This window comes from Streptomyces sp. NPDC001927 (genome assembly GCF_053594455.1).
The window spans coordinates 112,418-167,213 of record NZ_JBSFEN010000001.1; the positions used below are offsets into that span (position 1 = coordinate 112,418).

Genomic DNA, 54,796 nt, shown 5'->3' on the forward strand with positions numbered 1-54,796 from the left:
CCGGGTCGAGGGCCAGGTCGACGCCGCGACCGCCGGTCGCGTCCCGGACGGCCTTCTCGAACGCGCCGACGAAGACCTCGTCGTAGCCGTGGGCGCGGGCGTGGGCCGCCTTCGCCTCGGAGGAGACCACGCCGTACACCGCGCCCGCGCCGGCCGCCTTCGCCAACTGGCCGACCACCGTGCCGATTCCACCCGCAGCACCCTGGACCAGGACGCTCTCGCCGGCCCGGAGCCGGCCCACGGTGTGGACGAGGGCGAACGCCGTGGGCAGGACCGTGGGCAGGGTGGCGGCGGTACGCGGGTCGATGCCGGGCGGGAGCGGGAAGACGGTGGCGGCGTCGGCGAGGACCACCTCCGCGTACGCCCCGCCGTCCGTCAGGGCGGTCACCTGCTCGCCCACGCTCAGGCCGGTGACGCCCGCGCCGAGCGCCCGGATCCGCCCCGAGGCCTCCAGGCCGGGACGGTAGGGCAGGCCGGGGACCCGGTAGCCCTCGGCGCGCGCCTTCAGGTCGGCGAAGTTCACCCCGACGTACGCGACGTCGATGCTCACCTGGCCGGGGCCCGGCTCGGGCACGTCGGCCTCCACCGGGCGGAGGACCTCGGGACGGCCGTACCCCTCGAACTCGATCGCACGCATGCCGCACCCCTGGCTCGACTGTTCAATGAAAAGCGAACACTCACGAGCGTATGGTTTTCATCGAACAGTCGGCAAGCAGGAAGGGAGCGGCCATGGCCCAGCGCACGGCCGGTCACCGCGCCGCCCCCGAGCACACCCACCCGGACGAGGTCCCCGTCGAGACCGCGCTGGCCGCGCTCGCCGATCCCGTACGCCTCACTCTCGTACGGGAGTTGGCGGATTCCGCCGAGTGGTCACGGAGCTGCGGCAGCTTCGACGTGCCCGTCGGGAAGGCGGCGCTCAGCCACCACTTCTCCGTCCTGCGCGGGGCGGGCCTCGTCGAGCAGCGCGACGAGGGCCCCCGGCGGGTCAACCGGCTCCGGCGGGTGGAGTTCGAGGCCCGCTTCCCGGGCCTCCTCGCGCTGGTGCTGCGCGCCGAGCCGGCGGACAGGCCCTAGGCCGGACGTCAGCGTCGGCGGCGGGCGGGCGTGGCGGGTTCCACCGCGGGTGGGTCGATCATCTGGAGCGCGAGGGTCGCCGGGGGTTCGGCGAGGCCGGGGCCGCCCGCGGCTGTCCAGGCCAGGATGTCGTCGAGGCAGTCCTCGTCGGTGACGAACGCGATCCAGGCGGCGCGCCCGCCCCGGCGGCGGCCCTCGGTGGAGGGCTGGACGACGACGATGTTGGCCTGGGCGCAGGGTCCGAGGCAGTCGCTGGTACGGACGGACAGCCGGCCCCCGGACTCCTCGGCCGCGCGTCGGAGCCGGGCGAGCTGGCCCGCGTGGTCGACGCCCGGGTTCTTGCCCGCGTCGCCGCAGCAACAGCCCCGGCAGACGACCAGGGAGCAGGGGCGGGCGCCGTACCGTATCGGGACCGGGGTCACTCGGATCCGTCCAGGGTGAGGACGGCGAGGACCGGTGCGCTGGGGCCGGGATCGGGTGCGGGCATGAGGGAAACGGTAGCGGGCCCGGTGATCTTCACCAGAGGGCGGGGCGAGAACCCGCCATCCCGGGGGTTCCCCGCAGCGCTCAGCCCCGGCTCGCCGCGACCGCCGGCCGTGCCTCGGGCGCGGGGGTCTCCTCCGGGTCCCGCGCGCGGCGCTTGGCGATCACCGCGCAGACCATCAGCTGCATCTGGTGGAAGAGCATCAGCGGCAGGACCGCCATCGCGGCCTGCGGTCCGAAGAGCACGCTCGCCATCGGGAGCCCGGCCGCCAGGCTCTTCTTCGAGCCCGCGAACTGGATCGCGATCCGGTCGCCCCGGTCGAAGCCGAGCCGCCGCGCGCCGAACCAGGTCAGCGACAGCATCGCGGCGAGCAGCACCGCCTCGACCACGAGCAGCAGCCCGAGCCGCCCCGGCGTGATCTGGTGCCAGATGCCGGCGACCATGCCGTGGCTGAAGGCCGTGTAGACGACGAGCAGGATCGAGCCCCGGTCGACGTACCCGAGCACCTTCTTGTTCCGCAGCACGAACCCACCGACCCAGCGCCGCAGCACCTGCCCCGCCAGGAACGGAACGAGCAGCTGGAGCACGATCTGCGTCAGCGAGTCGGCGGAGAAACCGCCCGCCGTGGAGCCGAGCAGCAGCGCCGCGAGCAGCGGGGTGAGCACGACCCCGGCGAGCGAGGAGAACGAGCCCGCGCAGATCGCGGCCGGGACGTTGCCCCGGGCGATCGAGGTGAACGCGATCGAGGACTGGACGGTGGACGGCACCAGGCACAGGAAGAGCAGGCCGCTGTAGAGCGGAGGGGTGAGAACGGCCGGGACGAGCCCCTTCGCCGCGAGCCCGAGGAGCGGGAAGACGACGAAGGTGGCCGCGAGGACCGTGACGTGGAGCCGCCAGTGCCGGAGCCCGTCCAGCGCCTCACGGGTGGAGAGCCGGGCGCCGTAGAGGAAGAAGAGGAGGGCGATGGCCGCCGTCGAGGCGCCGTCGGCGACCGTCGCGGCGCCGCCGGAGGCGGGCAGCAGGGCCGCCAGGCCGACCGTGCCGAGGATCACCAGGATGTACGGGTCGATCGGCAGCCAGGACGGCAGGAGGGTCGTACGGCGGCTCATGTGCTGGTGCTCCACTGCTTCCGGGTCGGACGTGCTTCCGAGGGGAAGCGCTTCGGGGGAAGTGCTTCCGGTCGGAAGTGCTCCCGAGGCGGGAATGCTTCCGGATCAAGAGTGCTTCCGGGGCGAGGATCGTGCCTCCCCATCCTGCTCCTCGCGGCGGCGATCGGGAATCCCGTACAGCGCTCTGACTGTCATCACGGAACGCGATGACCCGCGCTAGCCTGGCCCTATGTACGATCCGGCCCAGCTCCGCACCTTCCTCGCGGTCGCCGAGACCCTGAGTTTCACGCGGGCCGCCCGCCGGCTCGGCGTCCGCCAGTCGACGGTGAGCCAGCACGTGCGGCGCCTGGAGGACGCCACGGGGCGTCCGCTGTTCACCCGGGACACGCACAGCGTGGAGTTGACGGAGGACGGCGAGGCGATGCTCGGCTTCGCCCGGACGATCCTCAGCGCCCACGAGCGGGCCGCCGCGTTCTTCACCGGGACCCGGCTGCGCGGGCGGCTGCGCTTCGGGGCCTCGGAGGACTTCGTGGTGACCCGGCTGCCGGAGATCCTGGAGTCGTTCCGGCGCGAGCACCCCGAGGTGGACCTGGAGCTGACCGTCGAGCTGTCCGGGACGCTCAACGCCCGGCTCGAGGCGGGGCGGCTCGACCTGATCCTGGCGAAGCGGCGCGCCGAGGAAAGCGGGGGCGAGCTGGTCTGGCGGGACGCGCTGGTCTGGATCGGCGCGCCGCGCCTGCGGCTCGACCCGGAGCGTCCGGTGCCGCTGATCGTGTTCCCGCCGCCCGGCATCACCCGGGCCCGGGCGCTCGAAGCCCTGGAGGCGCAGGGCCGGGCGTGGCGGATCGCCTGTACGAGTTCCAGCCTGAGCGCCAACATCGCGGCGGCCCGCGCCGGGCTCGGGGTGATGGCGCACACCCGTGGGCTCGTGCCGCCCGGTCTGGCGCGGTTGCCGGCCCGGGCGGGCCTGCCGGACCTGGGCGACGTCGACTTCGTACTCCGTACCGGCCGACGGCCCGGTTCGGCGCAGGAGGCGGCCGGCGCGCTGGCCGCCGCGATCCTGGCGGGCGGCGTCCGCCTGCACCGGCCGGACTGATCCGACCCGACCGACCCCCGCTTCTCTCCGCGCGTCGCGTGAACGGTGAGCGGCCGGTACAGATTCCGTGGAGATTGCGGACCGGGCTACTTACTCAACAGTCAGTAACCGCCCTCCGCAGTCCCTCAGTTGCTCTCTCAAACTCCCCTGACCTGTGAGAACACCCAATGTCCCGGCTTGGTGAAGGCCCTCCCGCCCGTCGGCCCCGTGGGGTACCGTCACCCGCGCCGTACGGAGCGCGACATCGAGCGTTCGAGGAGCAGGTCATTGCGCGAGTTCACCGTGCCGCCCATCGAGGCGGCGCCTCAGGTCGGCGGTCTGGCGGACGCCGTGTTCGACCGTGCCGAGCAGACCCCCGACCATGTCGCGCTCGGCCGCAAGGACGCCACCGGGCAGTGGCGTGACGTGACGTCGGCGCAGTTCCGGGACGAGGTGCTCGCGCTCGCGAAGGGGCTGATCGCGCACGGCGTTCGGTTCGGGGACCGGGTCGCCATCATGGCCAGGACCCGTTACGAATGGACCCTGTTCGACTTCGCGCTGTGGACGGTCGGCGCCCAGCCGGTGCCGATCTACCCGACCTCCTCGGCCGAACAGGTCTACTGGATGCTGTACGACGCCGAGGTCACCGCCTGCGTGGTGGAGTCCGAGGACCACGCGATGACGATCGGCTCGGTCATCGACCGGCTGCCCCGGCTCCAGCGGCTGTGGCAGCTCGACGCGGGCGCCGGCGCGGTCGCCGAACTGACGGCGGCGGGCGCCGAGATCGACGAGGACGTGGTGCAGCGGCACCGCCGGGCGGTGACGCCCGAGTCGGTGGCGACGATCATCTACACCTCGGGCACGACCGGCCGCCCCAAGGGCTGTGTCATCACCCACTCCAACTTCATGTTCGAGACGGACATGCTGACCGGCCGCTGGGAGCCGGTCTTCCACTCCAAGCCGGGCGACGAGGCCTCCACGCTGCTCTTCCTGCCGCTCGCCCATGTCTTCGGGCGGATGGTGGAGGTGGCGGCGATCCTGAGCGGGGTGAAGCTGGGCCATCAGCCCGTCCTGCAGGCCGCCGCGCTCTTGCCGGACCTGGCGGCCTTCCGGCCGACGTTCATCCTGGCCGTGCCGTACGTCTTCGAGAAGGTCTTCCACGCCGCCCGCCGGCGTGCGGAGAGCGAGGGGAAGGCGGGGCCGTTCGACAAGGCGGTCGAGGTGGCGGTCAAGTACGCGGAGGCGGCGGAGCACAAGGCCTTCGGGCTCGGCCCGGGCCCGTCGGCGGGGCTGCGGATGCAGCACCAGTTCTTCGAGAAGGTCGTGTACGGGAAGGTCCGCGAGGCCATGGGCGGGCGGGTCCGGCACGCGATGTCGGGCGGCTCGGGCATGGACCGGCGGCTCGGCCTCTTCTTCGAGGGGGCCGGGGTGACGATCTTCGAGGGGTACGGCCTGACGGAGTCCTCGGCTGCGGCCACCGCCAATCCGCCGGAGCGGGTCCGGTACGGAACGGTCGGGCAGCCGGTGCCGGGGACGACGGTGCACATCGCCGAGGACGGGGAGGTGTGGCTGCACGGCGGCCAGATCTTCTCGGGGTACCTCAACAACCCGCAGGCGACCGCCGCCGTCCTCAACGGCGGCTGGCTGGCGACCGGGGATCTGGGCTCGCTCGACGAGGACGGCTATCTGACGATCACCGGGCGGAAGAAGGAGATCCTGGTGACCTCCAACGGCAAGAGCGTCTCGCCCGCGGGCCTGGAGGAGCGGGTTCGGGCGCATCCGCTGATCGCGCAGTGCATCGTGGTCGGCAACGACCGGCCGTACATCGCCGCCCTGGTGACGATGGATCAGGAGGCGGTGGAGCACTGGCTGGCGATGCAGGGGCGGCCGCCGCTGCCGCCCGGCGAGCTGGTGCGCGACCCGAGCCTGGAGACGGAGATCCGGCGGGCCGTGGTGGCGGCCAACACCCTGGTCTCGCAGGCCGAGTCCATCCGGACGTTCCGCATCCTGGCCCATCCGTTCAGTGAGGAGCACGGCCTGCTCACGCCCTCCCTGAAGCTGAAGCGGAAGGCGATCGAGCAGGCGTACGCGACGGAGGTCAACGCGCTGTACGGCTGATCCGGGCGGCGGTCAAACCTTTCTGACGCATCATCAATTGACGTTGTATCAGTTATTGACCCTTCATCAGCACGGTCACAGAATGCGGTCACCCGACGGAGGGACGACCGACCGTGCTGCGACCGATCCGCACCCTCGCCGCCGCGGCGGCGGCCCTGCTCCTCGCCACCGCCTGCAACTCCGCCTCCACCGGCGGCACTTCGGAGAAGCCCGGCGCGTCCGGCTCCTCCGGCGCCTCCGTACGCGGAGTCACCGCCGACGCCATCAAGGTCGGCGGGATCGTCTCCATGACGACCGCGAGCGGCTACTCCAAGAAGGACACCGACCTCGGCGCCCGGGCCCGCTACGACCGGGCCAACGCCGAGGGCGGGATCAACGGCCGGAAGATCGACTACCTGGGCGCCGAGGACGACGGCCAGGACCCGGCGAAGAACCTCGCCGCGGCCCGCAAACTCGTCCAGCAGGACAAGGTCTTCGCCGTCTCCCCCATGAGCTCGGTCACCTTCGCCGGAGCCGACTTCCTCAACGGCCAGGAGGTCCCGACCGTGGGCTGGGGCACGCTCCCCTCCTTCTGCGGCCCGGAGTACATCTACGGCTTCAACGGCTGCCTCGTCCCCACCCCCGGCGGCACCCTCAACCAGACCTGGCCCGAGGGCCTCGCCGCCGTCCTCGGCGGCGCGCGCGGCAAATCGGTCGCGCTGATCGCGGGCGACAACGACGCCGGCAAGTTCGGCATCCGTACCTTCACCCAGGGCTTCAAGTCGGCCGGATTCCAGGTCCCGTACGCGAAGGCCGTGGTGCCCGCGACCTCGATGCCGAGCGACTGGTCGGCCTACACGAAGGAGATCCTGCGCTCGGGGCCCGGCGGCGGCGCGCCCGACGCCGTCGTCTCCGTGATGCAGACGCCGTACAACATCGGCCTGTTCACCGCCCTCAAGCGCTCCGGCTACAAGGGGATCCTCACCGACCCGACGGACTACGACCCCGGGCTGCTCGCCAAGGACGCGACGAAGCAGGCGCTCGACGGGGTGCACGTGCTGCTCCAGTTCCAGCCCTTCGAGGCGGACAGCCCGGCGATGCGCCAGTTCAAGGAGGACATCAGGAAGGCCGCGGGCGGCAAGGACATCCCCCTGAACATGCACATGCTCACCGGCTACATGAGCGCCGACCTCTTCCTCTCCGTCGCCGCGAAGGCCGGCAAGGACCTCACCGTCGAGTCCTTCCAGAAGGCGGCGTCCGGGTTCTCCGACACCGGTACGCTCGTCGGCGACCGTGCCCTGCCCAAGGGGCAGAAGGAGAGCTTCGGCTGCGGGTCGCTGGTCCGGCTGAAGAACGGGCGGTACGAGGTCGCCGTGCCGTTCAAGTGCTACCCGCCGATCCCGTTCGGCTGAGGGGCGCGTTCGCGTGGGTGACCTGCTGGGCTTCGTCCTGAGCGGTCTCGTCTCGGGCGCGCTCTACGCGCTGCTCGCGACCGGGCTCGTCCTCTCGTACTCCGCCTCCGGGCTCTTCAACTTCGCGCACGGCGCCACCGCGTACCTGTGCGCGCTGGCGTTCTACGAGCTCCACTCCGGTTTCGGCTGGCCGGCCGTGCCCACCGCGCTGCTCCTGGTGTGCGTGGTCGCGCCCGGCCTCGGCTGGGGGCTCGACCGGCTGATGTTCCGGAAGCTGGCGGGCGTCGGAGAGACCGCGCAGATCGTGGCGACGATCGGTCTGCTGGTCGCCCTGCCGGCGGCCGGGCTGTGGGCGGTCGAGCTCCTGGAGCGGGCCGGCGCTCCGGTCCTGCCCGCCGAGAACCAGTTCGGGCTTCCTGGCGTCGGGCCGAGCCCGGCGGTGTCCTGGCAGCTCCTCGACGGTGTCGGCATCGACTCCGACCAGCTCATCACCTGGGTCGCGACGGCGCTCGCCGCCGCCGGGCTCTGGGTGCTGATGCGGCACACCCGGCTCGGACTGCTGCTGCGCGCCGCCGTCGACAACCGCTCGCTGACCGAGCTGCGCGGCATCAGCGCCGACCGGCTGTCCTCGATCGCCTGGATGCTGTCCTCGGGCCTCGCCGGGCTCGCCGGGGTCCTCGCGACCCCGCTGCTCGGCCTCTCGGCCCACGACTACACCCTGTTCCTCTTCGTCTCGGCGACGGCGGCGGTCCTGGGCCGCTTCGCGTCCGTGCCGCTCGCGTTCGCGGGCGGTCTCGGACTCGGGGTGCTGCAGAACCTGGTGGCCGGGTACTCCTCGTTCGCCGAGGACATCACCGGCTTCCGTACCGCTGTCCCCTTCCTCATCCTCTTCGCCGGCCTCGTCGTGCTCGCCCAGCGGCGGCGCGCCGCGGGCACGGCGGCGGCGGACCCGCCGCCGGTCGACTACCTGGCCGGGAAGGGCTGGGGCCGCAGATGGGGCGCGTGGGTGGTGGGCGGAGTGCTCCTCGGTACGGCGTTCTACACCGTCACCACGCCCTTCTGGAGCGGGATCCTGGCCCAAGGCCTCGCCATCGGGCTCGTGTTCATGTCCTTCACGGTGGTCACCGGGCTCGGGGCGATGGTGTCGCTGGCCCAGGCGACGTTCGTGACCGGCGCCGCCCTGGTCGCCGGTCTGCTGATGAGCCACGGCTGGCCGTTCGTCGCGGCCGCGGCCGTCGGCACGGCCGCGGCGGCGGTGCTCGGCGCGGTGGTGGCCCTCCCCGCGCTGCGGCTCGGCGGACGGTCCCTCGCGCTCGCCACGCTGGCCCTCGCCTTCCTGGCGGACCAGGTGCTCTTCCAACTGGGGTGGCTGCGCAACGGCGACACCGGCTGGGAGATCCCCCGGCCCGTCGTCGGCCCGCTGGACCTGGGCGACGACCGGGCGCTCGGCCTCGCGCTCGTGCTGCTCTGCGGCGCGGTCGTGGCGCTGCTGACCTGGCTGCGCGGCTCGCGCTGGGGCCGGGCGATCCTGGCCGTGCGCTCCGCGCCGGAGGCCGCAGCCGCGTCGGGTGTGTCGGTGGTCCGGACGAAGCTGCTGCTCTTCACGGTGTCGGCGGGGCTCGCGGGGTTCGGGGGCGTGCTGCTCGCCTCGTACAGCACGCGGATCACGGCGACGGACTTCACGGCCATGACGGGCCTGGTGTGGCTCGCCGTCGTGGTCGCGGCGGGCGTGCGGCGCCCGCAGTTCGCGGTGGTGGCGGGGCTCGTCTTCGCGGTGGTCCCGCACCTGATGGCGACGTACGTGACGGAGTCCGCGCACCTGCCGGTGATCCTCTTCGGCCTGGCGGGCCTCGCCCTGGCCAACGACCCGGACGGGTACTGCGCCGCCTGGCCTTCGCGGCGGGCGGCGCGGGCGGCTTCCTCGGCTCCGTCGGCTTCGGCAGGCTCCTCGGCTGCGGCGATTCCGGCGCAGCCCGTACGCCGGGAGGCCGAAGCGGCCGCCGGGCAGGTGCCCGCGCTCGAACTGCGGGGCGTCCGGGCCGGGTACGGCGGTGCGGCCGTGCTGCACGGGGTGGACCTCGCGGTGCGCGCGGGCGAGGTGCTCGTGCTGCTCGGTCCGAACGGGGCCGGGAAGTCGACCCTGTGCCGGGTCGCGGCGGGCCTGCTGCGGCCCGCCGAGGGTCTGGTACGGGTACGGGGCGAGGACGCGACCCGGGACGCGGCGGTCGCGCGGGCGCGGCGCGGGGTGCGGCTCGCGCCCGAGGGGCGGGGGATCTTCGCGGGGCTCTCCATCGAGGAGAACCTGGCCCTGCACCTGCCGGCGGCCGAGGACCGGGACGCCGTCTACGCCCGCTTCCCCGTGCTCGCCGCCCGTCGCGGCGTCCACGCCGGGTCGCTGTCGGGCGGGGAGCAGCAGCTCCTCGCGCTCGCCCCGCTCCTCCAGCACCCGCCGGAGGTCCTCGTCGCCGACGAGCCGTCCCTCGGGCTCGCGCCCCGCGTCGTGGACGAGGTCTTCGGGCTCCTCACCGAGCTCCGTGCGCACGGGACCGCGCTCGTTCTGGTCGAGGAGAAGGCGGCCGAGGTGCTCGCGCTCGCCGACACCGTCGCGTACCTCGCGCAGGGCGAGACCGCCTGGTCCGGGCCGAGGTCCGAGGTGGATCCGGACCGGCTCGCCGAGGCCTACCTGGGGACGGGAGTCCGCCGATGACCGCTGCCATGCTCCGCGCGAGCGGGATCTCCGTCCGCTTCGGCGGCGTCCACGCCCTGCGCGACGTGACGATCGACGTCCGGCCGGGCGAGATCTGTGGCCTCATCGGGCCCAACGGCGCGGGCAAGACGACGCTCTTCGACGTGCTGTCCGGCATCCGCCGCCCGGACGCGGGCGGGATCTCGTACGCGGGGGCGGACATCACCCGCCGCTCCCCCGTGTGGCGGGCCCGCCACGGGATCCGCAGGACCTTCCAACGCCAGCAGCTCTTCGGGCAGTTGACGGTGGCGGACAACCTGGTCGTGGCCCAGGACTGGCGGGGCGGGGCGCGCCGGGGCGCACGCCACCGGGAGCGGGCGGCGGCCGTGCTCCACGAGTGCGGCCTTGACGCCCTGGCGGGTTCGTACGCGGGCGCGCTACCCGTCGGGCAGGCCCGTATGGTCGAACTCGCCCGGGCGCTCGCCGACCCGCCCCGGGTCCTGCTGCTCGACGAGCCGGCGTCCGGCACGACCGCCGAGGAGCGGCGCCAACTGGCCGCCGTCATCCGGCACATGGCGGACGAGGAGAACTGCGCGGTGCTGCTCGTCGAGCACAACGTGGCCTTCGTGATGGAGCTGTGCTCGCGGGTCGTCGTGCTCGACCTCGGCCGGGTGCTCGCCGAGGGGACGGCCGCCGAGGTCCGGGCCGACCCCGCGGTCAGGGAGGCGTACCTCGGCTCGACCGCCCCGCAGGAGAGCGCCCACGGGGACGGGCCCGGGCGCGGGGAATGAGATCGCCGGTGTCCGTGTTGACGTGGGGAGTACCACCCCCCGAGACGTAAGGATCGACAGCACGTGAGCACGGACAACAAGGTCCCCACCCTCACCCTGAACAACGGCGTGGAGATGCCGCAGCTCGGTTTCGGCGTCTGGCAGGTGCCGGACGACGAGGCGACCAGCGCGGTGGCGACGGCCCTGGAGGCCGGTTACCGCTCGATCGACACCGCCGCGATCTACGCGAACGAGAAGGGCACCGGCCGCGCCATCGCCGCGTCCGGCGTCCCCCGCGAGGAGCTGTTCGTCACCACCAAGCTGTGGAACAGCGAGCAGGGCCTCGAGTCGACCCTGCGGGCCTTCGACGAGTCGCTCGACAAGCTGGGCCTGGAGTACGTGGATCTCTACCTGATCCACTGGCCGGTGCCGGCGAAGGACGCGTACGTCGACACCTACCGCGCGTTCGAGAAGATCCTGGCCGACGGCCGGGCGAAGGCGATCGGTGTCTCCAACTTCCTTCCGGAGCACCTGGAGCGGCTGATCGGCGAGACCTCGGTCGTCCCCGCCGTCAACCAGATCGAGCTCCACCCGCACCTGCAGCAGCACGCCTCGCGCGAGGCGCACGCCCGGCACGGCATCGCGACCGAGGCCTGGTCGCCGCTGGGCCAGGGCAAGGGCCTGCTCGACGTCCCGGCGATCGTCGCCGTCGCGCAGAAGCACGGCCGCACCCCGGCCCAGGTGGTGCTGCGCTGGCACCTGCAGACGGGGAACGTGGTCATCCCGAAGTCGGTGACCCCGTCCCGTATCCGCGAGAACATCGACGTCTTCGGCTTCGCCCTCGACGACGAGGACATGGCCGCGATCGCGGTCCTCGACGAGAACCGTCGCCTGGGCCCGAACCCGGCCGAGTTCAACGTCGGCGCCTGAGCGCCTGGTACGGCCCGAGGTGGGCGCCGGTTCCTTCCGGCGCCCACCTCGGCGTACGGCCGCTCGTACGGTGGTCAGACCGTCAGGACGAGCTTGCCGCGCGTCCGGCCCGACTCGCCGAGTGCGTGCGCCTTGGCGGCCTCGGCGAGCGGCAGGACGGTGTCGACCTCCGGCCGCAGCTGTCCGGCCTCGACCAGCGCGGCGAGGGCGAGCAGTCCGGCGTAGTCGGGCTCGACCAGGGTGAAGCCGGTGCGGATGCCGCGTACGGACGCGGGCACGTCGTCGGGCGAGGGCAGCGTCACCAGCGAACCGCCGTCGCGCAGCACGGGCAGCGAGCGCGTGCCGTAATCGCCGCCGTAGCAGTCGAGGACGATGTCCACGTCCCGTACGGCCTGCGCGAAGTCGGTCGTCGTGTAGTCGATCGGCTCGTCCACGCCGAGGGAGCGCAGGAAGTCGTGCTTGGCGCCGCTCGCGGTGCCGATGACGTACGCGCCGCGTGCCTTGGCGATCTGTACGGCGAGGTGTCCGACGCCGCCGGCCGCCGCGTGGACCAGGACCCGCTGGCCTGCGCGCAGACGGGCGGTCTCGACGAGCGCCTGCCAGGCGGTGAGCCCGGCGAGCGGCAGCGCGGCGGCCTCCACGTGGCTGAGCCCTGCGGGCTTGCGGGCGAAGTGGCGGGCGGGGGCGGCGACGTACTCGGCGTAGCCGCCGCCCTGCTGCGGGAACTGCGGCATGCCGAAGACCTCGTCGCCGGGCGCGTACAGGGTGACGCCGAACCCGACGGCCTCGACGACGCCCGAGACGTCCCAGCCGAGGATCGGGGGCTCGCCCCAGGGGCCGAAGCCGCCGGAGGCGCGGATCTTCCAGTCGGCGGGGTTGACGCCGGCGGCGTGGACCCGGACGAGGATCTCGGTCGGACCCGGCTCGGGACGGGCGACCCGGGCCTCGGCGAGGACCTCGGGGCCGCCCCACGCGGTGGCGGTGATCGCGCGCATGGTGGCGGGGGCGTCGGTGGCGGTGTCGTTCATGAGGATGGCTCCTGGTGCCGGGGAACTCCTGATGACCACCAGCCTCGGCCGAGGCGCCGCCGGCCGATACTGGCCAGAACGCCATGATGTGACAGAATCTGGCCATGACCTCTTGCGTGCCCCTCCCGCCGGGAGAGCGACCGGCTGACGCGCCCCCGCTCCACCGGGTGGCCGTCCTGGCCCTGGACGGCGTCATCCCGTTCGAGCTGGGCATCCCCTCCCGCATCCTCGGCGGCGCCTGCACGAACGAGGGCCTGCCCCTGTACGACGTGCGCGTCTGTTCGCTCGACGGCTCCCCCGTGCGCACCTCCGACGGCTTCTCCGTCGTCCCCGAGCACGGCCCCGAGGAGCTGGCGGCGGCCGACACCGTCGTCGTGCCGCCCACGGTCGAGATGCGCACCCTCGCCGACGACGGCAGCCTCACCGTCCTGGTCGCCGACGCGCTGGCATGCATCAGGCCGGGCACCCGGGTCGTGTCGATCTGCAACGGCGCGTACGCGCTCGCGGCCGCCGGACTCCTCGACGGGCGCCCCGCCACCACCCACTGGTGGGAGACCGCCCACTTCCAGTCGCTCTTCCCCCTGGTCCACCTCGACGAGGACGTTCTCTTCGTCGACGACGGGGACGTCCTGACCTCGGCGGGGGCGGCGGCCGGGGTCGACCTCTGTCTGCACCTGGTCCGGCGCGACCACGGCAGCGCCACCGCGAACGCGGTCGCACGGCGCTGTGTCGTCCCGCCGTGGCGGGACGGCGGGCAGGCGCAGTACATCGAGCGCCCGGTCCCCGAGCCGACCACGACGACCACCGCCCCCACGCGCGCGTGGGCCCTTGAGCGGCTCGACCGTCCGCTGACGCTGACCGAGCTGGCGGCGCACGCGCGGATGAGCGTACGGACCTTCACGCGCCGCTTCCGGGACGAGGCCGGGACGACCCCGGGCCAGTGGCTGACCGCCCAACGGGTCGAGCTGGCGAAGCAGTTGCTGGAGACCAGCGATCTGACCGTGGATCACATCGCGGACCGGGCGGGCTTCGGCAGCGGGAACTCGCTGCGGCAGCACATGCGCGCCCAGGTCGGCATCTCCCCGGCCGCCTACCGGCGCGCCTTCCATCGCACGTCCGAGGACACCACAGCCAAGGACGCAACCGTCCAGGACATCACCGCCAAGGACATCACCGTCCAGGACATTACGGTCAAGGAAAAGGAGTTCGCGCAGTGAGCCATGCGAGCGGTTCGCCCACGCCGGTCGACGAGGGTCTCTACCGGGTACGGAACGTGGCCAGCGGGCTGCTTCTGGAGGTGTACGACGGGTCGAGCCGCAGCGGCGCGAACGTGCAGCAGGGCAAGGAGAACGGCACGCCGGGCCAGCACTGGCACATCGTGCCCGTGCCCAACGGCGGCGGCCTCTACCACCTGGTGAACGCGGCCAGCGGCAAGCGGCTCGACGTGGCGAACGCCTCGACGGAGAACGGCGCCAACATCCAGCAGTGGAAGGCGAACAACTTCGGCGCGCAGGAGTGGATCATCGAGCAGGACCTCCAGTCGCCGGGCACGGTCGCGCTGGTGAGCTTCATCAGCGGGCTGCTCCTGGAGGTCGAGGACGGCTCGATGGACGACGGCGGGAACGTACGGCAGTGGGAGGACACCGACTCCCCTTCCCAGTGGTGGCAGTTGGAGCCGGTGGCCGCGTCTTCCGTGTGACGCTCAGCCCTTGCGGGCGGTGTGGACGGTGGAGGCGGAGAGCATGAAGAGGTCCGTGCGGCGGTGCACGGAGAGCGGGTCCTCCGGGTCGAGGAGCCGGTCGAGGCTCGCCCGGTCCTCCGCGTCGAGCCGCTCGGAGAGCGGCTCCCGCAGCCGCGTGAAGTCGGCGACGATCTGCTCCCGGTGGAGGGCGGGCAGGGGCGCCGGGACATCGGTGAGGAACGTCCGGGTGCCGCTGGGGGTGAGGCCCGCCGCCGCGAGGAGCCCGCGCCAGTCGTCCGCCTCGTCCTTGCTGTCCGGGAGTTCGGCCCGCATCTGGGCGAACCAGTCGGCGTGCGCGGCCTCGATCCTGGTCTCCAGGCCGGGCCGGCCGAATCCGATGTTCCGGGGCAGGTGGCGGGCGTAGAGCCCGCCCTCGACGAGGGCGATCAGGCCGCCGGGCCGCAGCAGTCCCGCGAAGGAGGCGAGGGCGGCGCGCTGGTCGCCGATGTGGTGGGTGGAGTTGCCGGCCCAGATCAGGTCGGCCTCGCCCAAGGCGTCGAAGTCTGCGGGGAGTTCGGCGTGCAGGGTTGTGACGCGGCCCGCCAGGCCCTTGGCCTCGGCGCGTCCGAGCGCCCGCTCCAGGAGCTCCGGGCTGGAGTCCACGGCGACCACCTCGGCGAGCGGGAAGGCCTCGGCGAGCAGGGCGGAGATCACCCCGGGGCCGCTGCCGACGTCGAGGGCCCGGCGGACGCCGACGGCCGGGACGAGCTCGCCGAGCCACTGGGCGGCCTGGGTGTAGAGGGGGCTGTGGATGTCGGCCTGGCGCTCCAGGAGCGGCGCCATCGCGGCCCAGTCGAGGTGGGTGGCGTGGTGGTGGCCGCCCTTGTGGCCGTGGTGGTGCTGCCCGGGGGTGTGCTCGCGGTCGTGGCCGTGCGTGTCGTGAGTCATGGCGCCAGCCTGCGGGCGGCGCGCGAGAAACGCGAGAATTGTTGCCGTTCCGGCAACAGGGTTCACCCCCGCCGCCGGGCTATCCCCGCCGCCGGAACTCCTGCGGGCTGACCCCCCGGACCCGCTTGAACGCGGCGCTCAGCGCGAAGGCGCTGCTGTAGCCGACCTGCCGAGCCACGGACTCGACCGTCGCGTCGGTCTGTCGCAGCAGGTCGGCGGCGCGCGCGAGCCGCCAGCCGGTGAGGTACGCCATCGGCGGCTCGCCGACCAGCTCGGCGAACCGGCGGGCGAGCCCGGCGCGCGAGACGCCCGCCTCGGCCGCGAGCGCGGAGACCGTCCAGGGGTGGGCCGGGTCGTTCTGCAGGAGGCGCAGGGCGCGGCCGACGACGGGGTCGGCCATGGCGCGGTACCAGGCGGGGGCCTGCGCGCCGGGCCGGGAGAACCAGGCCCGTACGGCGGCGATGAGGATCAGGTCGAGGACCCGGTCGAGGACGACGCTCTGCCCGGGTTCGTCGCGGGAGATCTCCTCGTCGAGGAAGGGCATCAGCGGGCAGTTCCACACGTCGGTGGGCAGGTGCAGCAGGGGCGGCAGCGCGTCGAGGAGGCGCCGGCTGACCTCGCCGCCCATCTGATACGTGCCGACGAGCACCGTGTTCGCGCCGTCGAGGGCGTTGCCCCAGGTCCGTACGCCCAGGTGCATGGACTGGGCGAGCGGCTCCCCGCTCAGGGTGGTGCAGACACCGCCGGGGCCGATCCTCGCGCGCGGCGGGGCGTCGGGCGCGTCGGCGACGGTGTACGGCTCCGGGCCGCGCGCGATCGCGACGTCGCCGGGGCGCAGCAGGACGGGATCACCCCGGTCGGGGACGATCCACGCCTCGCCCTCCGTGACGCACATCAGGCAGAGCGGGGCGCGGTCCTCGATCCGTACGGACCACGGCGACTCCATGATCATCCGGAGCAGAAAGGCCCCTTTGGCGCGTGGTCCGTCGAGGAGTCCGGCGAGAGCGTCCATGGGGCGCAAGGGTAGACGTATGCGTATGGGAGTGAGTCCGTGGAGCATGGGATGCGGGGCCGGATCACGCGAGTCTTGAGCCATGACGACGAACACGAACAACACGCGGACCACCGACGAGAACACGAACGCGAACCGCCCGGGCACGGTCCTGGTGACGGGTGCGACCGGCAAGACGGGCCGCCGGGTCGCCGAGCGGCTCGAAGCGCGTGGCGCGACCGTACGGGCGGGCTCCCGGTCCGGCGCGACCCCCTTCGACTGGGAGTCCGTGGACACCTGGGCCCCGGCGCTGCGGGGCGCGGACACGGCGTACGTGAACTACTACCCGGACCTCGCCGCTCCGGGCGCGGCCGAGGCGATGCGGACCTTCGGCGAGCTCGCCGCGGCGAACGGGGTACGGCGGCTGACGCTGCTCTCCGGGCGCGGCGAGCCGGACGCGGTCCGCGCGGAGGAGGCGCTGCGCGCGGGTCTCGGCTCCTCGGGTGCCGAACTGACCGTCGTACGGGCCTCGTTCTTCGCGCAGAACTTCACGGAGGGCGCTCTGGCGGACGGGGTCGCGGCGGGCACGCTCGCCTTCCCGGCGGGCGGGACGGCCGAGCCGTTCATCCACGCCGACGACCTGGCGGACGTGATCGTGGCGACGCTGACCGAGGACGGCCACGCGGGCCTGGTGCACGAGGTGACGGGCCCGCGGCTGCTGACCTTCGCGGAGGTGGCGGAGGAGCTGTCGGCCGCGTCGGGCGTCAAGGTGGCGTACGTCCCGCTGGCCGAGGGCGAATACGCCTCCCTGCTCCAGGTGTTCGGGCTCCCGGAGCCGGAGGCGCAGTGGCTCTCGGCGCTCTTCGCGATGCTGCTCGACGGCCACAACGCCTCGGTGACGGACGGCGTGAAGCGGGTCGTGGGCCGCGAACCGCGCGACTTCAGGACCTTCGCGGCGGAGGTGTGGGCGACGGAGGCGTGACTCCGTACCGGACCGCCATCCGGGAGACCGTCTCGGCCATGCGGTCGCGGAGCTCCACCGGCTCCAGGACCTCGATGTCCGCGCCCAGGGCGAGGAAGGCGTGGTGAGCGTGGGCGACCGACTCGATCGGGAGGGTGGCGCGGATCCGGCCGTCCGGCTCGGGGAGTCCGGTGGCGGCGAGGGCCCGCGCCGCCTCGCCGCTGAGGCGCTTCACCCCGTCCGGGGAGATCAGGACGACGGCGTCGCCGCCGTGCAGCCGGGCCCGGAAGGCGACCTGGTGGGCGGCCCACCAGTCGGGCAGCGAGAAGTCCTCGGGGATGTCGAACTCCTCGTCGGTGACGTCGAGTTCGAGGAACTGGTCGACCCGGTACGTACGCGGTCCCGGGGCGGCGACCAGGTACCAGCGGCCGGCCTTGAGGACCAGGCCGTACGGTTCGAGGCGCCGGTCGACGTCGGTGGGCTCTTTCCAGCGGCGGTAGCGCGCGGCCAGGACGCGGCCCGCGCGCACCGCCTCGGCGACCTGGGGCAGGAACGGCGCGTCGGTGTTCTCCGCGTACCAGCCGGGCGCGTCGATGTGGAACCGGGACCGCAGCCGGTCGACATGGTCGCGCAGCGGCGCGGGCAGGGAGGCGCGCAGCTTGAGCTGGGCGTCGACGAAGTGGGCGCCGAGGCCGAGTTCGGCGGCGGCGCCGGGGATCCCGGCGAGGAAGAGCGCCTCCGCCTCCCCGGTGTAGAGGTCGGTCAGCCGGGAGAAGCGGTGACCGGCGAGGAGTTGGTAGCCGCCGGAATGGCCGGCGTCGCCGTAGAGCGGCACGCCGGCCGCGTGCAGGGACTCGACGTCGCGGTAGACCGTCCGTACCGACACCTCCAGCTCGTCGGCGAGCTGGGCGGCGGTCATCCGGCCCCGGGTCTGGAGCAGGAGAAGGATCGAGATGAGTCGGCTGGACTTCACTGACACAAGGTGTCAGTGAAGCGCTCCTACAGTCCAGCCATGGCTTTCGCAGAGAAGTTGCTCTTCGTGCCGCCGCCGATCGAGGTCGCGGGCCGGCGCGTCAAGCGGTACCACGTCACCCACGACCCGGCGGGCATCGCACCGGAGGTGGAGAAGGCGGCGTACGCGCTGCTGCCGGAGCTCCTCCCCGAGCCCGACTCCACGCCGGCCGCGTCCTTCGTGGTGCTGCACCGGGGCGGCGACACCGGCGCGTACCTGAACGCGTACAGCTGGGTGTGGGACAACGTGATCCACTTCGCCGGCGCGGCGGCCGGCCAGCCGGTCCTCGGCTGCCCGGACACGGACCCCACCCACTTCGTACGGACGGAGCTCCGCTGGATCGGCTGCGTCTGGGAGCTGCCGCCGATCCACCACGAACGGAACGCCTGGGTACGGCACATCCTGACGCCGGACTCCCCCGACCTGGACGCCTATGTCCTCGATTCCCTTCCCGAAGGCACCACAGGAGACCGCGCATGACCACCGAGCAAGGCTTGACCACCGACCGGGGCGTGACCACCGAGCAGGACCAGGGCTCGACCGCCGACCGGGGCTTCGCCTTCCTCGACGGGCGCTGGAGCGTCCGCAACCGCCGGCTCGCCGACTTCCTGGACCCCGACAGCGGCTGGGAGGAGTTCGACGGCCACACCACGGGCCGGCTCTTCTGGGGCGACCGGGCGCATGTCGACGAGATCGTCTTCCCGTCGAAGGGGTTCAGCGGGCTGACGCTGCGGCTGTACGAGCCGGAGACCGGCGAGTGGACCCTGAACTGGTCCAACAGCCGCACCGGCCGCCTCGATCCGCCGGTCAGGGGCCGGTGGGCCGAGGACGGGACGGGAGAGTTCCACGGCGAGGACAGCTACGCGGGAGAGGAGGTACGGGTGCGGTTCCGCTGGTCGGGGATCTCGGCCGAGACCGCCCGGTGGGAGCAGGCGTTCGCGCGCGACGGCGGGGAGTGGGTGACCAACTGGGTGATGGAGTTCAGCCGCCCGTGACCGGCCGCCGGAAGGACACCAGCCGGTAGACCGGATCGGCACGGGGGCGGTCCTGGTCGGGCAGGTCGGCGAGTGCGGCGACGAGCGCGTCCGTGGTCCCGGGCGACCCGTCGAACCAGGAGGCGTAGTAGCCGCGCCGCAGGTTCTCCGCTGTGCGGCGCGGGGTGGTGCCCTGGCCGTGTCCGGTGAAGCGGGTGGCGCCCGCCGGGGCGAGGCCGTGGGCGGCGGCGGTCGCCGTGATCCGGTCGCCCTGGTCGGAGGCCCGTGCGTGGGAGCGGTACGGAGCGAGGACGCGGTCGATGTCGCTGCCGACGTCGTGGGCCGCGTCCTTGTCGACCGTGGCGACGAACACCCCACCGGGGCGCAGCACCCGGGCCGCCTCGGCGACGATCGCGGCCGAGAACGGCACCAGGTGCAACAGCCAGACGGCGCTGACGACATCGACGGCCCCGTCCGCGAGGGGCAGCGCTCGGGCATCGGCGAGGATCACCCCGCCCGGGACCCGCTGTGCCGCCTTGCGCGCCATCCCGGCCGCCGCGTCCGCGCCGAACACCCGCAGCCCCGGGCGGACCAGCCGCTCGGTGACGAGCCCGGTCCCGCAGGCCAGGTCGAGCAGGGTCCGGGCCCCGGGCGGCACGAGCCGCGCCACGGCCCCGGCCGCCGCCTCGGCCCGAGGCACCCCGCCCCGCGTCGCGTCGTACCGCTCCGCCTCGGCGTCGTAGTCCAGCGTGGTCTCCCCCATGGGGGAGACCCTAGGGGGTGTCTCGTCGATCAGGCCGGATCAGGGAGCGGGGCCTGGTGCGTGCGATCGCAAGGCGGAGGAGGGAGTCGACGCGGAGCGTCGGCGAGTGACGACAACGCGGCGAGCGGGCGTGCCAGGCCCTGCGAGCCCGGCATGATCGGCGAGACACCCCCTAGTTCGCGGGGTCAGCTCGCCCCGTGCCCGGGGGCGATGTCGTTGACGCGGGTGGCCAGTTCGAAGTCCTTGTCGGTGACCGCGGGGCCCGCGGAGTGGGTGTTCACGGAGACGGCGACCGTGTTGTAGCCGAGCGTCAGGTCGGAGTGGTGGTCCAGTTCCTGCTGGATCTGCGCCACGTGGACGACCATCGCGGTGGCCGCGAAGTGGTCGCCGAGGCGGTACGTGCGGGTGATCCGGTCGTCCGTCAGGGACCAGCCGGGGAGCTCGCGCAGCCGGTCCTCGATCTCCTTCTGCGACAGCGGCTCTGTGGCCATGTCCGTACTCCCTCCGGTCGGGTTGCTCACGGTGACGATACGGGCCCCTTCACTCGATACCCGGACCGACACCTGGGATAGCGTCGGAGCATGACATCGGTCGGAACGAGCACAGGAACGGGCACAGGGACGGGCACTGGAACGGGCCGCGCGGTGGACACCGGTGTGGGAGCCCTGCTGCGCGGCTGGCGCGAGGAGCGGCGGCTGAGCCAGTTGGAGCTGGCGCTGCGGGCCGACTCCTCGGCCCGGCACATCTCCTTCATCGAGACCGGCCGCTCCCGGCCGAGCGAGCAGATGGTCCTGCGCCTCGCCGAGCACCTGGACGTGCCCGTGCGGGACCGGAACGCGCTGCTGCTCGCCGCCGGTTACGCCCCCCACTACCGGGAGTCGACGCTCGACGACCCGCGCCTCGACACCCTCCGCGAGGGCATCGAGCAACTCCTGCGCGGCTACGACCCGTATCCGGCGCTCGTCGTGGACGGCTCGTACACGGTGGTGGCCGCCAACGACAGTATCGGGCTGCTGCTCACCGGGCTGCCGGAGCACCTGCTCACCCCGCCCCTGAACGCGATGCGCATCACGCTGCACCCGGAGGGGCTCGCGCCCCGGATCAGGAATCTGCGGGAGTGGCGGGGCCATCTGCTGGCCCAGATGGAGCGTCAGATCGCCCTGTCCCGCTCGCAGCCGCTGCGGGAGCTGTACGAGGAGGTGGCGGCGTACCCGCTGCCCGAGGCCGGCGCGGCGGACCCGGACGACCGGGAGGACCCGGAGCCCTACCCGTACTTCGCGCTGCCGCTGCGGATCGAACACGACGGCCGGGTGCTGTCGTTCGTGTCGTCGATCTCGACGTTCAACACCCCGATGGACGTGACCGTCGCCGAGCTGGCCATCGAGACGCTGCTCCCGGCCGACCCGGAGACGGTCGCGTATCTGCGGTCGCTCAGGTCGTAGCGGTAGCCGCCCGCAGGGCCGACCACTGGAGTCCGGCGAACCCTGCGACGGTGGCGGCCTGGACGAGGTTCCACACCACGCCGGCCGTGGTGAACTCCAGCGAGGAGAAGAGCGCGCCGACGCTGAGCACGGTCCAGAGGACGTTGATGTCGACGACGAGCTTCACGCCGCGGACCGGGGGCTCGGCGCGGCTCGCGACCCATGCGACACCGGCGGCGTACACGGCGAGCACGAGGCCGAGTTCGACGAGCAGCGCGGAGTCGACGCCGAACAGCTCGCCGAGCGGCCCGGAGACGGCGAGGTAGGCGAGCCCGTTGGCGCCGGTGACGACGGCGTCGAGGGCGAGGAACCGGCGCAGCATGGACGTCGGCCGGGTGGTGCGGGAGAGTCCGGCGAGCAGGGCCTGGGACATGGCGGATCAGCCTCCATCGAGGACGTTCTTGCTGGTCGTGGTCCCGGAGCTCGGCCGGAGTGCGCCGGCCGAGTTCCGGTGGACACCACGATGCCGCCGCGCGGGGCGCGGGTCGATTACGTGTGAGGTAATCCGGGTGCTGCCTGGGTCGGAGGTCCCACGCCCGCTCCCCCAGGCACGGGGAGCCACAGCGGTCGCCGAAGTACGCCTACGTCCGCTGGGTGTCGCCTTGGGTGGCTCCCCCTATGGCTCCCCAGCGGTCGCGGACCGTTCCCGGCCAGCAGGCTCGCCATACCGCCGGCGCCTTCCGGAGGGTCCCACCTTCTGCTTCCTGTTGCGCAGGAAGTGACGCCCCCTTAAGGGAGCCTCCTGTGATCGCCAGAGATACAGACGGCAGCACCAGAGAACTGGTGGTTCTTGGTGGGCGACGGTGTCCCTGGGTCGCCTTCTGACGGCCCAGGGACGGCCCCGCCTGGAGGCCGCGGTTCTGCCGTCCTCAACGACCTGGCGCCAATCCACCGCTCCCAGTCAAGCTCGCCCGTCATGCATCCGTAGCGGATGCAAGATTCGAGCTCGTGAGGAGTACCAGGCCGCTGTCAATCTTCACAGACGTTCCGGGGCCGCTACCGATGGCCTTGACCTGCGTCTACGACTCGATGGGCTAGTTCCGAAGCGCACTCACCCGCGCCGACCTACAGCCCAGCCTTCGAACCTCTGGCTCGTTGTCAGTGCCAGGTGGCATGCTCCTGAACATGGACATCGCCAAAACGTTCGATTCGCGCGCTCGCTCCGACGAGGGCCGCACCATCCGCCCACTGGAACCCTCCTAAAACTACCGCCAGCATCGCCCATTGATCGATAGGCTCGCTGCTGGGGAAACGTCCTAGGGAGGGGCTCCAATGACCTTGAAGCTGACAGCATTCGAATCGAACGGTCGAGCAGACAGGCTCGAGAGGTACCAGTTCCTCACTCGCGCCGACGTAGAGACCTCTGAAAAATGGATCGACCTTTGCGGGTCGCAGGCGATCGCCCAACAGTTCCTCAGCGCATATCCGACTCAGTGCACGCAAGTCACAGTCCCACCGGACGAGGCCTCGCTCTGGTCACACAGGCTCTACTTCGCCCAGGGCCTCCCTGCTGGAGTGGCGACCTTCGCCCAGCTTTTGACTAAAGTCCTCACCTTGGTGACACAGCCTCCGCTGAATTTCGCCTTGACTCTCGATTGGTACAAGATTCCGGACCCAGACCTGAATCCCAGCGACTGGAAAAACACAGACTCGGGCGATCTGAACTACCGCAGCAAGTATTTCAAGCTGAGTCCTAACTTGCAGTCTGCAGCACGAGACAAACTCATCGAGCAGCTTTCGCACGTAATTCGAGAGCACCCCCTGTATCGAAATGCCTCCTGCATTGTCACCGTCCCGGGGAGCGCGGCAGACGGAAATAGTCACGCAGAGCAACTCGCCCGTAGGGTTGCCCAATCAACCGGAAAGCAGATTATCGAAACGGTTCCCCTCAAGGGGGCTCGCCCGCCGTCGAAGCAGGCTCCGACGACGGTTTCATCGGCAGACTTCACTCTGCCCCGAAATGTGAGCGGAGACATCGTAATCCTGGACGACGTTTACCGATCCGGCGGTACAATGCGAGCAGTAGCCGGAGCAGCCAAACGAGCAGGGGCCGCGCAAACACTGGGGCTCGCCATCGTACGCACAATGAGGAACTGATCATGGGGTTTTCGGAGATTCAAAGGCTACGCTTCTCCCTGGCGGCCTTCGCGTCCCTAGGGACGCCTGCCAAGATAGACGGCCGTCTTCGTGAGAGTGGCATTGATGGGCTTTCCGGCCTGTACGAGACACTGGAAGGCAGCGTCAGGCAAGAAGTCGACGAAAAGGCCGAAGCTCTATTCGCCAAGGAGATTCGCGTCGTGCTCAGAAGCGAGTCCGACTACCCCGAATCTCTACTGCACAAAGAGCGGTCCAGCGCCCCAATCCTCTACTACTGGGGAAACTTCAAACTCCTGCACTCGGATGGCGTGGGAATGTGTGGGTCCAGGTCGGCAAGCGATCTCGGTTTGAAAGCTGCAGAAGCATGCGGGCGTGAGGTGAGCGCCAGACGAATGAGCGTGATTTCTGGGTACGCGAAGGGTGTTGATACGGCGACACATCTCGCCGCTCTGCGCTCGGGCGGCTCAACGGTAATTGTGCTCGCCGAGGGATTTGATCATTTTCGCATCAAGAAAGACTACCGGGATACGTTCGACCCGGCAAAGGTAGCAGTTGTTTCACAATTCCCCCCCAGTCAGCCATGGCTGGCGTACGCGGCAATGGCGCGCAACAAGGTGATTTTCGGCTTGGGTCGCGCACTGGTTGTCGTGGAGGCAGGTGAGAAGGGCGGAACCCTCGCCGCCGGCGAGGGGGCCTTGCGCATGGGTAGGCCCGTCTTCGTATTGAACTTTGGTTCCGACACACCCCCTGGCAACAAGATCCTCTTGTCTAAGGGTGGGTATCCCATCACCTCCAGAGCGCAACTCGGCACGTTGCTAGACAAGCGTCCAAGCCCGAAGGCGGCGGTGACACAACCAGAGTTGCCCCTCGGGTAGGGGCTGCCTGCAGAATCTGGACAGTCCGCGAGGGTCCAGGATCTACGAATGATCCCCCCAACTCGGCTCAGGCTCGGCCCCTCGACACCGCCTGTTACGGCGACCTAGCAGGCACTACAGAGCTGAGACTGGCCGCGTCCGATCTACGAGTTCGCGGCAGGCTGACGGTTCCGCTGCCCGCTGTGCCAGCCAACCGGAGACGCGCGGCCCGCCCGTTCACCACTCCGCCCTCCGTGACCGTGCGGACTTGCTCAAAGCCGTGTCGAAGGTATTAGTGCTGGAGGGCCTCATTGGTGGTCCAGGCGTCGAGCCGGAGCCACATCGCGCCGGAACGAGACGCCCGATCCCCAGCCCAATTGAGCAGCCGACCACCGAGATACTTACCGGCGTACGTGTGGGCCACCGTCAACTTGGTCACGCACATTGAGAGTTCGGAAAGCTCTCGGTCGGTCCAGAGCCGTCCTCAGCTTCCGAGTCAGAGTGATCGTCGCCGTCGTCGTGGCGCCGTCGCAGACCATGAGGGCAACGCCCTACTCGATCGTGGCCAGCAACTTGTCTCCGGGGTACAGGCGACGCCACTGGTCGGTGCCAAGGGCCGTCAGCCAGGATGCTGCCTCGTCCCCAGAGCCCAAGAGCTTGGCGAGATCCTCGGGGGTGGCGGTCGCGATGGTCACGGGAGCTCCATCCCTAGGAAGACCCGCTCGAGACGCCCCAGTCACCTTCGATAGTCACTCACGGAAGCGAGATAGGCAGATGGATGAGTCAGCCGCGCTCCTCCCCCGTTACGCTGGCCACCACCAGCCGACGATCCGGGAGTGTGCGCCGAGGATGGGACCCAAGACGCAGAGGGTCTACGAGACGATCCGTTCGTGGATCGAATCGGGCCGATACGGCCCCGGCGACAAACTCCCATCCGAGCGAGCACTGAGCGCCGAACTTGATATCGGCCGCACCGCGCTGCGTCAGGTGCTCGCCCGACTCGTGAGCGAGCACTTCATCCGGGCCCATGACCGCAGCTCGTACCGGATCCTCGGCGGCGGAACCGCCCCGACGCCGGCCGACCGGGAGCCTTGGAAGATCCACGGCTCCCGCCACGTCTACGAGAACCGTTGGGTCAATCTAGACCTGGTCGACGTGGAGCCTCCGGGCGTGGAACGCTTCGAGCATCACGTTGTGCGTCTCTTCCGTGTGGCCGTCACCGCTGTGGTCGATGACCAAGACCGTGTGCTGATGCTGTGGCGATACCGCTTCGTCCCAGAGCAATGGGGCTGGGAGCTTCCCGGCGGGATCGTGGACGAGGGCGAGGACGCTGCAGCTACGGCCACGCGCGAGACTGAAGAGGAGACAGGCTGGCGCCCCGGTCCGGTCGAGCACGTCGTGAGCTACCAGCCGATGATCGGCATGGTCGACTCGCCACACGAGATCTTCGTAGCCCGTGGCGCTGAGAAGGTCGGTGAGCCCACGGACGTAGAGGAGGCCGGGGAGGTCGCCTGGATCCCCTTGGACGACATCCCCCGGTTGATGTCCGAGGGCAAACTCATGGGGTCAGGCACCCTCGTGGCCCTGCTCCACATCCTCGCGTCCCGCGCTAGAGGCGATCGATAAGCAGGTCCACACGCCGGCGATACCGCACGGAACCCGTGCGGTTCGCCAGCAACCTGGCTTGCTGAAGGTGCGACCGCGCGTCCTCCAACTCCCCCCGGGCCAAGTGCGCCTGAGTGAGGTCGCAGTGTAGGCCGGAGGTCGCGCGCACGAAGGACGCGTCCGCGCTGGCCAGAGAGGTATACAGCTCCTCCATTGCTGAGGCATCCCCGAGCTTGGCAAGGACGTTTCCACGCCACCTCGCCAGGTGATCCGTGTTGAGGAAGATGCTCAGCATGTCGGCATCGCGGACTTCACCGTCATCAGGGAGCAGCGAGGTCGCTCGCTCAAGGGCTGCCCGCGCTTCCGACTCCCAGCCCTCCCCCGCCGCCGCGCACAACTCGGCCTCTGCGGCAGCTAGCCACGCACGAAGCCGCGGCGACTGACGCTCGGGCTGTGTGCGCTGAGCGTCTCGTACCAACTCGACGGCGAGCTGGGGTCGCCCGGCGTCCGCAAGCACGTAAGCCTGCTCGCCCATGGCGTGCGCGAGGTAGAGCGGGGAGTCAGCGTCCTGCGCGGCCTTCTTGGCGAGTTCATACCTACGCCAAGCCCTATCCACCGCACCGGCGTCCAGCGCCTGCCATGCGGCCAGGGTGGACGCTCCGGCGAGCGCGGTCGCGATGGGCTTCCGCATGCCGGGCAGAACAGCGAAGGTCAGCGCTTCCTCCATGGCTGCCAAGTGACCGTTCATCTGGTCGACCAGGCCGGTCGCGCCCATCTGGCGGTCCATGGTGCGGAGTAGCTCGGTTTGGGCCAGGAACGACGGGACCATGGATTCGCTCAGGCTGCCCGCCGCATCGATTCGGCTCAGCAGGTCTGCGTAGCCGTCTGCCTGCTGCTCAGGTGCGCTCACCAGGCCGCGCAACTCCTCATCCGTGATGCCCAGGAGTGGCCTCAGGATCGCGGCGTACCTATCCGTGATCGCGCGTCGGCCGTTCTCCCACTCCGAGATGTACGTCTTGAGGCTCGCGGCCGAGGCGATGTCGAGCAGCCGTTGCTCCGCAAACCGCTGCATCTCGTAGATCAATCGGTCCTGGGACCAGCCTCGTGCGGTCCGGACTGTTCTCAACCCCTTAGCCACTCCGCCTCCCGTAAAGCCCCAGGTGAGAGCTGGTTAACACCTTTGAGGTTAACCCCAGTTGGCTATCGAAGCACCCAACTCAAGCCGTTCCCTGGAGAAGCACACCGACACGCACCTGATACCAGGGGTTGCATCTGGTGCGCACCAGATGTCAATCTGTTGGTGCGCACCAGATAGACCCAAAGGGTCCGGATCCGGTGTGTCCACAACTCAACAGAGTGATCCACCGCAGCACTACGACCGTGAACACGCCGGCGAGGCGAGTGGAGACCAGCCGACCGAGACCGGGCCCGCGTCACAACCGGGCCCCACACCCCGTAGGGGGACACGCCGTCGGCTCTAAAGAACCGCGTGGCCACCTTGACGCCGCCAACGCTCCGGGAACCAGATCTCCCCGGGGCCAGCGGCACCACGCGAGTAGGAGGTCTGATCCGCACCACCCACGAATTCCGCAGCTCATGCTGCGGCCGGCTGCCTCCTCCGCCCGTCCGGCCCGCTGGGCCGTACGGGCGGGGTCGAGGGGAGCCGGAGGAGTTCTGGTTCTAACGGCGTGAGCCCCCGGTGTTGGAGCACCGGGGGCTCTGTTCGGGCCGTTCCTGTATGAGAGGAACACACCCAATGAAGTCCATCGCTGCACTTCAGGCCGTTGTTACGGCCACCTCGTTCGACGGTGAGCCGTCGGACTCGGAGCTGGACGCGATCGAGCAGGAGATGCCGCTGATCCTGGCGGAGGTCGAGCTGCTCGACGCGCGGATCGCGACGCTCGACCGCATGCCGTCGGTGCTGGATGCCCGGCGGATCCGCCGGGCCCGCCGCCGCGTCCTCGCCGCCCGCACCGCCCTCACGAACAAGGCCAGCACGGGCACGCGGGAGGTGGCGTGATGGCCGCGACGATCACCGCGCACCTGTCCGGCCGGAACGACCGGTGGCGCCTCTACGTGCTGCTGCCCGGGCCGGTCGCCGACTGGCCCGAGTACGACCTGGGGTCGGGTGATGTGCCGACCGTTCGGGAGCGTTCACGGGCGCTGAACGCGCTCGGCTACGTGTTCACGGACGGCGCCGAGTGGCGCTGGACGGAGACCACCCCGTGGCCGGATGACCCGACCTCCCGGGCGTACTTGATCGCGTCGGTCGAGGTGCGGGAGGCCCAGGGATGAACAGTGTTCAGATCCGTTCAGCCGAGCGCGCTCTGTCGGTCGGCACATGGCTCATCGTGGCCGGCGCGATGCTCTACTCCATCCTCACGGTCACACCGCTCATGGCGGCCCACACCCCGGACAAGTGGGACTGGACGGCGCCGATCCTGCCGCTCGTGGTCGACGCGGCGGTCGTGATCGTGGTCCGCCTGGACGCGGTCCTCGCCCGTCTGGGCGGGCATGGTGGCCGGTGGCCCATCGTGCTGCGGTGGATGACCGGCTGCATGACGCTCGCCCTGAACGTCGCGGACTCCGCGCTCAGGAAAGACCTGGTCGGCGTTGCCGTGCACGCCGTCGCACCCCTTCTCCTGATCGTCACGGCGGAGACCGGACTCGCCTACCGGCGGGCCATCACCGCCGCTCTGGCGGCGCTGGAGGTCGAGCGGAGGGCCGAGCAGGCGGAGCGCGACCGGGAGATCCGGGAGCGGCGTGAGGCCGAGGCGCGGCGGGTCCGCGAGGAGCGCGAGCACGCCGAGTCCCTGGCTCGTGAACAGCGTGAGCATGAGGCTCGCCTCGCCCGTGAACAGGCCGAGCGGGAAGAGGCGGCGCGGCGCTTGGAGCGTGCCGAGCAGCAGGAGCGGGAGCGGGTGGAGCGGGTGGCCCGTGAACAGCGTGAGCGCGAGCGTGAACAGCAGGAGCGGGAGCGTGAACGCCTTGAACGCGAGGCCGTTCAGCGCCGTGAGGCCGAGCGTCTGGAGCGCGAAGCAGCCGCCCGGCGGGAGGAGTTGGAACGCTCGGAGCGGGCGGCTCGTGAACGGGCCGTGCTGCTCGCCGGCGGGCCGGTGAACGACAAGCTGCCCGAGGATCATGCCCGTCAGATCGTGACCGCTGCGTTCACGGAAGGGCTGTCGGTCCGGGCGGCTGTGGAGCTGTGTGGTTGGTCGGTCGGGTGGGTCTCCTCCCGGTACGCCGAGCACCGCGAGACCGCCGGCGGCCGCGCGCTCCAGGGAGCCGTGTCGTGACGGCCCGCAGCAGGAAGAAGCAGACGGTCGCCGAGATGTTCCCGGGTATGGCCGACCGGGTTTCAGGGCGGCCGCCGAAGGCCGAGGTCGATCCCGAGGCCCTGACCCTGGACGAAGCCATCGCGCGAGCGCACGCCGTCGTCGATCGCGTGCTGGCGGCGTTTCCGGTCGTCGCGACGATCGGCCTGTTCTCCGGCGGGAACGACTCCGTGGTCGTCAATCACCTCTTCCGCACGCGCGTGGATGCCATCGCGCACGTCAACACCGGCATTGGCATTCCCGAGACGACCCAGCACGTGCGCGACGTGAGTGCCGCTTGGGGCTTGCGACTCCATGAACTGCGCCCGAAGCACTCCTACCGCGATCTCGTCCTCGGCAACGTGCTGTCGACCCGGGGTAAGAACATCGGCCGCCCGGTTTGGAAGGGCTTCCCCGGCCCGGCCGGGCACTCGGTGATGTACCGCAGGTTGAAGGACGAGCCGCTGCAGCGCCTGCGGGGCGAACTCGTCGGCGGCCGCCGACGGGGTCGCAACGTGGTCTACCTGTCCGGGATGCGGTGGGCCGAGACCGACCGGCGCTTCCGCAACGCGGCCGAGGTCGACCGGGAGGGTTCGTTGATCTGGGTCTGCCCGATCGTCCACTTCACCGACGCCCACATGCGCGAGTACCGCGTCCGCTACCGCTGCGAACTCCCGCACGAGCACGCCGAACACCGGCTGTGCACGCTGGGTGCGTTGCCGTTGAACGAGGTCACTGCCCACCTGCACATGTCGGGCGAGTGCCTGTGCGGAGCGTTCGCCAAGCCCGACGAACTCGACGAGATCGAGTTCTTCTACCCGCAGGTGGCCAAGGCTCTGCGCGATCTGGAAGCCGAGGCCCAGGCCGCCGGACTTCCGGCCTGCAAGTGGGGCCAGCGACCGCCCGGGGGGCGCAAGAGTCGCTCTGCCGGGCGGCTGTGCACCAAGTGCGACGCGATCGAGGGGCAGACCGACCTTCTCGCCGAATGGCGCAACACCGGCCTGATCACCCCCAGCCAGTACGACACCCTCACCCGCCAAGACGCCGCCTAGCACGACAGGAGACAAGCCCGGTGAACAGCCCCAAGCTCCACAACCTACGTCTCGCGAGCGGGGCGGCCATGGTGGTCGCCACCGCCTGCGGCGCAAGCATCGCGCTCCGACTCGACAGCTACGACGTCCCGTTCGCTCTGACCGTCGCGTGCGGATTCGGTGCCGCGAGCACCGTGTGCGCGCTGCTCATGCGCCTGGTCGAACGGCTCGGCACGGCCGTGTACGCGTGCGGGGTCGAGGGGTGCGAGTTCCGCGCCCGGCTCACGGCCGCGAGCGCTGCGGATCACCGCCGCTGGCAGGAGGTGGCTGCCGCCCACCCCGCCCATCACGTTCCGCGTTCCTGACCTGCAACACCTCGCCCAGCAGGGCCCGTACGCCGCGCCGTAGGAAGCATCGCGTGCGGGCCCTGCTGTTCTCCGCGAAGGAGTGCACAACAGCATGACGGACACCACCATCACACCGGTAGAAGGCACCGACGCCCCTCCGGACACCACCCCGCCCCCGACTCCCGAACCGGCACCCGCCCCGCCCGCGGTCGTGGAGCACACGCCCGGCGGCTGGCCGGTCGTTCCGCTCGCGGTGACTGGCACGAACGCCACCACCACGCTCCTGGCCGCCGCCGCGCTGGTCGGCGGCCCGGCCGCGTTCGCACTCGCCGCGACCGGCGCGGTCGTCCTCGGCACCGTCGCCGCCACCCGTCACCGCCGCGACCGCAAGATCAACCCCAAGAACAAGGCCACGAGCGGCCGTACGGCCCGCGCGGGCAGTGCGGCGGGGGCGGCCCTGGGCGGTCGGCGCGGTGCGGGGCGGGTGCCGACGCAGTCCCGTAACGGGAGCGCCGGCACCACTAAGTCCGGTGGTCGCGGACGCGGCGCCGGATCCCGGGCGACCGCGGGATCCTCCCCGGCCGGGAAGAAGTCGGCCGGGCTGAACCGCGCCCGCAAGACGTCCACGGCAGGTACATCCACGCCGAGTTCGGGCACGGCTTCCCGCAGGTCTGCGGGCCGTGTGGGGCAGGTCAAGGCCTTGCGGGATACGGCCCGGCAGGCCTCGCCGTCGCGGGCCACTCGCCGCAACGACACCACGGGCGCCCGCCGTTCGGTGGCGGACGCCCGCCGTCAGGCCAGGGCCGACCGGCGGTCCGCGTCGCGTGCGCAGAGGGGGCCGGTCGGCCGGGCGGTGGGCAGGGCCGCCGGGCGGATCGGGAGGGCCCGTGGGGCGGCGATAGAGCGCGCCCGCACGGCGCGGGACCGTCGTGCTGCCGGTCGCCTCGACGCGCAGCGTGACCAGGTCCGCAAGGCCCCCGCGCGCAAGGCGGCGCGGAGGGCTCTGCGCAGGTCGGCGGCCCGGTTCCAACGGCGGCGCCTGCTCGCGGCGCTGCTCGCCGGGGCACTCGGCATCGTCGGGATGCTCACCTCGCCGCTCGGCCGGAAGCTCGGCATTCCGTGGTTGGTCCACCCCGGCCGGCGCCTCTACGCCCGCCTCATGTGCACCGCCGCCGAACAGCGCGCGGCCCGCGACGAGGCGATCCGGGCCGCGCTGCAGGACGACGAGGCCGCCATCGAAGCCGAGGCCGGCGCCGACGGATCCGAGCAGATCGGAGACCAGGCGGAGCGTCCCGCCGGTCTCGTCCCCGCAGCACCCACCACCAGCGAGAACACCGAGGGAGAGAACATGTCGGGCTTCCGGTTCGAGGAGCACGCGGCGGAGATGGAAACCGCCGCGAACAGCTACGACCCCGAGAACGCCATGGAGATCCTCGCCATGGTCGAGGGGCTCCCGGCCGCGCTCACGAGCGTGGCGAACGTGATGAGGATCCTGGCCGAGCGCGCCGACTCCGAGTTCCCGCTGGAGAAGGAGGTCGCGGACGGCTTCAACGACATCTTCGGCGCGCTCATGTCGGCGGTCGCGGTCGCGGAGGACATGGGGCCGCTGTTCCGCACCGCGCACGAGCAGGACATCGCCCGCCACGAGGACCCGCGCAACGGGACCGAGGCTGAGAAGGGATGGAACGTCTAACCCATGGTCAACAACACCGCCACCACCACGGGGCCGGTGTGGGACTGGGCGGCCGGTCACGGACCCGTGACCGGCGCCCTGTCCGCCACCACCGGCGCCCTCGCCATCGCCACCACCGGCGCCGCCACCGGCATGCCCCCCGGCTGGGCCCTCGCCGTCGGCGCCGCCGGCGCGATCGGCCACACCATCACCAGCCTCCGCGACCGCCTCTCCGCCCGCACCATCACCATGCGCGCCGCGTCCTGGCTGGTCGGCGCCGGATGGACCACCTGGGCCATGGCTTCTGGCCCCCTGACCTGGGCCGCGCTCGGCTCCCTCGCCACCCTCGGCGTCGGCCTCGGCGCCGCCGCCCGCTCCACGCTCCTGCACGAGGAGGCCCGGGAACTGGAGGCCCTCGCGCAGGCTGAGCGGCAGGTCGCGGCGGAGTTGTCCGCCGAGCGGCGGGCGATCGCGGCCGAGTGGGTCGACCGGATCCAGCGCGTCTGCAACATCACCATCCGCGTCCTCGCGGTGGAGATGTGGCCGACCGGGACCGGATTCACGATCGACGCCGAACTCCCGCCCGGCGGCGCCACCTACGACCGCATCGCCCGCGAGTCGGCCCGCCTGTCGGCGGATGCCCGTCTCCCGCACGGCTGCACCGCCGCCGCCTCGCAAGGCATCGACCAGGGCCGCGTCCTGATCGACGTCACCACCGTCAACGTGCTCGCCGAGGAGATCACCTACCCCACCGAGTACACGCCGCTGTCGATCTACACCGGAATCCCCTGGGGCTACCGCACCAACGCCGAGGAGATCCGCGTCCACCTGCGCGAGCAGTGCGCGCTCGTGGTCGGTCCGACGGGGTCGGGCAAGACGAACATGGTCCACGTGATCCTGGCCGGGTTCGCCCGCACCACGGACGTCCTGACCTGGGTCATCGACCTGAACGCCGGATCGGCCGGCCTGCCCTGGGTGCGCCCCGCGCTCGACGCCGAGGGCCGGTTCGTCGATGGCCTCACGCCGGGGGTGGACTGGCTCGCGGCCTCCTACGAGGAAGCGGTGGTGATGCTGGAGACCGCGCTCGCGATCGGCTACCACCGCAAGGTCGCCTACCAGGACCTGATGGCCGAGCGGAACACCGACCAGCTTCCCGTCAGCCCGAAGATTCCCCAGATCATGCTCCTCATCGACGAGGGCGCCGAGATCCTCACCAGCACCGACCGGCGCATGAAGGAACTCGCCAAGAAGATCCTGGAGATCATCCGGACGCAGCGTGCCATGGGCATCCGCACGGTCCTCACCGCCCTGGGCGCCACCGGATCCGTCCTGGGAGATCTGATGATCCGTCGCGAGGCCAAGGCCCGGGTCTGCCTGACCGGCGGCGAGGTTGAGGGCATGGACCTGTCCAAGGTGTTCCCCGGCTCCCGTGGCCTGCGTGTCGACCAGGCCCCCTACAAGGGGTCCGGGTTCATGGGCACCCCCGAGTCCCCCGCTGCCCTGTTCAAGAACTGGCGGATCCTGCCGAACCAGATCCGGGACATCGTCGCCGCCACCAGCACCATGCACCCCACCCTCGACGACACCTCCCGCCACGTTGCAGGCATCGCCTACACCGACCGGTGGGCCCCCGACCGCACCGCTTGGATGCGCACACACATCCACAACCCGGTCGACAGCGGACAGGAGTCACCCGGCAGGCCGGAGGGCCTGAATCTGTCCGCGCTCCGCACTGAGCGGCCGCCCGCGGTCGAGTCCGAGGCGGACGCGCTCGCGCGGCGGTTCCGCGAGCAGATCGACGCCCAGTTCGCCACCACCCCCGAGCCCAACGGGACCGACCCGGTAGCCGAGCAGCCGCCCACAACGGCCGGGCTCAACCTGTCCGCGCTGCGGGACGAGGACAACGCCGCGCGACAGGCCGCCCTCGCCCTGCTCCTCTCCGCCGGATCGGAGGGCACCGGAGCGTCGGCGATCGCGCGAGCCCTCGCCGAGGAGTACGGCACGTCCCGTCAGACCGTGGTCGGTTGGCTCAGGACGTGGACTGACGACGGCACCGCCGTTCGCATCGGCGCCGGCACCAAAGCCCGCTACGTCCACCACCGCCACGCACCCAGCGCCGACGGCTGAACACCGCCTAGGCGAGGCGGCTACTCCCACCCCATGTCACGGGCGACTATCTCCCGGGCCCGCTCCAGGTCGCCCTGCGTGGTGCCGAGAGCCCACTCGTCCAGCCGCGCCAGAAGATCCGTCAACGCCTGCTTCTCCGCCCGATGCTTCACGGGGAGCTCGTCGAAGTCCAGCTCCATCAGCCAGTGGAAGAGCACGACCACGTCGGGCATCCACAGGCTGAATTCGGCATGAGAGTCAAGGTCCAGGCGCCCGGTCGCGTCGTCGGTCATGCCCCGACGATACGTCCGAACACCCCACCCCACAGTCGCCCGCTTGTCGCTTGTCGCCCACGCCCGCGAGAAGGGGCCTGGGTGGCTTACTGAGGGCGGAAACGGCTTGTGACCTGCCAGGCGACAAGCGACAAGACAAGCGCGCGACAAGACAAGCGACAAGCCGCACGACAAGCACAGCACCGGCCGGCACCCCTCAACGAGGGTGCCGGCCGCCTCGCTGAAGGGACCCCGTTGTGCACTACGAGACCCTGTACGAGAGCACCACCGCGACCCGCTACGGCGACCCGTACTACCGACCCACCGTCGTTCAGCAGCCGGTGATCCTCCCGGCGGAGATCCCGCCCGGCGTCGACTGGGTCACCCTCCCCAACGGCGTCCGCACCCTCGCCTACACCCAACCCCCCACGCCCGCGGCGCAGCCGACCTCGACCGCGCAGCCGATCCCGGCATGGGCTAAGACCACCGCGCTCCTCGCACCCACGGTCGGCGGCGGGCTCGCCGCCGCCGGTATCGGACTCTCCTACGCCGCTCCGGGACTCATCGCCGTGAGCCACGCCCTCTGGTCCGCCGCCGCCCTCGTCGTCGCCGCCGTCGTCGCCGTCCCGCTCCTTCTTCGGACCGTCCGGCGCGCTGGCGGCAGCGGCGGGGGCGGGACCGGGACTACGACGCACATCACGCAGAGCATCACCGCCACCGGCCTGTTCGGCCGTGCCAACGGCACCATCAACCACCGCTAGGTGTCCCACCTCAGGAGATTGGGGCCGCCCACATGGCCATCACCGTTGTACCGATGTCCTTCCGGGACGCGTGCGCGTACGTCGACCGCGTCCACCGCCATCACGCCGCCCCGCAGGGGCACAAGTTCTCCCTCGGAGCCGTGACCGAGGATGGGCGGCTTGTCGGCGTTGCCATCGTGGGCCGCCCCATCGCCCGCGCCTACGACGACGGCCTGACCGTCGAGGTCACCCGACTGGCCACCGACGGCACCCCGAACGCCTGCTCCGCGCTGTACGGCGCCACCTGGCGCACTGCCAAAGCCAGCGGGTATCGACGGGCTATCGCCTACACCCAGGAAAGCGAGAGCGGCGCCAGTCTGCGCGCCGTCGGATGGCGCCGCGCAGCTGACCGGCACGCACGAGCTGGTTGGAACGCTCCGAGTCGCCCCCGACGCAGCCTCGGGACCGAGCAAGTCGCCCGCACGCTGTGGGAAATCACCACCAAGGACGCGCCGCCCCTTGTTCCGCTGCCGCTCCCGCGTGACGAAACCCGGCGGACGCGGCGCCGCTGCGCAGCACGCTCATGCAGGCGATTGGTTGCCACGACAGCAACCGGACGCCCGGCTCGCTACTGCTCACACGCCTGCCGACAGCGCGCCTACCGCGAGCGCCGCACGGCGACACCAACGTCCTGAGACATCACAGCTAGGGGACGGGAAAGCCACTGAAGCCGTCGGTGTCCTGCACGACGAGGGTGATGTCCTCGGACTCCAGCCACTCGCGTACATCTGCGGTGGGCTGGGTCGGGAGCAGCACGGCGACGCGCAGCCCCTCGGGCACGTCTTTCTTCAGCAGCCGGCGATAGTCCAAGAGCTGACCGACGGCCATGCGCACGTTGGCGCGGGTGGTCAGCCCCTTCGCTTCGTAGAGGACGTTCGCAGTGACGTCGTACAGGTCAGGGACGAGCGCACCCGGCTCACCTTCCACGGTGATCTGGAAACTCTTGAACTCGTGCCCCGCCTCGGTCAGGAAAGCCTCGAACGCAGTCATCAACTGGCCCTCGCGTCGCAGCACCGTCCGCGGCCCGCCCGTGATGTTCGCGACGGTCTTGCTCGTCGTGTGGTTCTCCGTCTTCTTCCCCTTGACCTCCTCCACGACGATGTCGGGCCACTCGATGGGAAGGTCAATGACGTTGCCCGTCTTCGCCGGCTTCACCGAGTCCTGAGGCTCGAAGGTGAGCTGGGCACCGGGGGCGGGCCGGAAGCGGAAGACATAGACGTTGCGGATGTCGTTGTGCTTGTCCGGCGCCTTGCGGACCACGTACGGCAGGTTGGCGTCGACGACGACCTGACCGATGTACCGCTGCTTCACGAGCTTCTTGCCGGGCGTCACCAGGCCATCGGCAACGAACAGGTGGACCTCTCGGCCGTCCGTGAGGGTCTCCATCAAGGTCTTGTTGCCGCGGGCCATCTGCTGATGTCCCTCGGGGCCGGCGCCCGTGTAGAGGTACAGCGGTCCGAACTCATCGTCATCGGCCCGCCCGTCGAAGGTGTAGCCGTGCTTCTCTCCGACGCTCGGGTCGGAGTACACGAACACCTTCTCGGAATCCTTCGCGGGCACGATCCCGCCGCTGTACACCGAGCCGCCGTAAGCCAGCGCAACTTCCTCACGCGTCGTGATCAGGCCCGGAACGAGATCAAGAGTCGTCATCCAACGACCGTAACTGCCCCCACTGACAACGGGACCAGGCAGAACCCAGCAGGGCGACCCCCATCCGACCAAGAACCGGGGCCGCCCTCGCCTGCCAGCACCTCTCAGAGAACTGGAGACATCCAGCATGACCCATGACCCCCGCTTAGCGCTGCTCCGCGCAGCACTAAAGGCAGCCGAACGCGGCTGGCCCGTCTTCCCCCTCCGCCCCGGCGACAAGCGGCCCGCCGGCCACTCCGCCAAACACTGCCCCCGCACCGGGCGGTGCGCGGACGATCACCTCGTCCCAGAGCAGCGCGCCACCCTCGACCCGGACCTGATCCGGGCCGCGTGGCGTATGCGGCCGTACAACGTCGGCGTCGCGACCGGCCCGGCCGGGCTGCTCGTGGTCGACCTCGACACGCTCAAGCCGACAGACGGAGAAGGAACGCCTGACGGCGTGACTTCCTTCAAGGCGCTCTGCGAGCGCGCCGGACAGGCCGTCCCGGCGACCTACCGGGTGCGGACCGCGAGCGGGGGAGAGCACCTGTACTTCACCGCCCCGACCGGTGTCCGGCTGAGGTCGACGGCGGGGACGCTCGCCCGCAAGGTCGACACCCGGGCATGGGGCGGCTACGTCGTCGCCCCCGGCAGCATCCTCCCCACCGGCTCGTACGACGTCGCGGACGCCACCGCCCCCGTTCCCCTGCCCGACTGGCTCGCGAACGCTCTGCGGCCCGCCCAACGGCCCATGCGGGCGGTGCCGGTGTTCGTGGTCGGCAAGACGTCCGCGTACGCGGCCGCCGCCCTGCGCAACGAGTGCCACAACGTCGCCACGGCGACGGACGGCATCCGCAACAGCACGCTCCTGCGCGCCGCGCGAGCACTCGGCCGGCTGATCGCCACGGGCGACCTCGACCGGGCGGAAGTCGAGCAGGCTCTTAGTAGCGCTGCGACGGTGGGCGGAAGCGAGTCCCAGCGCTACTACGACGACGTCATCACCAGGGCCCTGAACTGGTCCGTCGCCAACAACCCCACCCGGCGGCCGGCATGAACCAGCCCCAGCCCCCACCTACTAAGAGCATCGGAACCCCCGACTGCCCCGCAGCCGCCGAACAGCCCCGCCACCTGCGGACCGTGGGCGCCCCGAAGGGCGTCGCCGAAGGCGTCCCCAATAGCTCTGACCCGCAGCCGACCGCCGGGCCCCGGATCGTCGGCATGCTCCACGTCTGCATGCCCAGCCCCCGCGCGATCCCGACCGCCACGTCCCGGTGTGAGTGCGGACGCGACCGCAGCGCGGTCGGGCACCGGCAGGTACTCGCCCTCGTCGCCGACCACACCGCCCACCGGGACCTGTGCCCGCTCCTGAAGGAAGGGAGGGCCGCCTCATGACCACGCACGATTCCGAACTGTGGGCAGGGTTCGAGGAGATGTCCGCCGAGGACGTCGCCGGGCCCGTCTGGGACGAGCCGGTACCCATTAACCCGCGCGGCCCGCTCCCCGCCTTCCCCATCGACGCGCTGCCCGGCTGGCTCGGCGCCATGACGGCCGAGGTCGCCGAGGAGACCCAGACCCCCGTCGACCTCGCCGGTTGCCTCGCGCTCGCCGTCATCGGCACCGCCGCCGGCGGCCGCCTCACCGTCAGCGTGCGCGGCCAGTGGAGCGAGCCGGTCAATCTCTACACCGCCGTCGCCCTCCCGCCCGGCAACCGCAAGTCCGCCGTGTTCGGGCTCATGACCAAGCCCCTGCTCGCCGCCGAGCAGGCACTCATCGAACTGACCGCACCACAGCGCGCCGAAGCCGCCGCATCGGCGCGGATCGCGAAGGCCGCCGCCGAGCGGGCCGAGAAGCTGGCCGCCAACGCCGAGCCGGACAAGGTGGCCGACCTGACCGCCTCGGCCGTGTCCCTGTCGGACGCAGCCGAGCGAGCCGTGGTCCCGGCCGAACCGCAGCTCATCGCCGACGACGTCACCGCCGAGTCCCTGACCACGCTCCTCGCCCAGCAGGACGGGCGGATCTCGATCCTGTCCCCCGAGGGCGAGATCTTCGAGATCATCGCAGGCCGCTACTCCGGTGGCACCCCGAACATGGGCATCTTCCTCAAGGGCCACGCCGGGGACCTGGCCCGCGTCAACCGGCAGGCCAGAGACGCCCAGCACATCGAGAACCCCGCCATCACCATGGGCCTCGCGGTACAGCCGACCGTCCTCGACGCCATCGGCCAGATCAAAGGCGCCGACGGACGCGGCCTGCTCGCCCGGTTCCTCTACTCCAAGCCCGAATCCCTCGTCGGCCGCCGCAACCTCACCCCGCAACTCCTCTCCCCGGACACCGCCGCCGCCTACGCCGAGAAGCTCGGACGGCTCGCCCTGACCCTCGCGGCCTGGACCGAGCCCGCCACGCTCACGCTGTCGCCCGAGGCGGACGCGGTCCTGCTCGCGTACCAGCGCGTCACCGAATCCCGCCTCGACAAGGGCGGATCCCTCGCCCCGATCATCAACTGGGCCAGCAAGCGCGACGGGGCCGTCGCCCGCATGGCCGGACTCCTCCACCTCGCCGCCCACCCCGACGACGCCTGGAACCTGCCCATCGGGGCCGAGACCATGGCCGCCGCCACCCAGCTCGGGGACTACTTCACCGCCCACGCCCTCGATGTCTTCGACGCCATGGGCGCCGATCCCGCACTCGCGGCGGCGCACACCGTGCTGACCCACCTGCGCGAGACCCGCACCACCGCGTTCACGAAGCGCGACCTGTTCCGCGCCGTGCCCCGGAGCGAGTTCCCCGCCATGCGCGACCTCGACCCCGCCCTGACCCTCCTGGAGGAACACGGCTGGGTACGCCAGCAGCCCCCGCCGCCCCGCAACGGACGCGGCGGCCGGCCGCCATCCCCCCGCTACGAGACCCACCCCCGCGCCACCCCCGGCGCCTGAAACCCCCCACCCCACCGACAGAACTGACAGAACCTCCCGACAAGCCATCTGACCTGCGGAAACAGGCACTCCGGAGCACTGACAAAACCTCCGGAAACCCTGACAGAACCTCGACCCCGCCCAGCGGCCCGCTCTGACAGAACCCCCGCCCGGAGGTTCTGTCAGAGTTTTCCGAGGTTCTGTCACAGCGAATGAAGCCACGAAAACCGCAGCTCAGAGGCCATACGGCGAGGTTCTGTCAGTTCTGTCAGCACACCCTAGGGTTCTGTCACCTCAGACCGCGCTGAAGGAGCCTCATGGCAACCGCCAAACCGCCCCAGCCCGTGACCTCCATGCCTCTCCAGCGGCGCCTCCACCCCGTTTCCGACGCCGCCTACATGCTCGGCTTCGAGCGCACCACCGCCTGGGAGGAGATCCGACTGGGACGACTGCGGACGGTTCGCGTCGGCCGGCGGCGCCTCGTCCCCACGGAGTACATCGAGGAGTACGTCGAACTGCTGAAACGCGAAGCCCAAGCCGCCTGACAGTCAGCACCGCACCCCCGGAGGCCGCGCCACTAGGCGCGGCCTCCGCCCTTTCGGAGAGGCACCCACACCTTGACCAACAGCGACCCCTCACCGCGCAAAAAAGCGGCAAACGGAGAGGACTCCATCTACTGGGACAAGTCCAAGAACCGATACGTCGGAGCCATCTCGCTCGGCCACGAGCCGAACGGAACTCGGCGACGTCCGAAGGTCTCAGGAAAGACGAAGACGGAAGTGCGCAGCAAACTGCGACAGCTCAGGAGGGAGCTGGAGGTCGGTGTTCAGCCTTCCGCAAAGCACACCGTCGAGAGGGTCGTGAACACTTGGCTCAACCGCGGGCTGCGCGGACGAGAGGAACGCAGCCTCAAGACGTATCGAAGCCTGGCCAAGAACCACGTCATCCCTGATCTGGGGAAAGCCAAGATCGCAGACCTTTCGCCTGATGAGGTGGACGAGTGGCTGGCCGCGAAGGCTGAGGAAGTCTCGCACGAGACGCTGAAGCGGATCCGGTCCATTCTCCGCCGGTCGATCGCTCTCGCTCAACGCGACGGAAAGGTCGCACGAAACGTCGCCGAGTTCGGCGAACTCCCGCAGGGGCGGGAAGGCCGCCCCAGCAAGTCCCTCTCCTTGGAAGAGGCCCATGCAGTCCTCCACGCTGAGCAAGGATCGTGGATTCACGCCTACGTGGTGCTGGCACTTCTTGTCGGGGTCCGCACGGAAGAGGAGCGCCCCCTCACCTGGTCTCACGTCCACATCGACACCGACGGGGACGATCGCCCGTACATCGACGTCTGGCGCTCAGTGAGGAAGCAGGGGGAGACCAAGACACGCAAGAGCAAGCGATCGCTGACAATGCCTCACCATGCCGCCGTTGTACTGACGCAGTATCGGCAGACGCAGCAGGCCGAGTGCGCCGCCAGCGGGATTGAGTGGTCCGCAGAGCGGCTCGTGTTCGGTCATGCAGACGCGACCCAGCGGAGTTCCACGGACGTTCTGCGCGAGCTGCGGTCGCTGCTCAAGAGCGCCGGCTTCTCGAATCCGAAGGACTGGACAACCCGGGAGCTCCGAACGAGCTTCGTCTCCCTGCTTTCGGATCACGGGACCCCGATCGAGGTCATCGCCAGGCTGGTCGGCCACAGCGGCACCGCGACGACGGAGACGGTCTACCGCAAGCAGATCCGCCCCGTAATCACGGAGGGGGCGGAAGCCATGGACGAGATCTTCCGGCCGAAGGCGTAACTGACGGGCGGTGGCTCCCCACTTGGCTCCCCAACAGCCACGGAGCACCGATCTGTGGCTGTGACCTGGGCCCACCGCGCGCCCGGAGTTACGTGTGAGGTAATCGGGGCCCGGGCCGCGCGCGCCGGGGGTTTGGCGGGCCGTTCGGTGGTGAGGCGAGCAGGACCGACCTGTACGCGTCCACGACTCATCGACCGGGGAGTTCTGGGGATCCATGGAGAGCCTTCTTCGACTCGCGCTGGTGCTCGGCGGTTCGGCGCTCGTGACCTTCGCCGTCGCCCGCGCCGCCGACCTGTTCCTGCGGCACGCGGACGCCCGCCATCCCGAGACGCCGCTCTGGGGGCTGCTGCGCCGGTGCCGCACACCGCTGTACGTCGTCCTGCTGGCCGCCCTGCTCGGGTGGACCCAGCGCGCCTCGGACTGGGGGCCGTTGCGCGAGCACCGGGCGGGGGTGAGCCACGTCCTGCTGCTCTGTCTGATCGGCGGCGGCGCCTGGCTGGCCGTGCGGGTCGCGGCGGCCGTCGTCGAGTCCTCGTACGCGCGGTACGCCGGGCGCTCCAGCGACCTGGCCCGGGTGCGCCGGGTCCGTACGCAGGTCACGCTCATTCTGCGCGTGGTGGCCGTCGTCGTCGGAGTGGTCGCCACGGCGGTGGCCCTGGTGACCTTCCCGTCCTTCCGCACCCTCGGCACCTCGCTGCTCGCCTCGGCCGGGATCATCGGCATCGTGGCCGGTGTCGCGGCGCAGTCGACGCTCGGGAACCTCTTCGCCGGGTTCCAGATCGCCTTCGGCGACATGGTGCGCATCGGCGACACGGTCGTCGTCGACGGTGAGTGGGGTGTGGTGGAGGAGGTGACGCTGACCTTCCTCACCGTACGGACCTGGGACGAGCGACGGGTCACGTTGCCCGTCTCGTACTTCACCTCCCGGCCCTTCGAGAACTGGTCGCGGGGCGGGGCGGAGATGACCGGCACGGTCTTCGTCCACTGCGACCACTCGACGCCCGTCGAGGCGATGCGCGCGCACCTGCGGGAGTTCCTGGAGACCTGCCCCACCTGGGACCGGCGGGGCTGGGACCTCGCCGTCACGGACACCTCCCCGACCGGGATAACGGTCCGCGCGCTGGTGACCGCGAAGGACGCCGACGACGTGTGGACCACGCGCTGCGCGGTGCGCGAGGAGCTCGTCGGCTGGCTCGTCCGCGAGCACCCGGCCGCGCTCCCGCGCGTCGTCACGGCACCTGCCACCATGTCAACACACCGTGACTAGTTCTCGACAAGGAGTGAGCGCCTCCGCATGGTGGCGGCCGGCGCGGGCAGATATCGGGTGGCCCATCACAGCCCCTGCCCGAGGAGCCCACCATGCCGTCCTCGCCCCTCGACTCCGAGCCCGTCTTCACCGCCGACTTCACCTCACGGGACCAGTGGGTCGCCGGGCGCTCCTGGGCGTATCCGAACGGCGGACCGACCAACCGGGGTGACAACAAGCTGGACCACCTGGTGGAGGACCCCGCCTACAGCCGGTCCGGGGTCTTCCGCGCGACCCGCAGGCCCGACGGGCTGTGGGATTCCGGGCTGCTGACGACGGAGGGCAGTCCGCAGGGGTTCGAGGTGCGCGCCGGGGACGTCCTGGAGGCGCGGGTGCGGCTCCCCGAGGAGACCGGGGCGTGGCCGGCGATCTGGACCTGGCGGGACGGCGGCCAGGAGATCGACGTCTTCGAGTACCACCCCGACAACCCCGACCTGCTCGAACTGTCGAACCGCGTCCGGGGCGCCCACCTCTACCACCGCTCCCCCTCGGTGCGGCCCGGCGGCTGGATCCGGCTGCGGACCGAGTTCGGCGCGCGCTCGGTGGTGTGGTGGCTCGACGACGAGAAGGTGTTCGCCGACGGGCGCGGGGTCGGCGCGTCCTGGCACGCCTGTCTGATCGTCAATCTCTCGGTCTGCGCGGGCCGTTATCACCCGGCGCCGGATCCGGGGACGCGCGAGATGTCCTTCGAAGTACGCGACCTGCGGGCGTTCCGGCCCCGTCCGTAGGTAGTGTTCGCGCCGTGGCGGCGGGGGTCGCCGACGGGACGGCGGGAGACGCACATGGCGTGGCGCAGGGACCGGGCGCGGATGGTCGCGGCCGGGGACGAACACCGGGTGACGCCTGCGGAGCTCTTCTTCGACCTGGTGTTCGTGTACGCGATCACCCAGGTGACCGCCCTGATGGCGGCCGATCCCTCGACGACCCGGGTCGTCGGCGCGATGATCGTGCTCGCGCTGCTCTGGTGGTGCTGGTGCTGCTTCGCCTGGCTGGGCAATGTCGTACGGGCCGACTCGGGCGCGCTGTTCGCCGTGCTCGTCACCGTGATGGCGGTCGTCTTCATCGTGTCGCTCGTGGTGCCCGAGGTGTTCGCGGACCAGCCGGGCGGGCTCTCGGCGCCGCTGCTCTTCGTGCTCTGCTACGGAGCCGTGCGCGTGCTCCATCTGGTCTCGTACTGGCTCTCCAGCCCCGACGACGCCGCCCTGCGGGCCACGCTGCGGCGCACCGCGCTGCTGTCCGTCCTGCCGCCGCTGGTGCTGCTCCTGATCGGCTCCGCCTACACCGGCAGGGTCCAACTCCTGCTGTGGCTGGGCGCGGTGGTCATCGACTACGGCGGCATCTACGTGACGGGGGCGTCCGGCTGGCGGGTCAACTCCCCCGCGCACTTCTCCGAGCGGCACGGCCTGATCGTCATCATCGCGCTCGGCGAGTCGATCGTGGCGATGGGCGTGGGGGTCTCCGGCTTCCCCGTCACGGTCGCCGTCCTGGGCGCGGCGGCCGCGGGGCTGCTGCTGTCGGCCGCGCTGTGGGCGCTGTACTTCTGGCGGCTCGCGGAGGGGGCCGAGCACCGGCTCGCCGCGCTGGACGGCGACGAGCGGACCCGGTTCGCCCGGGACACGTACACCTTCCTGCATCTGCCTCTGGTCGCGGGAGTCGTGCTCTGCGCGCTCGGTATGAAGAAGGTCCTGCAACAGGTCGCCGACACCGGCCACTACGACCTCGCCGAGCCGCTGCACGGGGTGGTCGCCTGGTCGCTGACGGGCGGGGTCGGGGTCTTCCTGCTCGGCGGCGCCGCGATCGTGCTGCGCTCCTCGGGCCGCCGCCCGACGGTCCTCGCCGTGGGCGGGGTGTGCGCCCTCGCCTCCGGCGCGCTCGTCGGTCTCGTCCCCGCCCTCGTGGCCCTCGTGGTCCTCGCGGCCGGTCTGATCACGCTCGTCGCCCTGCACGGCCGGGGCGCGGGGGCTGCGGACGCCCGGGCAGCGGGCTGAAAGGGCCTTCCTGCCGGGCCGGTTGGAGGATCGTCGCACTCCGGCTCGATCCGTGCGGGCCGATCGCACAAGGCTCGGCGACCCCGGCCCGCGCTCGCCCCCGCCTCGGCACACTGGCCCCATGGCTCCCACGGTCCCGCACGCGGTCCCTCCCGCCACGCCCGAGCGGAAGCCGACGCTGATCGGCTCCGTCCGGCGCGCCCTGCTCCTCCTGGAGATCGTCGCCAAGCGCGTCTCGCGGACCGCCGGGCTGCCGCTCGACACGACGTACCACCTGCTGCGGACCCTGGTCCACGACGGCTATCCGCACCACGAGCGCGGCGCGCCCAGGTGGAGCCGGACGCCCGCCGCGCCTACCTCTCCCGACGGCCCGTCGGCCGGCTGACCCCGAGGACCGTCCCGGACGAGGAGGCGCTGATGCGGCGGCTCAGTACGCGGCCGCCCGGTGCTGGATGTAGGCGCGCAGTCTGGTCGTGTCGGCGGCCGTCCAGCCCTCCGGAGGCGCCACCGCCGCCCAGCCGTCCACGGCGCCGGCCCCGTAGCGGTGGCCGTGCGGGGCCTGCACTCCGTACGAGACGGCCATGTCGATCGAGGTCTGCCAGAAGGCGACGAACGGGAACCAGTCGATCTCGGGCGTGATGTCCGGGCCGAGCGGGTCCGCCAGCCACGCGGGGCGTTCCAGGAGGAGGTCGGGCGACCACCAGACGACCGGGTCGGAGGCGTTCTGCAGATAGACCGCGCGCGGGAACTGCCAGCGGGCCGGGGGCCGGGCGAGGTCGGCCGCGGGGAACTGGGCGAAGCGCACGCGCGCGCCGCCCTCGTACTGCGGCCGCCACACCGGGCTGCCGGGGTCCCGGTCGCGGCGGATCTCCTGGGAGGCCGGGGAGAAGTTCGGGGTGCCGAGCAGCAGGGCCCCGTCGGTGCGGGCGAGCAGGTCGTCGGGGCCGTCGAAGGAGGCCTCCACGGCGTAGGCCCCGAGGCTCTCGCCGGTGACCAGGAACGTGGGCCTGCGCTCGGCGGGGAGCGCGTCGATCCGGGCGCGCACGGCCTGGACGAGCGCCCGGGTGGCCTGCCCGGCCTTCTCCTTGTCGACGAGGAAGGAGACCCAGCTCGGCAGGTACGAGTACTGGACGGCGACGATCGCGGTGTCGCCGCCGTACATGAACTCGAGCGGCTCGGCCACGTTCGGGTTGACCCAGCCGGTGCCGGTGGTGCCCGCGACGACGAGGACCTGGCGGTCGAAGGCGCCGGTGCGCTCCAGTTCGCGGACGGCGAGCCGGGCCTGCGCGGCGAAGGGGCGCTCGTCCGTGAAGGCGGCGGGCAGCGCCGAGGGTATGTAGACGCGGACCGGGTCCATGGCCGGACCGCCGCTGACGGCGGTGACGCGGGCGCGGGTGGGGACGGAGCCGGTGAAGTTGCGGCCCTGGTAGCCGAGGTCCTGCCAGGCGATGAGGGAGCCCGGGCCACCGGAGACGTACCGCGAGACGGGCCGGTGGATGCCCTCCTTCGTCCCGCCGTTGGTCGCCTCGGCGATCCGGTCGGCGATGTCGACGATCCCCCGGTCGAAGACCACGTCCCGGACTCCGACGAGGACGGCGAGGGTCGAGAGCAGCGCCCCGACGGCGAAGGCGACCGGCTTGGGCAGGAGCCGGCCGAGCAGCCGGATCAGCCGGGCGGAGGCGAGCCGTACGGCCCGGGCGACGAGGAGGAGGGCGAGCAGGAGCGCGAGCGCCATCAGCGCGATCATCGGCGTGTGCCAGGTCAGGCCGGGCGGCAGGCCCTGCAGGTCCCGGAGCTGACGCTGCATCCGGGCGCTCTCGGAGATCAGCCATCCCGAGAGCACGGGGGCGATGACCCAGTACGCCTGCCAGCACCGGGCCCGTAAGCGCTCGCCCGGAAGCCGGGGCGAGAGCGCCCGGACCAGCCAGGCGGCCGAGGAGCCGAGCGCGTACCCGATGGCGGCCGTGATGCCGCCGACGACGCCCTGGAGGTACCAGGGGCGCGGGACGAGCGAGGGGGTGAGGGAGGCCCAGAAGAAGAGCGTGGCGGCGCAGAGCGCGGTCAGGTCGGGCCAGCGGCGGATCAGGTACGCGGGGTCGGGGCGGTCCCAGTAGGGCCGGCGGGCGAGGGCCGGGAGCCGCTCGCGGAGCCTTCCCAGGCAGTCGGTGAGGGCCTTGTCGCGGCCGGTGGGGCCGGCGGACCGATCGGTGGTGGGATGCCGGTCGGTCGAGGTCATCGGGTCAGCCTCGTCCACCGTGCACCGTTCCGCAACCGGCCCGCCGACGGGTCCCCTACGGGGTGGGACGTCCCTCGCGGCCCGGGCCGCCGGGGGCGGGCTCGGGCGTACGGGCCGGTGGCCGTTCCGGCTCGGCGGGCGCGCCGCGTTCGGCGCGGGCGGCCTCGGCACGCAGCAGGGCGCGCAGGACGGCGAAGGGGTCGACGGGCATGGCGAAGCTCCTTGCGGTGGGGGGTGAGGTGCGCGAGAGGGACGGGCCTCTCAGCAGCGCATCACCACACACCGCCGGACATCGCCGGGCGGACGGGGTACGGGGACGGATCCGGATCCTGGCGCGGTGGACGGGCCCCCGGCCGGGGTCCCGCGCGGGTCCCGGGGGCGGACGCCCCGGCGCCGGGAGCGGAGCCGCCCGGGAGCCGTGGCCGCCTCGGTGAGCTCGTGCGCCTCGCCGCCGGGATCGGCCGGCTGACTCGACGACAGGTGCCTGGCCTCCGCGCAGGCCGGTCCGGCTCCGCCGGCGCCCACCCCGAACAGGGCGGCGAGCACGAGTGCGACGACGAGCACGGCACGCCGGGCCGCGCCCGCCGGAGCGGTGGGCGCGGGGCGGGCGGTCGTGCCGGGGCTCATGGAGATGCGTACTGCCCCGGGACGGGCCCGACGTGCCGGGACGGGCGGCGGATCCGCCCGGGCGGCCTACGCCGACACGCCCGAATTCACGCGCTCGGCCGCGCCGTCGGTCACGCCGTCGTCCCCACGAGGGGAGGCCTCCGCCCGCGCCTCGGCCGCCTCCGCCCTGCGCACCTTGCGGGCCGACATCCACGCGTAGACGAGCACGCCCGCGAAGAGGAACAGGACGCCCTGGTAGACGGCCGCGTAACCGGAGCCCGCGACCAGCCACATGGAGAAGCCGAACGCGGCGGCGGCCAGGACGCCGTCGCGGGCGAGACGTGCGCGGTCGACGCGCTCGGAGCGGCCGGAGAGCAGGAAGTAGATCTGCGCGGCGGTGGAGAGCAGGTACGGGACGGTGGCGGTGAAGGTGGTGACGAGGACCAGGATCTCGAAGACGCCCTCGGTGCCGACCGTGTAGTTGTAGACCGTCAGGAGCGAGGCCAGGACGACGGTCACGAGGACGCCGACCGTCGGGACGCCGCGCCGCTTGCGGGTGAAGACCTGCGGGAAGAGCCCGTCGCGGGCGGCGGCGTACGGGGTCTGGGCGCTGAGCAGCGTCCAGCCGTTGAGCGCGCCGAGCATGGAGACCAGGGCCATGCAGGCGATGGCGGTGCCGCCCCAAGAGCCGCCGAACATGACGTTCACGGCGTCCGAGAAGGGGGCGGTGGAGTCGACGAGCCGGTCGTGGGCCACCGTGCCGAAGACGGCGACCGTGCCGAGGAGATAGATCGTGGCGGCGCCCAGGGTGCCGAGGACGGTCGCGCGGCCGACGTTGCGCCGGGGGTCGCGGACCTCGCCGGCGCTGACGGCGGCCGACTCGACGCCCAGGTAGCTGAAGAGCAGGATCGCGGCGGAGGCGGAGACCGCGCCGAGCGCGCTGTCGCCGCCCGCCTGGAAGGGGCCGAGGTTGGCGCTGTCGAAGAAGAAGAGCCCGCCGACGGCGACCAGGAGCAGCGGGACGAACTTGAGGACGGTCGCGACGAGCTGCACCGCCCCGACGTAGCGGGTGCCCGCGAGGTTGGCGAGCGCCGGCAGCCACTGGAGGGTCAGCGCGGCGGCGATGGTGGCGGCCTTCGACTCGTGGACCGGGACGAGCACGTCGAGGTAGCCGACGGCGGCCACGGCGAGCGCCGCGTTGGAGACCCAGGCCGTGATCCAGTACGACCAGGCGGCGAGGAAGCCGGCGAAGTCACCGAAGGCCGCGCGGGCGTAGACGTAGGGGCCGCCGGTCTGCGGGTGGCGGTGGGCGAGCCGGCCGAACACCAGGGCCAGGGCGATCGCGCCGAGGGTGAGGATGCCGAAGGCGACCAGGCTGATCGTGCCGAAGGGGGCGACGGAGGCGGGGAGCAGGAAGATCCCGCCGCCGATGATGTTGCCCATGACCAGGGCGGTGGCGATCGGGAGTCCGAACCGGCGGGCGTGCCTGGTCTCTTCGGTGGACGCGGACGGTTCGGGTGTGGCCGTGCTCATGGGGGGTGGTGCGCCTCTCGTCGTGCAAACCCGAACATGGTCCGGGAGGTGAGACGCCCCGCCAAATCAGCCGTTTTTCTCCGGTGCGACCGGCCGGTCAACCGGAAGAAACGCTTCCGCATCGCTCGTGGGCGGGGAAATCTCCAGCGGCACCTGCGGCCCCGCGCACTCCCACAGCCAGCGGCGCAGCACCTGATGGACCTGCTCCGCGCCCACCAGTTCGGCCCCGCCCGGCACCGGCTCCGAGAGGTCCACGGGCCACAGCAGGAAGGGGTGCCCCTGCTCGCCGCCGAGGCCGCCGTGCGAACCGATCTGCTCCTCGAAGGCGTGCACGGTCCCGGTCGCCGGGTCGTACATCGAGTTGACCATGATGTCGGCGACGTGCGGGAAGCCGTCCGTGCGCCGGACCGCGTCCGCCGCGCCGCGCCCGAAGACCGCGAGCGGTCCGTCGTCGGCGAGCGCGGCGACCGGCACCTCCGTGCCGTCCCTGCCGAGCACGACCGAACCGTGCTCGGCGCTCGCCACCAGCAGGAAGCCGATGCCCGGGTGGTTGGCGAGGGTGCGCAGCAGCGCGGGGTGCCTGCGGTCGATCTCCTCGCGGGTCATCCGGTGCGGAACCCCGGGGAAGGAGATGAGACCCAGGTTCCCGGAGGCGAGCACGACGGGCTCGGCCTTCTCCCCCACCTGCTCGTCCGGCTGCTCACCGTCCTCGTCCACCGGCCGGTGCAGCGCGCTGCGCAGCGCGTCGCGGGCCGCGTCCCGGGCCTCCGAACCGCTGCGGGTCCGGCGGACCCTGCGCGGTACGGGCAGCCCGCAGCCGGCCCGGACGAGATCCCGCAGGGTCAGCCCGTAGGCACCCTCGAAGGTCGGGCCTGGGCTCTGGCCGTGGTCGGAGAGGAGCACGATCCGGTACGGGCGGGGCGCGTGCTCGGCGACCTTGGCGAGCAGCGCGATCGACCGGTCGAGCCGGGCGAGCACCCGGTCGGTGTCGTGGCCGTGCGGCCCGGAGTGGTGCGCGACCTCGTCGTAGGCGACGAGGTCGGCGTAGACGGCGGTCCGTCCGGCCAGCAGGTCACCGATGACCGCGGCGACCACCACGTCCCGCTCGACGACGGTGGCGAAGGCGCGGACGAAGGGGTAGAGGCCGCCGCGCGAGACCCTGGGGGTCTCCTTGCGCAGCCGGGACCGCGTCGACTGGGCGAGCTCGCGGACGACCTCGGTGACGAGGGAGCCGGCCGTGCGGACGGCGTTGGCGGGGTCGGAGAAGTACGTGAAGTATCCGGCGCGGGAGCGGTTGCGCCGGCCCCTGCGGGCGGCCATCGACAGGACCAGGGCGAGCTGGTCCGCGCCGCCGCTGAACAGGTTGCCGCGCGAGGCCCCGTCGACGGTGAGCAGTCCGCCGTCGCCGGTGCGGACGATGGCGCGGCGCTGGAGTTCGACGGCGCTCGCGGGCCGGTTGGAGACCATCAGCCGGCCGGTGTCCTTCTCGTACCAGCGGAAGGCGGGCACGTCCTCGTTGGAGCCGTGCAGGATGCCGAGCTGGCTGGCGCCGGTCTGGCTGGACCAGTCGGTGCGCCAGGGGGTGAGCCGGTGGCTGGTGTCGAGCCACTCGGCGACGGTCGGCATCAGCCCGTCGGCGACCGCGTCGCGGAGCACCCGGTGGCCCACGCCGTCGAGTTGCAGGAAGAGCGTGCCCGGCACGGTCTCCGGGCCTCCGCTCACCGCCCGGGGCCGCTTGCGGTCCGCGAGCCGGTAGAGGCGGCGGCGGTAGGCGTCGTCGTCCCGGACCGCGAGGGCGGTGGAGGTGGCCGAGGCGACGGCCGACATCACGGCGGCGACCACGACGGCCGTCTCGGGATCGGCCGCGCCGCGCCCGTCGGGGACCAACCAGAGCGCGATGAGCAGCAGGGAACCGTTGAGGAAGAACACCAACAGGCCGAGGACCAGGGCCGGTACGAGCAGGAGCGCGCGGACGACGACGGGCCAGACGAGCGCGGTGAGCAGACCGAAGGCTCCCGCGCCCCACACGGCGGTCAGCGCGGTCCGGGTGATGCTGTCGCCGTCGGCGGACTGGAGTTGGAAGTCGGGGAGCAGTCCGGCCAGCGCGAGCATGGTCAGGGTGGACACCGCCCAGACCACGATCACCCGCACCAGGGCGCTGCCCGCCGTCCGCCAGCGGCCGTCGGTACGCCATCGCCCGTCACCCACGCCTGGTTCACCTTTCGCCCGTTACCTGCCTCAAGCGTGGCACATCACCCACATGGCGCCGAGCCGGGCGGGGCGGGGGTACGCGGGTCGCCGGGGTCAGCAGCCGTCGTAGCCGGCGGTGGGCATGGAGAGCCTGCGGTGCACGTCGGCCTTGCGGGCGGAGTCGTAGGCCGGCTCGTCGAGACCCGCGGTCTCGAGCCGTACGCCGCGCCGCTCGCACTCGGCGTGGAACCCGGCCGCATCGGTCAACGCCCGGGCGAGCACGCGCTCGTTGGCGGCGACGAAGAGGTCCACCTCCCCGGCGTCCACGTCCGCCCAGAGCGCGGCGTGGTCGGGCCGGATGCCGTAGAAGAGAAGCTGTCTGACCACCACATAGCCCTTGTCCAGGGCCCAGCGGGCGCACAGGGCGTGCTGGCTGCGGGTGTCGACCAGGAAGGGGTCGCTGTCGAGTTCCTCGAGCGGGGTGAGGCTGGCGATCGCCGCCACCCGAACGTCGTCCATGGACCGACCCTACTCCGAACCGGGGCACCCTAGGGGGCCACGTCCGGGCGGCGGGCCCGGGCCTCACGGCGGCGAGGAGTAGCCACAGGTGTGGCAGATCCGCCAGCCGTCCTGGGTGACGGCGAGGACGCCCCCGCAGCGCGGGCACTGCGCCGAATTGCAGGTCGTCCCCATCGTGCTCACCGCGACTCCCATCCCCTTGCTGACGGATGGCTACCCCCGCATCCCACCGTAGACGCCCCGCGTCGCCCGCTCCGGACATTTACCCTCGAGACAAGGCGAGGACGGCAGGGAAGGCGGCGGGCCGGTGGAGGTCACCTGGTGGGGTCATGCCACCTGCACGGTCGAGGACTCCGGGGTCAGGTTCCTCACCGATCCGCTCTTCGCCCGCAGGCTGGCGCATCTGCGGCGGCGCCGCGGCGCACCGCCGCCCCCCGAGGCCGCGCGCGCCGAGGCGGTCCTCGTCTCCCATCTGCACGCCGACCATCTGCACCTGCCCTCGCTGGCCCGGCTCGCGCCCGGCACCGTGATCGTGGTGCCGCGCGGCGCGCCCCGGGCCGTTCCCGGGCTGCGCAGGCTCGACGGGCGGGGGCTGCGGGTGACCGAGGTGAGCCCGGGCGACACGGTGACGGTGGAGGGCGTGACGGTACGGGCCGTGCCGGCGAGGCACGACGGGAGGCGGCTGCCGGTGGGGCCGCACCGCTCCCCCGCGCTCGGGTACGTCGTCGAGGGCGAGGCGCGGACGTACTTCGCCGGTGACACCGGGCTCTTCGACGACATGGCGGAGGCGGTCGGCCCGGTGGACGTGGCGCTGCTCCCGGTCGGCGGCTGGGGTCCTTACCTGGGGCATGGCCATCTGGACGCGGGCCGGGCGGCGCAGGCCCTCGCGGCGCTCTCCCCCGCGGCGGCGGTGCCGGTGCACTACGGCACGTACTGGCCGATCGGGATGGACGCGGTGCGCCCGCACGAGTTCCACGCGCCGGGCGAGGAGTTCGTCCGGCATGCGGCCCGGCTCGCCCCGAAGGTGGCGGTGCACCTGCTCGGTCACGGCGCGCGGGTGCGGCCCGAGGTCGCCCGGTGATCCATGGTCTGTTGGGGGCGGCCGGCGATCTGCCGCCGGAGTCGACGCAGCAGGCGGTCGCCTACCCCTCGCTGTTCCTGCTCGTGGCCCTCGGCTCACTGGTGCCGGTGGTGCCGACCGGAGCGATCGTCAGCTCCGCGGCCGTGGTCGCCTTCCACCAGACCTCACCGCTCTCCCTGCTCTACGTCTTCCTGGTGTCCGCCTTCGCCGCGCTGCTCGGGGACGTGACGCTGTACTGGCTCGGGCAGCGCGGGGTCCGTTCGCGCAACGGCTCGCGGTGGCTGGCCGCGCTGGAGAGCCGGGTCACCCCGGACCGCCTCGCGCAGGCGCAGGAGAAGCTCGCCACGCACCAGGTCTCGGTCCTTGTCCTCTCCCGCCTGGTGCCGGCCGGGCGGATCCCGGTGATGCTGGCGTGCCTCCTCGCGCAGGTGCCGCTGCGGCGCTTCGTGCGCGGCGACGTACCGGCGTGCCTGGCCTGGGCGGCGACGTACCAGCTGATCGGGATCCTGGGCGGCTCGCTCTTCCCCGAGCCGTGGCAGGGCGTGGTGGCGGCGGTCGGACTGACCCTGCTGATCAGCGCGGCTCCGGCCCTGTGGCGGCGGGTCCGGGGCACGGGACGCGGCGGCAGGCCGGGCCGGGGATCAGGGAGCGGCGGCGGGTCGGAGAGTCACGGGTCAGGGCACGAGCACGCGTGAGGCGCCGACCGGGAGGTCCCAGAGGGCCTCGCGGGGCAGTCCGGCCCGTTCCCAGGCGGCTCTGACGCGGGTGAGCGGTTCGAGGACCGGCTCGGAGGAGAGCACGAACGTCGCCCAGTGCATGGGCGCCATCCGGCGCGCGCCGAGGTCCTGGAAGGCGCGGACGGCCTCCTCGGGGTCGGTGTGCACGTCGCGGAGCCACCAGCGCGGCTCGTAGGCGCCGATCGGGAGCAGGGCGAGGTCGATGCCGGGGTGGCGGGCGCCGATCTCGGCGAACCAGTGGCCGTAGCCGGTGTCACCGGCGAAGTACACCTGGCGGCCGGTGCGGTCGCCGAGCACCCAGCCGCCCCAGAGCGAGCGGCAGGTGTCGAGGAGGGTCCGCTTGGACCAGTGGTGCGAGGGGACGAACGCGAAGCGCACACCGTCGAGTTCGGCCGCCTCCCACCAGTCGAGCTCGGTGACGTGGCTGAACCTGCGGCGGGCGAACCAGCGCCCCAGGCCGGCGGGGACGAAGACCGGGGTTTCCTTGGGCAGCCGCTTGAGGGTCGGGGCGTCGAGGTGGTCGAAATGGTTGTGGCTGATGACGACGGCGTCCACCGGCGGCACGTCCTCCCAGCGGACCCCGACGGGCGTGATCCGGGCGGGGGTCCCGAAGATGCGGCGGGACCAGACGGGGTCGGTGAGGACGGTGAGGCCGCCGACGCGCAGGATCCAGCTGGCGTGGCCCGCCCAGGTGACGGCGA

Annotated in this window: 57 protein-coding genes (2 of these 57 cut by a window edge); 36 read left to right on the forward strand and 21 right to left on the reverse strand. The window is 71.6% G+C overall.

The window, feature by feature from the left end:
• A protein-coding gene (locus ACWCO8_RS00505) for a quinone oxidoreductase family protein (protein ID WP_451030219.1) crosses the window boundary here: on the reverse strand, nt 1–637 show its 5' portion. It extends 341 nt beyond the left edge of the window; 637 of the gene's 978 nt are visible here — the first part of the coding sequence; the start codon lies at nt 635–637; its stop codon lies off the left edge, out of view.
• A 92-nt stretch (nt 638–729) separates the two neighbouring features.
• On the opposite strand from ACWCO8_RS00505, the gene ACWCO8_RS00510 reads away from it, so the two are divergent.
• A complete protein-coding gene (locus ACWCO8_RS00510) occupies nt 730–1,074 on the forward strand; it encodes an ArsR/SmtB family transcription factor (RefSeq protein WP_451030220.1) in 345 nt (114 codons plus the stop codon).
• An 8-nt stretch (nt 1,075–1,082) separates the two neighbouring features.
• Here ACWCO8_RS00510 and ACWCO8_RS00515 read toward each other — a convergent pair whose 3' ends face one another.
• The gene (locus ACWCO8_RS00515) at nt 1,083–1,496 is read right to left on the reverse strand and encodes a (2Fe-2S) ferredoxin domain-containing protein (protein ID WP_362002508.1); all 414 of its coding nucleotides are present in this window, start codon (nt 1,494–1,496) and stop codon (nt 1,083–1,085) included.
• 145 nt (nt 1,497–1,641) lie between these two features.
• Nucleotides 1,642–2,667: a bile acid:sodium symporter family protein gene (locus tag ACWCO8_RS00520; protein WP_451030221.1), complete on the reverse strand. Its 1,026-nt coding sequence runs from the start codon at nt 2,665–2,667 to the stop codon at nt 1,642–1,644.
• 229 nt (nt 2,668–2,896) lie between these two features.
• Here ACWCO8_RS00520 and ACWCO8_RS00525 point away from each other — a divergent pair, with 229 nt between their 5' ends.
• From ACWCO8_RS00525 to ACWCO8_RS00550, 6 genes are all read left to right on the forward strand, one after another.
• On the forward strand, nt 2,897–3,763 hold the full coding sequence (locus ACWCO8_RS00525; protein WP_362002504.1) for a LysR substrate-binding domain-containing protein: 867 nt from the start codon (nt 2,897–2,899) through the stop codon (nt 3,761–3,763).
• A 267-nt stretch (nt 3,764–4,030) separates the two neighbouring features.
• Nucleotides 4,031–5,860, forward strand: coding sequence for an AMP-dependent synthetase/ligase (locus ACWCO8_RS00530; protein ID WP_451030222.1), 1,830 nt, complete (start codon nt 4,031–4,033; stop codon nt 5,858–5,860).
• A 113-nt stretch (nt 5,861–5,973) separates the two neighbouring features.
• Complete coding sequence (locus ACWCO8_RS00535) at nt 5,974–7,251, forward strand: ABC transporter substrate-binding protein (protein ID WP_451030223.1); 1,278 nt, start codon at nt 5,974–5,976, stop codon at nt 7,249–7,251.
• 13 nt (nt 7,252–7,264) lie between these two features.
• Entirely contained in the window at nt 7,265–9,958 is a 2,694-nt protein-coding gene (locus ACWCO8_RS00540; protein ID WP_451030224.1) for an ABC transporter permease subunit, read from the forward strand.
• The gene (locus tag ACWCO8_RS00545; RefSeq protein ID WP_451030225.1) at nt 9,955–10,728 is read left to right on the forward strand and encodes an ABC transporter ATP-binding protein; all 774 of its coding nucleotides are present in this window, start codon (nt 9,955–9,957) and stop codon (nt 10,726–10,728) included. Before ACWCO8_RS00540 ends, ACWCO8_RS00545 begins: the two co-directional genes overlap by 4 nt.
• Nucleotides 10,729–10,842: 114 nt before the next feature.
• Nucleotides 10,843–11,637, forward strand: coding sequence for an aldo/keto reductase (locus ACWCO8_RS00550; protein WP_451030871.1), 795 nt, complete (start codon nt 10,843–10,845; stop codon nt 11,635–11,637).
• Nucleotides 11,638–11,711: 74 nt separating this feature from the next.
• On the opposite strand, the gene ACWCO8_RS00555 is transcribed toward ACWCO8_RS00550, so the two are convergent.
• Nucleotides 11,712–12,665 (reverse strand): NADP-dependent oxidoreductase, encoded by a 954-nt coding sequence (locus ACWCO8_RS00555; protein WP_451030226.1) that lies wholly within the window; start codon nt 12,663–12,665, stop codon nt 11,712–11,714.
• A 104-nt stretch (nt 12,666–12,769) separates the two neighbouring features.
• Here ACWCO8_RS00555 and ACWCO8_RS00560 point away from each other — a divergent pair, with 104 nt between their 5' ends.
• Both ACWCO8_RS00560 and ACWCO8_RS00565 read left to right on the forward strand, forming a co-directional pair.
• Nucleotides 12,770–13,882 (forward strand): GlxA family transcriptional regulator, encoded by a 1,113-nt coding sequence (locus ACWCO8_RS00560; protein WP_451030227.1) that lies wholly within the window; start codon nt 12,770–12,772, stop codon nt 13,880–13,882.
• The gene (locus ACWCO8_RS00565; RefSeq protein WP_451030228.1) at nt 13,879–14,364 is read left to right on the forward strand and encodes an RICIN domain-containing protein; all 486 of its coding nucleotides are present in this window, start codon (nt 13,879–13,881) and stop codon (nt 14,362–14,364) included. Before ACWCO8_RS00560 ends, ACWCO8_RS00565 begins: the two co-directional genes overlap by 4 nt.
• 3 nt (nt 14,365–14,367) lie before the next feature.
• Here the strand turns inward: ACWCO8_RS00565 and ACWCO8_RS00570 are convergent, their stop codons facing one another.
• Both ACWCO8_RS00570 and ACWCO8_RS00575 read right to left on the reverse strand, forming a co-directional pair.
• The gene (locus ACWCO8_RS00570; protein ID WP_451030229.1) at nt 14,368–15,294 is read right to left on the reverse strand and encodes a class I SAM-dependent methyltransferase; all 927 of its coding nucleotides are present in this window, start codon (nt 15,292–15,294) and stop codon (nt 14,368–14,370) included.
• Between the two features lie 79 nt (nt 15,295–15,373).
• Nucleotides 15,374–16,306 (reverse strand): cupin domain-containing protein, encoded by a 933-nt coding sequence (locus ACWCO8_RS00575; protein WP_451030230.1) that lies wholly within the window; start codon nt 16,304–16,306, stop codon nt 15,374–15,376.
• 82 nt (nt 16,307–16,388) lie between these two features.
• Here ACWCO8_RS00575 and ACWCO8_RS00580 point away from each other — a divergent pair, with 82 nt between their 5' ends.
• Nucleotides 16,389–17,267, forward strand: coding sequence for an NmrA family transcriptional regulator (locus ACWCO8_RS00580; protein WP_451030231.1), 879 nt, complete (start codon nt 16,389–16,391; stop codon nt 17,265–17,267).
• Here ACWCO8_RS00580 and ACWCO8_RS00585 read toward each other — a convergent pair.
• The gene (locus tag ACWCO8_RS00585) at nt 17,227–18,219 is read right to left on the reverse strand and encodes a helix-turn-helix transcriptional regulator (RefSeq protein WP_451030232.1); all 993 of its coding nucleotides are present in this window, start codon (nt 18,217–18,219) and stop codon (nt 17,227–17,229) included. The two genes, ACWCO8_RS00580 and ACWCO8_RS00585, sit on opposite strands and share 41 nt — an antisense overlap.
• A gap of 39 nt (nt 18,220–18,258) precedes the next feature.
• On the opposite strand from ACWCO8_RS00585, the gene ACWCO8_RS00590 reads away from it, so the two are divergent.
• Together ACWCO8_RS00590 and ACWCO8_RS00595 are read left to right on the forward strand one after the other, a co-directional pair.
• Nucleotides 18,259–18,738: a hypothetical protein gene (locus ACWCO8_RS00590; RefSeq protein WP_451030233.1), complete on the forward strand. Its 480-nt coding sequence runs from the start codon at nt 18,259–18,261 to the stop codon at nt 18,736–18,738.
• Complete coding sequence (locus tag ACWCO8_RS00595; RefSeq protein WP_451030234.1) at nt 18,735–19,253, forward strand: hypothetical protein; 519 nt, start codon at nt 18,735–18,737, stop codon at nt 19,251–19,253. Before ACWCO8_RS00590 ends, ACWCO8_RS00595 begins: the two co-directional genes overlap by 4 nt.
• Here the strand turns inward: ACWCO8_RS00595 and ACWCO8_RS00600 are convergent.
• Together ACWCO8_RS00600 and ACWCO8_RS00605 are read right to left on the reverse strand one after the other, a co-directional pair.
• Nucleotides 19,240–19,995: a class I SAM-dependent methyltransferase gene (locus tag ACWCO8_RS00600; RefSeq protein WP_451030235.1), complete on the reverse strand. Its 756-nt coding sequence runs from the start codon at nt 19,993–19,995 to the stop codon at nt 19,240–19,242. The genes ACWCO8_RS00595 and ACWCO8_RS00600 overlap by 14 nt on opposite strands.
• 185 nt (nt 19,996–20,180) lie before the next feature.
• Nucleotides 20,181–20,486, reverse strand: coding sequence for a 4a-hydroxytetrahydrobiopterin dehydratase (locus ACWCO8_RS00605; RefSeq protein WP_451030236.1), 306 nt, complete (start codon nt 20,484–20,486; stop codon nt 20,181–20,183).
• A gap of 90 nt (nt 20,487–20,576) precedes the next feature.
• On the opposite strand from ACWCO8_RS00605, the gene ACWCO8_RS00610 reads away from it, so the two are divergent.
• Entirely contained in the window at nt 20,577–21,437 is an 861-nt protein-coding gene (locus tag ACWCO8_RS00610) for a helix-turn-helix domain-containing protein (protein ID WP_451030237.1), read from the forward strand.
• On the opposite strand, the gene ACWCO8_RS00615 is transcribed toward ACWCO8_RS00610, so the two are convergent.
• On the reverse strand, nt 21,427–21,849 hold the full coding sequence (locus ACWCO8_RS00615) for a hypothetical protein (RefSeq protein ID WP_362002472.1): 423 nt from the start codon (nt 21,847–21,849) through the stop codon (nt 21,427–21,429). The two genes, ACWCO8_RS00610 and ACWCO8_RS00615, sit on opposite strands and share 11 nt — an antisense overlap.
• An 899-nt stretch (nt 21,850–22,748) precedes the next feature.
• Here ACWCO8_RS00615 and ACWCO8_RS00620 point away from each other — a divergent pair.
• Nucleotides 22,749–23,573, forward strand: coding sequence for a phosphoribosyltransferase (locus tag ACWCO8_RS00620; RefSeq protein ID WP_451030238.1), 825 nt, complete (start codon nt 22,749–22,751; stop codon nt 23,571–23,573).
• 2 nt (nt 23,574–23,575) lie between these two features.
• Nucleotides 23,576–24,448, forward strand: a complete 873-nt coding sequence (locus tag ACWCO8_RS00625) for a DNA-processing protein DprA (protein WP_451030239.1) — start codon at nt 23,576–23,578, stop codon at nt 24,446–24,448.
• A 530-nt stretch (nt 24,449–24,978) separates the two neighbouring features.
• Here the strand turns inward: ACWCO8_RS00625 and ACWCO8_RS00630 are convergent.
• A complete protein-coding gene (locus ACWCO8_RS00630; protein WP_451030240.1) occupies nt 24,979–25,122 on the reverse strand; it encodes a hypothetical protein in 144 nt (47 codons plus the stop codon).
• Between the two features lie 154 nt (nt 25,123–25,276).
• On the opposite strand from ACWCO8_RS00630, the gene ACWCO8_RS00635 reads away from it, so the two are divergent.
• Nucleotides 25,277–26,053 (forward strand): NUDIX domain-containing protein, encoded by a 777-nt coding sequence (locus tag ACWCO8_RS00635; protein ID WP_451030241.1) that lies wholly within the window; start codon nt 25,277–25,279, stop codon nt 26,051–26,053.
• Here the strand turns inward: ACWCO8_RS00635 and ACWCO8_RS00640 are convergent.
• Complete coding sequence (locus ACWCO8_RS00640) at nt 26,037–27,170, reverse strand: XRE family transcriptional regulator (RefSeq protein ID WP_451030242.1); 1,134 nt, start codon at nt 27,168–27,170, stop codon at nt 26,037–26,039. The two genes, ACWCO8_RS00635 and ACWCO8_RS00640, sit on opposite strands and share 17 nt — an antisense overlap.
• 618 nt (nt 27,171–27,788) lie before the next feature.
• On the opposite strand from ACWCO8_RS00640, the gene ACWCO8_RS00645 reads away from it, so the two are divergent.
• The 7 genes from ACWCO8_RS00645 (at nt 27,789) to ACWCO8_RS00675 (ending at nt 34,523) form a co-directional block, all read left to right on the forward strand.
• On the forward strand, nt 27,789–28,052 hold the full coding sequence (locus ACWCO8_RS00645) for a DUF6284 family protein (RefSeq protein WP_451030243.1): 264 nt from the start codon (nt 27,789–27,791) through the stop codon (nt 28,050–28,052).
• Nucleotides 28,052–28,327 (forward strand): DUF6303 family protein, encoded by a 276-nt coding sequence (locus ACWCO8_RS00650; protein WP_451030244.1) that lies wholly within the window; start codon nt 28,052–28,054, stop codon nt 28,325–28,327. The genes ACWCO8_RS00645 and ACWCO8_RS00650 overlap by 1 nt, the downstream gene beginning before the upstream one ends.
• A complete protein-coding gene (locus ACWCO8_RS00655) occupies nt 28,324–29,328 on the forward strand; it encodes a DUF2637 domain-containing protein (RefSeq protein ID WP_451030245.1) in 1,005 nt (334 codons plus the stop codon). The genes ACWCO8_RS00650 and ACWCO8_RS00655 overlap by 4 nt, the downstream gene beginning before the upstream one ends.
• Entirely contained in the window at nt 29,325–30,398 is a 1,074-nt protein-coding gene (locus ACWCO8_RS00660) for a phosphoadenosine phosphosulfate reductase domain-containing protein (protein WP_451030246.1), read from the forward strand. Before ACWCO8_RS00655 ends, ACWCO8_RS00660 begins: the two co-directional genes overlap by 4 nt.
• Nucleotides 30,399–30,418: 20 nt before the next feature.
• Nucleotides 30,419–30,742, forward strand: coding sequence for a hypothetical protein (locus ACWCO8_RS00665; RefSeq protein ID WP_451030247.1), 324 nt, complete (start codon nt 30,419–30,421; stop codon nt 30,740–30,742).
• A gap of 94 nt (nt 30,743–30,836) precedes the next feature.
• Nucleotides 30,837–32,417, forward strand: coding sequence for a hypothetical protein (locus ACWCO8_RS00670; protein WP_451030248.1), 1,581 nt, complete (start codon nt 30,837–30,839; stop codon nt 32,415–32,417).
• A gap of 3 nt (nt 32,418–32,420) precedes the next feature.
• On the forward strand, nt 32,421–34,523 hold the full coding sequence (locus tag ACWCO8_RS00675; RefSeq protein WP_451030249.1) for a hypothetical protein: 2,103 nt from the start codon (nt 32,421–32,423) through the stop codon (nt 34,521–34,523).
• A 20-nt stretch (nt 34,524–34,543) separates the two neighbouring features.
• On the opposite strand, the gene ACWCO8_RS00680 is transcribed toward ACWCO8_RS00675, so the two are convergent.
• A complete protein-coding gene (locus tag ACWCO8_RS00680) occupies nt 34,544–34,795 on the reverse strand; it encodes a hypothetical protein (RefSeq protein ID WP_451030250.1) in 252 nt (83 codons plus the stop codon).
• A 236-nt stretch (nt 34,796–35,031) separates the two neighbouring features.
• Here ACWCO8_RS00680 and ACWCO8_RS00685 point away from each other — a divergent pair, with 236 nt between their 5' ends.
• Nucleotides 35,032–35,535, forward strand: a complete 504-nt coding sequence (locus tag ACWCO8_RS00685; protein ID WP_451030251.1) for a hypothetical protein — start codon at nt 35,032–35,034, stop codon at nt 35,533–35,535.
• A 32-nt stretch (nt 35,536–35,567) separates the two neighbouring features.
• Nucleotides 35,568–36,209, forward strand: coding sequence for an XF1762 family protein (locus ACWCO8_RS00690; protein ID WP_451030252.1), 642 nt, complete (start codon nt 35,568–35,570; stop codon nt 36,207–36,209).
• A 10-nt stretch (nt 36,210–36,219) separates the two neighbouring features.
• Here the strand turns inward: ACWCO8_RS00690 and ACWCO8_RS00695 are convergent, their stop codons facing one another.
• Nucleotides 36,220–37,353 carry a hypothetical protein gene (locus tag ACWCO8_RS00695; RefSeq protein ID WP_451030253.1) on the reverse strand — a complete coding sequence of 378 codons (1,134 nt, stop codon included), beginning with the start codon at nt 37,351–37,353 and terminating at the stop codon, nt 36,220–36,222.
• Between ACWCO8_RS00695 and ACWCO8_RS00700 the strand changes: the two genes are divergently transcribed.
• From ACWCO8_RS00700 to ACWCO8_RS00740, 9 genes are all read left to right on the forward strand, one after another.
• A complete protein-coding gene (locus ACWCO8_RS00700; RefSeq protein WP_451030254.1) occupies nt 37,352–38,257 on the forward strand; it encodes a bifunctional DNA primase/polymerase in 906 nt (301 codons plus the stop codon). The two genes, ACWCO8_RS00695 and ACWCO8_RS00700, sit on opposite strands and share 2 nt — an antisense overlap.
• An 83-nt stretch (nt 38,258–38,340) precedes the next feature.
• Complete coding sequence (locus ACWCO8_RS00705; RefSeq protein ID WP_451030255.1) at nt 38,341–38,595, forward strand: hypothetical protein; 255 nt, start codon at nt 38,341–38,343, stop codon at nt 38,593–38,595.
• The gene (locus tag ACWCO8_RS00710; protein WP_451030256.1) at nt 38,592–40,136 is read left to right on the forward strand and encodes a YfjI family protein; all 1,545 of its coding nucleotides are present in this window, start codon (nt 38,592–38,594) and stop codon (nt 40,134–40,136) included. Before ACWCO8_RS00705 ends, ACWCO8_RS00710 begins: the two co-directional genes overlap by 4 nt.
• 296 nt (nt 40,137–40,432) lie before the next feature.
• Complete coding sequence (locus tag ACWCO8_RS00715; protein ID WP_451030257.1) at nt 40,433–40,660, forward strand: helix-turn-helix domain-containing protein; 228 nt, start codon at nt 40,433–40,435, stop codon at nt 40,658–40,660.
• A 72-nt stretch (nt 40,661–40,732) separates the two neighbouring features.
• Nucleotides 40,733–41,899 (forward strand): tyrosine-type recombinase/integrase, encoded by a 1,167-nt coding sequence (locus ACWCO8_RS00720; protein WP_451030258.1) that lies wholly within the window; start codon nt 40,733–40,735, stop codon nt 41,897–41,899.
• Between the two features lie 214 nt (nt 41,900–42,113).
• Nucleotides 42,114–43,166, forward strand: coding sequence for a mechanosensitive ion channel family protein (locus ACWCO8_RS00725; RefSeq protein ID WP_451030259.1), 1,053 nt, complete (start codon nt 42,114–42,116; stop codon nt 43,164–43,166).
• A gap of 92 nt (nt 43,167–43,258) precedes the next feature.
• Nucleotides 43,259–43,933 carry a beta-glucanase gene (locus ACWCO8_RS00730; protein WP_451030260.1) on the forward strand — a complete coding sequence of 225 codons (675 nt, stop codon included), beginning with the start codon at nt 43,259–43,261 and terminating at the stop codon, nt 43,931–43,933.
• Between the two features lie 54 nt (nt 43,934–43,987).
• Complete coding sequence (locus ACWCO8_RS00735) at nt 43,988–45,193, forward strand: low temperature requirement protein A (protein ID WP_451030261.1); 1,206 nt, start codon at nt 43,988–43,990, stop codon at nt 45,191–45,193.
• 121 nt (nt 45,194–45,314) lie between these two features.
• Nucleotides 45,315–45,578 carry a hypothetical protein gene (locus ACWCO8_RS00740; RefSeq protein WP_451030262.1) on the forward strand — a complete coding sequence of 88 codons (264 nt, stop codon included), beginning with the start codon at nt 45,315–45,317 and terminating at the stop codon, nt 45,576–45,578.
• Between the two features lie 42 nt (nt 45,579–45,620).
• Here ACWCO8_RS00740 and ACWCO8_RS00745 read toward each other — a convergent pair whose 3' ends face one another.
• The 6 genes from ACWCO8_RS00745 to ACWCO8_RS00770 all read right to left on the reverse strand — a co-directional run bounded on the left by ACWCO8_RS00745 (nt 45,621) and on the right by ACWCO8_RS00770 (nt 52,277).
• Nucleotides 45,621–47,429, reverse strand: a complete 1,809-nt coding sequence (locus ACWCO8_RS00745; RefSeq protein ID WP_451030263.1) for an alpha/beta hydrolase — start codon at nt 47,427–47,429, stop codon at nt 45,621–45,623.
• Between the two features lie 55 nt (nt 47,430–47,484).
• The gene (locus ACWCO8_RS00750; RefSeq protein WP_451030264.1) at nt 47,485–47,640 is read right to left on the reverse strand and encodes a hypothetical protein; all 156 of its coding nucleotides are present in this window, start codon (nt 47,638–47,640) and stop codon (nt 47,485–47,487) included.
• Nucleotides 47,641–47,690: 50 nt separating this feature from the next.
• Nucleotides 47,691–48,056 carry a hypothetical protein gene (locus ACWCO8_RS00755; protein WP_451030265.1) on the reverse strand — a complete coding sequence of 122 codons (366 nt, stop codon included), beginning with the start codon at nt 48,054–48,056 and terminating at the stop codon, nt 47,691–47,693.
• Nucleotides 48,057–48,122: 66 nt separating this feature from the next.
• Nucleotides 48,123–49,568: an amino acid permease gene (locus ACWCO8_RS00760; protein ID WP_451030266.1), complete on the reverse strand. Its 1,446-nt coding sequence runs from the start codon at nt 49,566–49,568 to the stop codon at nt 48,123–48,125.
• 66 nt (nt 49,569–49,634) lie between these two features.
• Nucleotides 49,635–51,776, reverse strand: a complete 2,142-nt coding sequence (locus ACWCO8_RS00765; RefSeq protein WP_451030267.1) for a phage holin family protein — start codon at nt 51,774–51,776, stop codon at nt 49,635–49,637.
• A gap of 96 nt (nt 51,777–51,872) precedes the next feature.
• Nucleotides 51,873–52,277: a recombinase family protein gene (locus ACWCO8_RS00770; RefSeq protein WP_451030268.1), complete on the reverse strand. Its 405-nt coding sequence runs from the start codon at nt 52,275–52,277 to the stop codon at nt 51,873–51,875.
• A 307-nt stretch (nt 52,278–52,584) separates the two neighbouring features.
• On the opposite strand from ACWCO8_RS00770, the gene ACWCO8_RS00775 reads away from it, so the two are divergent.
• Both ACWCO8_RS00775 and ACWCO8_RS00780 read left to right on the forward strand, forming a co-directional pair.
• Nucleotides 52,585–53,358, forward strand: a complete 774-nt coding sequence (locus tag ACWCO8_RS00775) for an MBL fold metallo-hydrolase (RefSeq protein ID WP_451030269.1) — start codon at nt 52,585–52,587, stop codon at nt 53,356–53,358.
• A complete protein-coding gene (locus ACWCO8_RS00780) occupies nt 53,355–54,053 on the forward strand; it encodes a DedA family protein (RefSeq protein WP_451030270.1) in 699 nt (232 codons plus the stop codon). The genes ACWCO8_RS00775 and ACWCO8_RS00780 overlap by 4 nt, the downstream gene beginning before the upstream one ends.
• On the opposite strand, the gene ACWCO8_RS00785 is transcribed toward ACWCO8_RS00780, so the two are convergent.
• Nucleotides 54,033–54,796: the 3' portion of an MBL fold metallo-hydrolase gene (locus tag ACWCO8_RS00785; protein WP_451030271.1), read on the reverse strand. It continues 283 nt past the right edge of the window; the window shows 764 of its 1,047 coding nt (coding positions 284–1,047); its start codon lies off the right edge, out of view — the gene reads right to left on this strand; its stop codon occupies nt 54,033–54,035. The genes ACWCO8_RS00780 and ACWCO8_RS00785 overlap by 21 nt on opposite strands.

Excerpts from the sequence above, each read along its gene's own strand:
- ACWCO8_RS00510 (WP_451030220.1), top strand. The coding sequence starts at position 730 with ATGGCCCAGCGCACGGCCGGTCACCGCGCCGCCCCCGAGCACACCCAC.
- ACWCO8_RS00520 (WP_451030221.1), bottom strand. The coding sequence starts at position 2,667 with ATGAGCCGCCGTACGACCCTCCTGCCGTCCTGGCTGCCGATCGACCCG.
- ACWCO8_RS00525 (WP_362002504.1), top strand. The coding sequence starts at position 2,897 with ATGTACGATCCGGCCCAGCTCCGCACCTTCCTCGCGGTCGCCGAGACC.
- ACWCO8_RS00545 (WP_451030225.1), top strand. The coding sequence starts at position 9,955 with ATGACCGCTGCCATGCTCCGCGCGAGCGGGATCTCCGTCCGCTTCGGC.
- ACWCO8_RS00550 (WP_451030871.1), top strand. The coding sequence starts at position 10,843 with ATGCCGCAGCTCGGTTTCGGCGTCTGGCAGGTGCCGGACGACGAGGCG.
- ACWCO8_RS00555 (WP_451030226.1), bottom strand. The coding sequence starts at position 12,665 with ATGAACGACACCGCCACCGACGCCCCCGCCACCATGCGCGCGATCACC.
- ACWCO8_RS00560 (WP_451030227.1), top strand. The coding sequence starts at position 12,770 with ATGACCTCTTGCGTGCCCCTCCCGCCGGGAGAGCGACCGGCTGACGCG.
- ACWCO8_RS00570 (WP_451030229.1), bottom strand. The coding sequence starts at position 15,294 with ATGACTCACGACACGCACGGCCACGACCGCGAGCACACCCCCGGGCAG.
- ACWCO8_RS00575 (WP_451030230.1), bottom strand. The coding sequence starts at position 16,306 with ATGGACGCTCTCGCCGGACTCCTCGACGGACCACGCGCCAAAGGGGCC.
- ACWCO8_RS00580 (WP_451030231.1), top strand. The coding sequence starts at position 16,389 with ATGACGACGAACACGAACAACACGCGGACCACCGACGAGAACACGAAC.
- ACWCO8_RS00590 (WP_451030233.1), top strand. The coding sequence starts at position 18,259 with ATGGCTTTCGCAGAGAAGTTGCTCTTCGTGCCGCCGCCGATCGAGGTC.
- ACWCO8_RS00595 (WP_451030234.1), top strand. The coding sequence starts at position 18,735 with ATGACCACCGAGCAAGGCTTGACCACCGACCGGGGCGTGACCACCGAG.
- ACWCO8_RS00600 (WP_451030235.1), bottom strand. The coding sequence starts at position 19,995 with ATGGGGGAGACCACGCTGGACTACGACGCCGAGGCGGAGCGGTACGAC.
- ACWCO8_RS00605 (WP_451030236.1), bottom strand. The coding sequence starts at position 20,486 with ATGGCCACAGAGCCGCTGTCGCAGAAGGAGATCGAGGACCGGCTGCGC.
- ACWCO8_RS00610 (WP_451030237.1), top strand. The coding sequence starts at position 20,577 with ATGACATCGGTCGGAACGAGCACAGGAACGGGCACAGGGACGGGCACT.
- ACWCO8_RS00615 (WP_362002472.1), bottom strand. The coding sequence starts at position 21,849 with ATGTCCCAGGCCCTGCTCGCCGGACTCTCCCGCACCACCCGGCCGACG.
- ACWCO8_RS00620 (WP_451030238.1), top strand. The coding sequence starts at position 22,749 with ATGACCTTGAAGCTGACAGCATTCGAATCGAACGGTCGAGCAGACAGG.
- ACWCO8_RS00625 (WP_451030239.1), top strand. The coding sequence starts at position 23,576 with ATGGGGTTTTCGGAGATTCAAAGGCTACGCTTCTCCCTGGCGGCCTTC.
- ACWCO8_RS00635 (WP_451030241.1), top strand. The coding sequence starts at position 25,277 with ATGGGACCCAAGACGCAGAGGGTCTACGAGACGATCCGTTCGTGGATC.
- ACWCO8_RS00645 (WP_451030243.1), top strand. The coding sequence starts at position 27,789 with ATGAAGTCCATCGCTGCACTTCAGGCCGTTGTTACGGCCACCTCGTTC.
- ACWCO8_RS00650 (WP_451030244.1), top strand. The coding sequence starts at position 28,052 with ATGGCCGCGACGATCACCGCGCACCTGTCCGGCCGGAACGACCGGTGG.
- ACWCO8_RS00655 (WP_451030245.1), top strand. The coding sequence starts at position 28,324 with ATGAACAGTGTTCAGATCCGTTCAGCCGAGCGCGCTCTGTCGGTCGGC.
- ACWCO8_RS00670 (WP_451030248.1), top strand. The coding sequence starts at position 30,837 with ATGACGGACACCACCATCACACCGGTAGAAGGCACCGACGCCCCTCCG.
- ACWCO8_RS00675 (WP_451030249.1), top strand. The coding sequence starts at position 32,421 with ATGGTCAACAACACCGCCACCACCACGGGGCCGGTGTGGGACTGGGCG.
- ACWCO8_RS00680 (WP_451030250.1), bottom strand. The coding sequence starts at position 34,795 with ATGACCGACGACGCGACCGGGCGCCTGGACCTTGACTCTCATGCCGAA.
- ACWCO8_RS00690 (WP_451030252.1), top strand. The coding sequence starts at position 35,568 with ATGGCCATCACCGTTGTACCGATGTCCTTCCGGGACGCGTGCGCGTAC.
- ACWCO8_RS00700 (WP_451030254.1), top strand. The coding sequence starts at position 37,352 with ATGACCCATGACCCCCGCTTAGCGCTGCTCCGCGCAGCACTAAAGGCA.
- ACWCO8_RS00695 (WP_451030253.1), bottom strand. The coding sequence starts at position 37,353 with ATGCTGGATGTCTCCAGTTCTCTGAGAGGTGCTGGCAGGCGAGGGCGG.
- ACWCO8_RS00710 (WP_451030256.1), top strand. The coding sequence starts at position 38,592 with ATGACCACGCACGATTCCGAACTGTGGGCAGGGTTCGAGGAGATGTCC.
- ACWCO8_RS00715 (WP_451030257.1), top strand. The coding sequence starts at position 40,433 with ATGGCAACCGCCAAACCGCCCCAGCCCGTGACCTCCATGCCTCTCCAG.
- ACWCO8_RS00725 (WP_451030259.1), top strand. The coding sequence starts at position 42,114 with ATGGAGAGCCTTCTTCGACTCGCGCTGGTGCTCGGCGGTTCGGCGCTC.
- ACWCO8_RS00730 (WP_451030260.1), top strand. The coding sequence starts at position 43,259 with ATGCCGTCCTCGCCCCTCGACTCCGAGCCCGTCTTCACCGCCGACTTC.
- ACWCO8_RS00735 (WP_451030261.1), top strand. The coding sequence starts at position 43,988 with ATGGCGTGGCGCAGGGACCGGGCGCGGATGGTCGCGGCCGGGGACGAA.
- ACWCO8_RS00740 (WP_451030262.1), top strand. The coding sequence starts at position 45,315 with ATGGCTCCCACGGTCCCGCACGCGGTCCCTCCCGCCACGCCCGAGCGG.
- ACWCO8_RS00745 (WP_451030263.1), bottom strand. The coding sequence starts at position 47,429 with ATGACCTCGACCGACCGGCATCCCACCACCGATCGGTCCGCCGGCCCC.
- ACWCO8_RS00750 (WP_451030264.1), bottom strand. The coding sequence starts at position 47,640 with ATGCCCGTCGACCCCTTCGCCGTCCTGCGCGCCCTGCTGCGTGCCGAG.
- ACWCO8_RS00755 (WP_451030265.1), bottom strand. The coding sequence starts at position 48,056 with ATGAGCCCCGGCACGACCGCCCGCCCCGCGCCCACCGCTCCGGCGGGC.
- ACWCO8_RS00760 (WP_451030266.1), bottom strand. The coding sequence starts at position 49,568 with ATGAGCACGGCCACACCCGAACCGTCCGCGTCCACCGAAGAGACCAGG.
- ACWCO8_RS00770 (WP_451030268.1), bottom strand. The coding sequence starts at position 52,277 with ATGGACGACGTTCGGGTGGCGGCGATCGCCAGCCTCACCCCGCTCGAG.